Source organism: Pseudomonas sp. PAMC 29040 (assembly GCF_003994535.1).
Lineage (GTDB): Bacteria > Pseudomonadota > Gammaproteobacteria > Pseudomonadales > Pseudomonadaceae > Aquipseudomonas > Aquipseudomonas paraversuta.
The window spans coordinates 397,030-453,326 of record NZ_RZAA01000004.1 but is presented as its reverse complement, the minus strand read 5'-3'; the positions used below and the strand labels follow the sequence as shown (position 1 = coordinate 453,326).

General features: G+C 57.9%; 53 protein-coding genes, 2 tRNA genes and 1 pseudogene (2 of these 56 only partly in view). 20 read left to right on the top strand and 36 right to left on the bottom strand.

All coding sequences use genetic code 11. The features are described from left to right. Window positions 1-1,364, bottom strand: the 5' portion of a protein-coding gene (locus WG29040_RS09910) for a short-chain fatty acid transporter (RefSeq protein WP_010657332.1). Its footprint begins 55 nt before the window's first position; the window shows 1,364 of its 1,419 coding nt (coding positions 1-1,364); it begins with the start codon at window positions 1,362-1,364; its stop codon lies beyond the left edge, outside the window. A gap of 181 nt (window positions 1,365-1,545) precedes the next feature. On the opposite strand from WG29040_RS09910, the gene WG29040_RS09905 reads away from it, so the two are divergent. Further along, the gene (locus tag WG29040_RS09905) at window positions 1,546-1,710 is read left to right on the top strand and encodes a metallothionein (protein ID WP_127196080.1); all 165 of its coding nucleotides are present in this window, start codon (window positions 1,546-1,548) and stop codon (window positions 1,708-1,710) included. Window positions 1,711-1,765: 55 nt separating this feature from the next. Here the strand turns inward: WG29040_RS09905 and WG29040_RS09900 are convergent, their stop codons facing one another. Further along, window positions 1,766-1,990 (bottom strand): DUF6555 family protein, encoded by a 225-nt coding sequence (locus tag WG29040_RS09900; protein WP_003439751.1) that lies wholly within the window; start codon window positions 1,988-1,990, stop codon window positions 1,766-1,768. A gap of 215 nt (window positions 1,991-2,205) precedes the next feature. On the opposite strand from WG29040_RS09900, the gene WG29040_RS09895 reads away from it, so the two are divergent. The 5 genes from WG29040_RS09895 (at window position 2,206) to WG29040_RS09875 (ending at window position 8,642) form a co-directional block, all read left to right on the top strand. Next, a complete protein-coding gene (locus tag WG29040_RS09895; RefSeq protein WP_127196079.1) occupies window positions 2,206-3,090 on the top strand; it encodes a Dyp-type peroxidase in 885 nt (294 codons plus the stop codon). A 125-nt stretch (window positions 3,091-3,215) separates the two neighbouring features. Next, window positions 3,216-6,047 carry an ATP-binding protein gene (locus WG29040_RS09890; RefSeq protein WP_127196078.1) on the top strand — a complete coding sequence of 944 codons (2,832 nt, stop codon included), beginning with the start codon at window positions 3,216-3,218 and terminating at the stop codon, window positions 6,045-6,047. Next, window positions 5,998-7,194, top strand: a complete 1,197-nt coding sequence (locus WG29040_RS09885) for an EAL domain-containing protein (protein WP_003439754.1) — start codon at window positions 5,998-6,000, stop codon at window positions 7,192-7,194. The genes WG29040_RS09890 and WG29040_RS09885 overlap by 50 nt, the downstream gene beginning before the upstream one ends. Window positions 7,195-7,245: 51 nt before the next feature. Continuing rightward, window positions 7,246-7,896, top strand: coding sequence for a response regulator (locus WG29040_RS09880; protein ID WP_010657330.1), 651 nt, complete (start codon window positions 7,246-7,248; stop codon window positions 7,894-7,896). 101 nt (window positions 7,897-7,997) lie between these two features. Then, window positions 7,998-8,642, top strand: a complete 645-nt coding sequence (locus tag WG29040_RS09875; protein WP_003439756.1) for a response regulator — start codon at window positions 7,998-8,000, stop codon at window positions 8,640-8,642. A gap of 10 nt (window positions 8,643-8,652) precedes the next feature. Here WG29040_RS09875 and WG29040_RS09870 read toward each other — a convergent pair whose 3' ends face one another. The 6 genes from WG29040_RS09870 to WG29040_RS09845 form a co-directional block, all read right to left on the bottom strand. Then, a complete protein-coding gene (locus WG29040_RS09870; RefSeq protein ID WP_235972490.1) occupies window positions 8,653-9,153 on the bottom strand; it encodes a fimbrial protein in 501 nt (166 codons plus the stop codon). Between the two features lie 25 nt (window positions 9,154-9,178). Further along, window positions 9,179-9,667, bottom strand: a complete 489-nt coding sequence (locus WG29040_RS09865; RefSeq protein WP_127196076.1) for a fimbrial protein — start codon at window positions 9,665-9,667, stop codon at window positions 9,179-9,181. A gap of 19 nt (window positions 9,668-9,686) precedes the next feature. Continuing rightward, window positions 9,687-10,055 (bottom strand): hypothetical protein, encoded by a 369-nt coding sequence (locus tag WG29040_RS24520; protein ID WP_256681536.1) that lies wholly within the window; start codon window positions 10,053-10,055, stop codon window positions 9,687-9,689. 556 nt (window positions 10,056-10,611) lie between these two features. Then, window positions 10,612-13,242, bottom strand: coding sequence for a fimbria/pilus outer membrane usher protein (locus tag WG29040_RS09855; protein WP_127196074.1), 2,631 nt, complete (start codon window positions 13,240-13,242; stop codon window positions 10,612-10,614). Window positions 13,243-13,277: 35 nt separating this feature from the next. Beyond that, a complete protein-coding gene (locus WG29040_RS09850; protein WP_003439763.1) occupies window positions 13,278-13,976 on the bottom strand; it encodes a molecular chaperone in 699 nt (232 codons plus the stop codon). A gap of 73 nt (window positions 13,977-14,049) precedes the next feature. Further along, window positions 14,050-14,607: a fimbrial protein gene (locus tag WG29040_RS09845; protein ID WP_010657328.1), complete on the bottom strand. Its 558-nt coding sequence runs from the start codon at window positions 14,605-14,607 to the stop codon at window positions 14,050-14,052. Window positions 14,608-14,860: 253 nt separating this feature from the next. Between WG29040_RS09845 and WG29040_RS09840 the strand changes: the two genes are divergently transcribed. Further along, complete coding sequence (locus WG29040_RS09840) at window positions 14,861-18,109, top strand: hybrid sensor histidine kinase/response regulator (RefSeq protein WP_127196073.1); 3,249 nt, start codon at window positions 14,861-14,863, stop codon at window positions 18,107-18,109. Window positions 18,110-18,142: 33 nt separating this feature from the next. Here WG29040_RS09840 and WG29040_RS09835 read toward each other — a convergent pair whose 3' ends face one another. Next, window positions 18,143-18,916 carry a GntR family transcriptional regulator gene (locus tag WG29040_RS09835; RefSeq protein ID WP_256681535.1) on the bottom strand — a complete coding sequence of 258 codons (774 nt, stop codon included), beginning with the start codon at window positions 18,914-18,916 and terminating at the stop codon, window positions 18,143-18,145. An 81-nt stretch (window positions 18,917-18,997) separates the two neighbouring features. Between WG29040_RS09835 and WG29040_RS09830 the strand changes: the two genes are divergently transcribed. Beyond that, entirely contained in the window at window positions 18,998-20,398 is a 1,401-nt protein-coding gene (locus WG29040_RS09830) for an FAD-binding oxidoreductase (protein ID WP_127196072.1), read from the top strand. 186 nt (window positions 20,399-20,584) lie between these two features. Here WG29040_RS09830 and WG29040_RS09825 read toward each other — a convergent pair. After that, window positions 20,585-20,661, bottom strand: a tRNA-Met gene (locus tag WG29040_RS09825). A 171-nt stretch (window positions 20,662-20,832) separates the two neighbouring features. Here WG29040_RS09825 and WG29040_RS09820 point away from each other — a divergent pair. Beyond that, window positions 20,833-22,050 carry an MFS transporter gene (locus WG29040_RS09820; protein WP_029612974.1) on the top strand — a complete coding sequence of 406 codons (1,218 nt, stop codon included), beginning with the start codon at window positions 20,833-20,835 and terminating at the stop codon, window positions 22,048-22,050. 17 nt (window positions 22,051-22,067) lie between these two features. Here WG29040_RS09820 and WG29040_RS09815 read toward each other — a convergent pair whose 3' ends face one another. From WG29040_RS09815 to WG29040_RS09775, 9 genes are all read right to left on the bottom strand, one after another. After that, window positions 22,068-23,141: an aromatic acid exporter family protein gene (locus tag WG29040_RS09815; protein WP_003439782.1), complete on the bottom strand. Its 1,074-nt coding sequence runs from the start codon at window positions 23,139-23,141 to the stop codon at window positions 22,068-22,070. Window positions 23,142-23,277: 136 nt separating this feature from the next. After that, window positions 23,278-24,378: a redox-regulated ATPase YchF gene (gene ychF / locus WG29040_RS09810; RefSeq protein ID WP_003439789.1), complete on the bottom strand. Its 1,101-nt coding sequence runs from the start codon at window positions 24,376-24,378 to the stop codon at window positions 23,278-23,280. A gap of 23 nt (window positions 24,379-24,401) precedes the next feature. Next, the gene (pth, locus tag WG29040_RS09805; RefSeq protein ID WP_003439790.1) at window positions 24,402-24,986 is read right to left on the bottom strand and encodes an aminoacyl-tRNA hydrolase; all 585 of its coding nucleotides are present in this window, start codon (window positions 24,984-24,986) and stop codon (window positions 24,402-24,404) included. A gap of 166 nt (window positions 24,987-25,152) precedes the next feature. Further along, on the bottom strand, window positions 25,153-25,743 hold the full coding sequence (locus WG29040_RS09800; RefSeq protein ID WP_003439792.1) for a 50S ribosomal protein L25/general stress protein Ctc: 591 nt from the start codon (window positions 25,741-25,743) through the stop codon (window positions 25,153-25,155). A 140-nt stretch (window positions 25,744-25,883) separates the two neighbouring features. Then, a complete protein-coding gene (locus tag WG29040_RS09795) occupies window positions 25,884-26,825 on the bottom strand; it encodes a ribose-phosphate pyrophosphokinase (protein ID WP_003439794.1) in 942 nt (313 codons plus the stop codon). 45 nt (window positions 26,826-26,870) lie between these two features. Further along, window positions 26,871-26,945 (bottom strand) — tRNA-Gln (locus tag WG29040_RS09790). A 10-nt stretch (window positions 26,946-26,955) separates the two neighbouring features. Further along, a complete protein-coding gene (gene ispE, locus WG29040_RS09785; RefSeq protein WP_127196071.1) occupies window positions 26,956-27,831 on the bottom strand; it encodes a 4-(cytidine 5'-diphospho)-2-C-methyl-D-erythritol kinase in 876 nt (291 codons plus the stop codon). Window position 27,832: 1 nt separating this feature from the next. Then, window positions 27,833-28,459 carry a lipoprotein insertase outer membrane protein LolB gene (lolB, locus tag WG29040_RS09780; protein ID WP_010657323.1) on the bottom strand — a complete coding sequence of 209 codons (627 nt, stop codon included), beginning with the start codon at window positions 28,457-28,459 and terminating at the stop codon, window positions 27,833-27,835. A gap of 3 nt (window positions 28,460-28,462) precedes the next feature. Then, window positions 28,463-30,187: a tetratricopeptide repeat protein gene (locus tag WG29040_RS09775; protein ID WP_127196070.1), complete on the bottom strand. Its 1,725-nt coding sequence runs from the start codon at window positions 30,185-30,187 to the stop codon at window positions 28,463-28,465. Between the two features lie 214 nt (window positions 30,188-30,401). Between WG29040_RS09775 and hemA the strand changes: the two genes are divergently transcribed. The 6 genes from hemA (at window position 30,402) to WG29040_RS09745 (ending at window position 35,767) form a co-directional block, all read left to right on the top strand. Further along, window positions 30,402-31,685, top strand: coding sequence for a glutamyl-tRNA reductase (hemA, locus tag WG29040_RS09770; RefSeq protein WP_003439801.1), 1,284 nt, complete (start codon window positions 30,402-30,404; stop codon window positions 31,683-31,685). 2 nt (window positions 31,686-31,687) lie between these two features. Then, complete coding sequence (gene prfA / locus WG29040_RS09765) at window positions 31,688-32,770, top strand: peptide chain release factor 1 (RefSeq protein WP_003439803.1); 1,083 nt, start codon at window positions 31,688-31,690, stop codon at window positions 32,768-32,770. After that, window positions 32,771-33,601, top strand: a complete 831-nt coding sequence (prmC, locus tag WG29040_RS09760; RefSeq protein ID WP_003439804.1) for a peptide chain release factor N(5)-glutamine methyltransferase — start codon at window positions 32,771-32,773, stop codon at window positions 33,599-33,601. Beyond that, window positions 33,595-34,350, top strand: coding sequence for a molybdopterin-synthase adenylyltransferase MoeB (locus WG29040_RS09755; RefSeq protein WP_003439805.1), 756 nt, complete (start codon window positions 33,595-33,597; stop codon window positions 34,348-34,350). The genes prmC and WG29040_RS09755 overlap by 7 nt, the downstream gene beginning before the upstream one ends. Next, window positions 34,343-35,134 carry a glutamate racemase gene (murI, locus tag WG29040_RS09750; RefSeq protein WP_127196069.1) on the top strand — a complete coding sequence of 264 codons (792 nt, stop codon included), beginning with the start codon at window positions 34,343-34,345 and terminating at the stop codon, window positions 35,132-35,134. Before WG29040_RS09755 ends, murI begins: the two co-directional genes overlap by 8 nt. 114 nt (window positions 35,135-35,248) lie before the next feature. Then, window positions 35,249-35,767: an acyloxyacyl hydrolase gene (locus WG29040_RS09745; protein ID WP_003439807.1), complete on the top strand. Its 519-nt coding sequence runs from the start codon at window positions 35,249-35,251 to the stop codon at window positions 35,765-35,767. A gap of 107 nt (window positions 35,768-35,874) precedes the next feature. Here WG29040_RS09745 and WG29040_RS09740 read toward each other — a convergent pair. The 11 genes and pseudogenes from WG29040_RS09740 to WG29040_RS09690 all read right to left on the bottom strand — a co-directional run. Beyond that, window positions 35,875-36,000 (bottom strand): annotated as a pseudogene (locus WG29040_RS09740) (YkgJ family cysteine cluster protein); the annotation flags it as partial. Window positions 36,001-36,116: 116 nt separating this feature from the next. Then, entirely contained in the window at window positions 36,117-36,422 is a 306-nt protein-coding gene (locus tag WG29040_RS09735) for a YkgJ family cysteine cluster protein (protein ID WP_003439808.1), read from the bottom strand. Between the two features lie 78 nt (window positions 36,423-36,500). Beyond that, window positions 36,501-37,016, bottom strand: a complete 516-nt coding sequence (locus WG29040_RS09730; RefSeq protein ID WP_010656042.1) for a DUF2878 domain-containing protein — start codon at window positions 37,014-37,016, stop codon at window positions 36,501-36,503. After that, a complete protein-coding gene (locus WG29040_RS09725; RefSeq protein ID WP_127196068.1) occupies window positions 37,009-38,280 on the bottom strand; it encodes a cyclopropane-fatty-acyl-phospholipid synthase family protein in 1,272 nt (423 codons plus the stop codon). The genes WG29040_RS09730 and WG29040_RS09725 overlap by 8 nt, the downstream gene beginning before the upstream one ends. Next, complete coding sequence (locus tag WG29040_RS09720; protein ID WP_003439813.1) at window positions 38,267-39,067, bottom strand: DUF1365 domain-containing protein; 801 nt, start codon at window positions 39,065-39,067, stop codon at window positions 38,267-38,269. Before WG29040_RS09720 ends, WG29040_RS09725 begins: the two co-directional genes overlap by 14 nt. Beyond that, complete coding sequence (locus tag WG29040_RS09715) at window positions 39,064-40,311, bottom strand: NAD(P)/FAD-dependent oxidoreductase (protein WP_127196067.1); 1,248 nt, start codon at window positions 40,309-40,311, stop codon at window positions 39,064-39,066. Before WG29040_RS09715 ends, WG29040_RS09720 begins: the two co-directional genes overlap by 4 nt. Next, window positions 40,308-41,078 carry an SDR family oxidoreductase gene (locus WG29040_RS09710; protein ID WP_003439816.1) on the bottom strand — a complete coding sequence of 257 codons (771 nt, stop codon included), beginning with the start codon at window positions 41,076-41,078 and terminating at the stop codon, window positions 40,308-40,310. Before WG29040_RS09710 ends, WG29040_RS09715 begins: the two co-directional genes overlap by 4 nt. Then, window positions 41,071-42,516, bottom strand: a complete 1,446-nt coding sequence (gene phrB / locus WG29040_RS09705; RefSeq protein ID WP_003439818.1) for a deoxyribodipyrimidine photo-lyase — start codon at window positions 42,514-42,516, stop codon at window positions 41,071-41,073. Before phrB ends, WG29040_RS09710 begins: the two co-directional genes overlap by 8 nt. A gap of 10 nt (window positions 42,517-42,526) precedes the next feature. Continuing rightward, the gene (locus WG29040_RS09700) at window positions 42,527-43,462 is read right to left on the bottom strand and encodes a MerR family transcriptional regulator (protein ID WP_127196066.1); all 936 of its coding nucleotides are present in this window, start codon (window positions 43,460-43,462) and stop codon (window positions 42,527-42,529) included. 2 nt (window positions 43,463-43,464) lie between these two features. Beyond that, complete coding sequence (locus tag WG29040_RS09695) at window positions 43,465-44,433, bottom strand: DUF523 and DUF1722 domain-containing protein (protein ID WP_010656039.1); 969 nt, start codon at window positions 44,431-44,433, stop codon at window positions 43,465-43,467. 185 nt (window positions 44,434-44,618) lie between these two features. Next, complete coding sequence (locus WG29040_RS09690) at window positions 44,619-45,605, bottom strand: NAD(P)/FAD-dependent oxidoreductase (RefSeq protein WP_003439824.1); 987 nt, start codon at window positions 45,603-45,605, stop codon at window positions 44,619-44,621. 205 nt (window positions 45,606-45,810) lie between these two features. On the opposite strand from WG29040_RS09690, the gene WG29040_RS09685 reads away from it, so the two are divergent. Next, window positions 45,811-46,713, top strand: coding sequence for a TIGR01777 family oxidoreductase (locus WG29040_RS09685; protein ID WP_003439826.1), 903 nt, complete (start codon window positions 45,811-45,813; stop codon window positions 46,711-46,713). Window positions 46,714-46,726: 13 nt separating this feature from the next. Further along, a complete protein-coding gene (gene hemH, locus WG29040_RS09680; RefSeq protein ID WP_003439827.1) occupies window positions 46,727-47,752 on the top strand; it encodes a ferrochelatase in 1,026 nt (341 codons plus the stop codon). 72 nt (window positions 47,753-47,824) lie between these two features. Here hemH and WG29040_RS09675 read toward each other — a convergent pair whose 3' ends face one another. Continuing rightward, a complete protein-coding gene (locus tag WG29040_RS09675; protein ID WP_003439829.1) occupies window positions 47,825-49,099 on the bottom strand; it encodes a uracil-xanthine permease family protein in 1,275 nt (424 codons plus the stop codon). A gap of 1 nt (window position 49,100) precedes the next feature. After that, window positions 49,101-49,739 (bottom strand): uracil phosphoribosyltransferase, encoded by a 639-nt coding sequence (gene upp / locus WG29040_RS09670; protein WP_003439846.1) that lies wholly within the window; start codon window positions 49,737-49,739, stop codon window positions 49,101-49,103. A gap of 165 nt (window positions 49,740-49,904) precedes the next feature. On the opposite strand from upp, the gene WG29040_RS09665 reads away from it, so the two are divergent. The 3 genes from WG29040_RS09665 (at window position 49,905) to WG29040_RS09655 (ending at window position 51,974) form a co-directional block, all read left to right on the top strand. Beyond that, entirely contained in the window at window positions 49,905-50,462 is a 558-nt protein-coding gene (locus tag WG29040_RS09665; RefSeq protein WP_003439847.1) for a hypoxanthine-guanine phosphoribosyltransferase, read from the top strand. A gap of 17 nt (window positions 50,463-50,479) precedes the next feature. After that, on the top strand, window positions 50,480-50,953 hold the full coding sequence (locus tag WG29040_RS09660; protein ID WP_127196065.1) for a WbuC family cupin fold metalloprotein: 474 nt from the start codon (window positions 50,480-50,482) through the stop codon (window positions 50,951-50,953). 79 nt (window positions 50,954-51,032) lie between these two features. Next, window positions 51,033-51,974 (top strand): AEC family transporter, encoded by a 942-nt coding sequence (locus tag WG29040_RS09655; RefSeq protein WP_003439849.1) that lies wholly within the window; start codon window positions 51,033-51,035, stop codon window positions 51,972-51,974. A 26-nt stretch (window positions 51,975-52,000) separates the two neighbouring features. Here WG29040_RS09655 and WG29040_RS09650 read toward each other — a convergent pair whose 3' ends face one another. The 4 genes from WG29040_RS09650 to gatA form a co-directional block, all read right to left on the bottom strand. Further along, window positions 52,001-53,041: a calcium/sodium antiporter gene (locus WG29040_RS09650; protein ID WP_127196088.1), complete on the bottom strand. Its 1,041-nt coding sequence runs from the start codon at window positions 53,039-53,041 to the stop codon at window positions 52,001-52,003. A gap of 49 nt (window positions 53,042-53,090) precedes the next feature. Beyond that, a complete protein-coding gene (locus tag WG29040_RS09645; RefSeq protein WP_003439851.1) occupies window positions 53,091-53,462 on the bottom strand; it encodes a septal ring lytic transglycosylase RlpA family protein in 372 nt (123 codons plus the stop codon). A gap of 171 nt (window positions 53,463-53,633) precedes the next feature. Beyond that, window positions 53,634-55,079, bottom strand: a complete 1,446-nt coding sequence (gene gatB, locus WG29040_RS09640) for an Asp-tRNA(Asn)/Glu-tRNA(Gln) amidotransferase subunit GatB (protein ID WP_003439852.1) — start codon at window positions 55,077-55,079, stop codon at window positions 53,634-53,636. A 10-nt stretch (window positions 55,080-55,089) separates the two neighbouring features. After that, on the bottom strand, window positions 55,090-56,297 hold the 3' portion of the coding sequence (gene gatA / locus WG29040_RS09635; protein ID WP_003439853.1) for an Asp-tRNA(Asn)/Glu-tRNA(Gln) amidotransferase subunit GatA. The gene runs 244 nt beyond the window's last position; 1,208 of the gene's 1,452 nt are visible here — the last part of the coding sequence; its start codon lies beyond the right edge, outside the window; the stop codon is at window positions 55,090-55,092.

The window sequence follows — 56,297 nt, the reverse complement described above, 5'->3', positions numbered from 1 at the left end:
AACAGCACCAGGGGCGTATGCACCAGCAGTTGCACGAATGAAAAGCCAATCAGGTCCCGTGCCTTCAATCCCAGCACGCCCAGTAGCGGCAGCATATAGAACGGGTTGATCAGGTTCGGCAAGGCTTCGGCCGCGTTGTAAATCTGTACGGCCCAGCCCAGGTGGTATCCCAGATCATTGGCCACCTGCATCACATAGGGCGCTTCGATAATCCATTTGCCGCCGCCTGACGGAATGAAAAAGCCCAATATCGCCGAATACACCCCCATCAACAGGGCATAGGTGTCATGGGAGGCGATCTGCACGAAGAAGGACGAAATGTGATGGGCCAGGGTTTGTCCGTCAGTGCCTTTGACCACCGTCATCAACGCGGCAATCGAACCATACAGCGGGAACTGGATCATCACGCCAGTGGTGGTGGGCACCGCGCGGGCTACCGCATCGAGAAAGCTGCGGGGGCGCCAGTGCAGCAGCGCGCCGAGCATCAGGAACAGGAAGTTATAGGTGTTGAGCCCCGAAATGGCGCTAATCGCCGGTTTGGTCGAAAACTCATGAAACAGCCAACCGCCAGCCAGCAGTACCAGCAAAATGGTCAGCAGCGGGCTGTACTCCAGCCATTCGCCGGGCCGGGTACGCGGGGGCAATTTGGGTGTGCTGAAGGTCGGGTCAATTCCGCAGGCGGCGGCATCACGTGCCGAGTCCGGGCCCGGAGCCGTTGCGTAGGCAACGATCAGCGAGACCACCACCAGCGCCGCCAGCAATACGCCGGACTGCCACAAAAAGATGGTTTCAGTGAACGGGATGACCCCGGTAATCGACAGGATCGACGGCGGCAGACTGGCCGGGTTGGCCTGTAGTTGCGCGGCAGATGACGACAGGCCCAGAGCCCAGACTGCACCCAGCCCCAGGTAGGCGGCGGCACCGGCGGCGCGATAATCCATGCGCAAGTTGGTACGCCGGGCCAGTGCACGTACCAGCAGCCCGCCAAACACCAGCGACAGGCCCCAGTTGAGCAAGGATGCAACCATCGAAATCAGGGCCACCCAGCACACTGCCTGGCGCCCGTTTTTCGGGACCTTTGCCAGCTTGTCGATGAGTTTCACGGCGGGCGGTGAACTGGCGACCACATAGCCGCCAATCACGACGAAGGCCATTTGCATGGTGAACGGGATCAGGCTCCAGAACCCGTCGCCGAATGCCACGGCGGCGTCGGTGGGTTTGGCACCCATCGCCATTGTGGCCAGCGCCACCGTGATCACGGCAACGGCGGCAAATACCCAGGAGTCGGGGAACCAGCGCTCGGCCCAGTTCGAGCAGCGCAGGGCAAAGCGGGCAGAGCGGCTGTCTGCAATCTCAGCGGCCATGGAAAATACCTCAGTGTTCTTATGATTATTGAAGGGCCGGTTTCAGCCTGGCGTGCACAATAAATCAATTCGCAGGTATTTCCGATGGGATAAAGGGTGAACCAACGCTCGGGGTCTACAGTCACTGACTATAAGCGGCAAGCCTGTCGCTTTGTGACGACCAGACAACTTGGAGTTCAAGATGAAAGAGCACACATGTGACTGTCCGAACTGTAATTGCAAGGTAGGCACCAATGGCATTGAGCGCGACGGCAAGCACTATTGCTGCCAGGCCTGTGCTGACCATCACCCCAAAGGCCAGGCGTGCGCCACCTCCAGCGGCTGCCATTGTGGTGACAAGGGGTAATCAGCCAAACCTCGCGCAGTTCTGCACTGCGCGAGTCCTCTGGCGAAGAGCCGACTCAAGTGGCTCGCCACTTCACATCCGCAACACCGTGTTTTTCCACTTCCAGACGGCTGGATTTGTTCTCGTTTTCACGACCTGGCCGGCCGATACGGACCACCCCCGCATCACACCCGGCCCAATGCCACGCAACGGCGTTATCCATGCGCGCCAGGCGGATGATGAAAGATTTAGGGGCCCCGTGCAGTGTGTATTCAATAACGTAAAGCTTTGCCGAATTCATGATTCAAAAAAACCTCCCTGTGGTTTCTAAGTGAGTCTCTGGTCATCAAAAAATTCCGTTTAATTGACAAAGGGCGAGGTGTTCTTCGACCCGGGTATCGCCAGCGAGCAGCATTGCTATGCACACCTAGGGTAGCCCTTAACAAAAATAACCCCCCGATCTGCGAAAAGGCGCTGCTGCAGGGGTAAACTCCCGGCTTTCCTGAAGGAGTTTCTATGAGTCTTTACCAGCCTGGCATCCTCGCCAAACCCGTACCCTCCCAGGGGCGCTACATGTTTTTTGCCCTCAAGTCCGTAGAAGCACTGCCGGCAGCGCTCGACGTTCTGTCGCAGTGGGTGGATGGCAAAAGTGTAGTGGCAGGCTTCGGGTCGCCTCTGGTAATGGCCCTGGGCGCGAAAGTTCAAGGTTTGCGGGTGTTCCCGGCACTCAATGCCATGGTTGAAAACCCGTCGACCCAGCACGCACTGTGGCTGTGGTTGCTGGGTGATGACCGCGGCGAACTGCTGCATCGCAGTCAGAAGATCGAGACCGCGCTGGCGTCTGCGTTCAACGTGCTGCAAGTAACCGAAGGCTTCCGCTACGGCTCCGACCGTGACCTGACCGGTTATGAAGACGGTACCGAGAACCCGGTGGACGAAGCGGCGGTAGAAGCGGCCATCGTGGCCAATGCCGGCCCGGGCCTGGACGGTGGCTGTTTTGTCGCGGTGCAGCAGTGGCAGCATGATCTGAACGGTTTTGCCGCGCTGCCCCAGGCCGAGCAGGACAACATCATCGGCCGTCGCCTGAGCGACAACGAAGAGCTTGAAGATGCACCGGCTTCGGCCCACGTCAAACGCACCGCCCAGGAGAGCTTCTCGCCTGAAGCCTTTACCGTGCGCCGTTCCATGCCGTGGACTGAAAACGGCAAGTCCGGGCTGATGTTTGTCTCCTTCAGTCGCACCCTGAATGCCTTCGAAGTTCAGTTGCGTCGGATGAGCGGTCTTGAAGACGGCATCGTTGACGGCCTGTACCGTTATAGCCGGCCATTGAGCGGCGGTTATTACTGGTGCCCGCCGATGAAAGACGGGCGTATGGATTTGAGCGCGGTTCGCCCGGCTTAACCCTGTAGCGCATTTCTTGTAGGCGCCGCCGGACGCAGCCTGGTTCCTCGTCAGCTGCTACGGGGGGGAGTGCTTTCAGGAATTGTCTGATTATTTTTATCATGCCCCGGCCTCAGGCTTGGGGCATGAAATCCACTCCCCAAGCCGCCCGAAAACTTCTCCATCTTTTTGCCTGCGGCCTGTTAGTTGCGGTTTTCGCGAGCTCGTTCGTTTACCTGCGGGCAGTCTTCAACGAAGAAGTATCCCAGCGCCGCAGCGTCATGAACGAGGCAGTGTTCAACGCTCAGGATTTTTTCGTCAGCCGCCAGACCTTGCTCAAAAGTCTGGTCCTGGCAACGGTGCCGGACACCGCACTGTCTCAAACGCCTGACAGTGTCGATCCGCTGGAAGAGATAAAAATCAGTCTGGGCAGTGAAGCGGGCCATTGGAGCCTGTGGCTGACCCGACGCATGATGGACTATCTGTACGAGAGCAAAGTCAATCTGCTGTACGTCCCGCCAGCCGATCAACCCCAGGTGGTACGTCTGTTTGACGCATCCCCCGGTCTGGACCCCCTCTTGCCCCGGGTGGTCCTGCAACGTCTGGCCGAGGAGGGCGACAGGGCGTATTCCTTTGATGATGACCTCTGGCTGACCGACAACAAGGTCCTGGACTCCCCGTTCTATTTATTCGCACGCCTTGATAGCCGCAACCTGTCTTCCGGCTGGTTGGGCATTGAAGTTGAGGTCCCGGACCTGATCGAGGCTTTACGCAGTGATAGCGCTGGCGATTTCATGTTGCTGGACGGTCAGGGGCAGATCATTTTCACCAATGCCGCGCAGTCCACCCTGGTGGATTCATTACACGCCCTGGAAGCCAGAAACTCGTTTGGCTTTATTGGTTCAGGGTGGTTGCCCGACAGCCTGGCGATCCGCAAAAAACTGGGTTATTCAGGCTGGCAAATCGTCTATGCCGTGGACATTAAATCGTTGCTGCCAGTATTGGGCTGGCCTTTGGCGGTGTGTGTGCTGTTGTTCATTGCCGTCTGCATCGGGCTGCGCTTTTTGATCGTGCGCATCGACCGGCGCCTGATTACTCCGGGTGAAAACCGTATCCAGGCGCTGGTTGAAAGTGAGGCCTTCAGTCGAGCTGCCTTGCAGGTCGCGCCGGTCGCCTTGTGCGTCATTCGCCGCACGGACGGCACGGTGGTGCTGGAAAACTCGCTTTCGCAACAGTGGCTGGGCAGTAGCAGTGAGCGTGGCAAGTTGTGCCATGGCTGGATTCATCGCGCTTTCGACGAGTCCGACCTGAGCAACAGCGATGAAATCGAGATGGAAGATGGTCGTCTTCTTTACCTCGCGTTTGCACCGACCCGTTACAAGAGTGAAGACGTGCTGATTTGTGCGTTCAGCGACATAAGTGCGCGCAAACAGATAGAAGTGACGCTGGAGCGTGCCCGGCAGCTGGCGGATCGGGCCAATGAGGCCAAAACCTTGTTTCTGGCCACCATGAGCCATGAAATCCGTACGCCTTTGTATGGTGTTTTAGGCACCCTTGAATTGCTGGCGCGCACCGATCTCAACGATCAGCAAAACAACTATTTAAAAGCCATCGAACGCTCTTCCGGCAATCTGTTGCAGCTGATTTGCGACGTACTGGATGTGTCGCGCATTGAGGCGGGCCAACTTCAGCTTGAACTCAACACCTTCAGCCCGATGGAATTGATAGAGGAGGTGATTCAGGGATACAGCGGTGCTGCTCAGGCCAAGGGCCTGCAGCTGTTTGCCCTGATTGATTCGACGGTGCCCGAGTGGCTCAGCGGGGATGTCACCCGTATCCGCCAGATCCTCAACAACCTGCTCAACAACGCCCTGAAATTCACCGACTACGGAAAAGTCGTGCTGCGCCTGAAAATGGACAGCCGCGATGATGAGCGGGTCATGTTGCACTGGCAGGTTTCGGATACCGGTAAAGGGATCGCCCATGAAGAACAGGCCCACTTGTTCGAGCCCTTTTATCAAGTGGAGTCTGCCAAGCACGTGGTCGCGGGTACGGGGCTTGGGCTTTCTATCTGCAAGCGTCTCATGCACTTGATGAACGGCACCATGCGGTTGGTCAGCGAGCCGGGCCTGGGCAGCAGCTTTACCCTGCATTTGCCCTTGGTACAGGTCAAGGCGCCTTCGCGCCTGAGCCCCTTGGGCGAATTGTCTTCCAGTGTGGTGTATGTGGTTTCGCCCCTGCGCGAGCTGGCTGAATGTTATTGCGCCTGGTTACGACGCTGGGGCGCACGGGCTCATCTGGGAGCCCCGAAGCAGGGCGATGCCTGTGACGATGGGGTGTTGCTGGAACTGCACCCGGGCTGTGCCCGGCAATTGCTGGAGCCCGACTGGACGGGGCCGCTGGTGGTGGCCGCCAGTCACAGTTCGCAGCCACTCTCGACTGCCAATCCTTGCTGGCACGCCGACCTCAACAGCTTGCAGGACGTATACCGCGCCCTGTGCGAGGCGCAGGGCATGCGCACAGACAGTCATTTAAAAACGGGAGCCGCCAGGGCAGAGCTCAATCTCGGATTACGAATCCTGGTTGCGGAAGACAACGTCATCAATCAGCTGATTTTGCGTGACCAGCTCCAGGAGCTGGGCTGCACAGTGACATTGGCCAGTGATGGTCTGGAGGCGCTCGAGCTCTGGCAGCACGGGACATTCGATCTGATTTTGACCGACGTCAACATGCCAAGAATGAACGGTTATGAGCTGGCCACCCGATTACGGGCCATGAATATTACTGAGCCAATCATCGGAGCAACGGCCAAGGCCATGCCCGACGACTCCGAGCGTTGCCTGAACGCCGGGATGAATCACTGCCTGATCAAGCCTTTCACGTTGCACACCCTATACAACTGTCTTCAGCACTTTAAAGGAGGATCCAGTGAAGCCCTATCGTGTACTGGTCGTCGAGGATCATCCCTTTCAGCATGAGTATTTACTGAATGTATTCAGCGAAGTGGGGGGCTTTGCAGTTGACACCGTTTGGGACGGCGCGGGTGCCCTGCAATGCCTGGCCCGTAATGACTATGACCTGCTGCTCAGCGATTTGCTGATGCCGGGCATGGATGGCGTGCAATTGATCCAGAGGATTGCGGCCCTGAAAAAAACACCGGCGCTGGCGCTGATGAGTGCCTCGTCGCGGCGAATGTTGATCAGTGCGGGCCTGGCGGCGAAAAACCTGGGTATTACAGTGGTCGGCCTGATTTCCAAGCCGGTGGAAATCAATGCCGTCATGCGTTTGAAAGAGCGTATGGCGATCTTCCGGCTCAACGGCGCCATGGACCCTGCGCAGGGTATACAGGTCGATCCGCAAAGTATCGAAACGGCCATGGGCAACGGCCAGATCCAGGCGTGGTTCCAGCCCAAGAAGTCTCTGCGCGACGGCAATATTCTCAGCGCTGAAGCGCTGGTCCGTTGGGCTCACCCCGAAGTCGGGCTGTTATTGCCCAAGGACTTTCTTGCGCTCTTGATCAACCAGGGGCTGGAGGAGCGACTGCTGTGGCTGATGCTCGAGCAAACATTGCAGGCACAAAGAAAGTGGCGCGAGCAGGGCTGGGATATCCCGGTTTCCATCAATTTGCCTACTCACTTGCTGGACAACCACGATCTGGCCGACCGCTTGCGCGATTATGTGATGGCCGATGGCGGCGAGCCGCGCAGCATCGTGTTTGAGCTGATGGAAAGCTCAACCACAGAAGAGCTCAGTAACTACTATGCTGGCGCCTGTCGCTTGCGCATGATGGGTTTTGGCCTGGCCCAGGATGACTTCGGCAAGGGTTTCAGTTCCTATTTCAACCTGGTCTCAACCCCCTTCAGCGAACTCAAGATCGACCGTTCGCTGGTGCATGGCTGTGTTGAAAATGAAAATCTGGCCTCGGCCCTGCGCAGTCTCGTGGAGCTGAGCCGAAAGCTGGGCCTGACGGTGGTTGCTGAAGGGGTCGAGACACAGGCAGAACTTGCATTCTTGCGTAGCATTGAGTGTGATCAGGCCCAGGGATTCCTGATCTGCGGCGCCGTCTCATGCACAGATTTCGAAACCCTGTTGCTCGAAGACAGCTCCTGGCCAACCTGCAACTAGCCCCTGCAGGGCATTCCCGCTTTAGTTGCGTCATCAATATGGAGTCAGGCAATGCGCGAGTTAAAGGTTGTGATTGCCGACGATCACCCGGTGGTCCTGGTGGGGCTTCGGGAAGTGATTCAACGGGACAAGTGTTTCAATCTTGTCGGCGAAGCCCTGAATTCGTCGCAACTGGTAGAGCAGCTGGTAGTGCATCAACCTGCCTTGTTGATTACCGACTTCAACATGCCCGGTGATGAGACCTTTGGTGATGGACTGCAGCTGATCGAGTACCTGATTGAACATTTTCCGGGGGTGAAAATCCTGGTGCTGACCATGGAGAGTAATCCGCTGATTATTTCTCGCTTGCTGGAAATGGGCGTGGCGGGAGTGATTGCAAAAAATCATATCTATCAAGAAATAGGTAAAGCGCTGAATGCTCTGGCCAAGGGCCGGCCCTATGCCGGGGCGGCGGCTCCGGCCACGTCGGTAATCACCAACCTCAAGGTCATTGATGAGCGTTTCTCCACACTGTCACCCCGCGAAGTTGAAGTGCTGCAGCTGTTTGTGGCCGGCAACAGCGTGGGGGACATCGCCCGTCAGTTAAATCGAAGTGTCAAAACAGTCAGCACACATAAAGTGTCTGCGATGCATAAGCTGGAAGTGCTGAATGACCATGCTTTACTCACTTACTGCATAAAGGCTGACCCGTGGAACCTGTAGTCGTTGCCCGGGCACGGGGCTGCGAATGGCACGAAAGAACCCGACAGATCACAGTCCCATAGGGGCATGCGACTACACAGAAAGTTGGAGTTAGGTAAGCCATGGCGCAAATGAAAGTCTTGTTGGCCGATGATCACCCGATTGTGTTGATGGGGGTGCGTGAAATCATCGAGCGCGACCCGCGTTTCAAAGTGGTGGGCGAGGCGCTGAGTCCGTCCGGATTAATCGAAAAGATTTCGCTACTGCGTCCTGACGTGATTATCACGGACTACAACATGCCGGGTGATGAACATTACGGCGATGGCTCGCGTCTGGTGGAATACCTGCGCCGGCACTTTCCCGAGCCGCGGATCATAGTGCTGACAGTGATTTCCAATCCGCAGGTTTTGACCTGGTTGTATGACTTGGGCATCAGCGGGGTCATATCCAAGAGCTCGGGGCTGGAGCAGATTCTGGTCGCACTGGATGCGTTCTATCGGGAGGGGCATTACCAGCAAGACATGCCTGAGGGTACGTCGAGTGAGGAGCTGGATGATGTTGCGCAAAGGCTCAGTCAATTAACCGTCAAGGAATTCGAGGTCCTGCGACTGTTTGCTTCTGGCATGGCGGTCGGGGAAGTTGCGCAGAGCCTGAACCGCAGTATTAAAACGATCAGCACCCTGAAGATTTCGGCAATGCGCAAGCTTGATGTCGACAATGATCAGGCGTTGCTGATCCTGTGCCTCAAAGCCAATCTGTTCACCTGACCGAGCGGGTTTACTGGTAGATCATTTCCATCAACAGCGTTGAACTGTAGCTGCCGACTGCGGGCATTTGATTGCCGATCCTGACTGGCCGCACCGAGAGCTTGAGCTTTAACAGTGTGTCTTCAACTGCGAAGGCATGCTGTTCACCCAGGGTCAAATCCACCGTGTTGACGCTGCTGCTGACATCACTCAGGCGGGTTTTCAACCCCACTCGGTCAAGGGTGGTGCGCAGCGTGTTGCTGTCAAACGAACCATTGCCCGCGCTAAAGCGCAGCAGCACCTGGCTGCCTTTGAGGCATTGAAAGTTCAAGTCCACATCAGTCCATTCAGAACTGTCTGCGCTCAGCACACTCAGGCTCGCCTTGGGGATATCCACACTCTGCGACGTCGGGAAACTTGCCGTGCAGGGCGGTTTTATCAGGGTGCCGGTAATATCGAGCCGGCTGGCCTCCTCGTCGCCATACGCTGTGCTGCTGCACAGCGTTACGCTCGCCAGCAGTGCTGCAATCATGCTGCCTCTGGCCTGCATGAACATCTCACAGGTACTCGAGGGTAATGACCGACGAACCGGTGAAACTACCCTCGGTCTGTGCGGCGATAGCAATCAGCTTGGCGGTCAAGCCAAGGTTTACGGTGCCGCTTTGATTGGTCAGGTTGCGTTTGGTGCCGGTGACGTTGGCCACGGAGTTGTCACTTTTCCACGACAACATATACACAAGGTTGGTCTTGCTGGTAGTCGCATAAGTGGTGGAGCCTGAATAGACGCCCGAAGCCTTGATGCTGACGTTCAGTGCCGAGTTGGCCGGGCAGTTCAGAGTGACCGGAATATCCACGCTGCTGGCGCTGTTTATCAGGTCGGTACGGATGCTGCCAAAGTTGGCGGTCAAGGTTTTGCTGCTGGTCAGGGAGCAGGGGGCTTTGGTCAGGGTGCCACTGACGTTGATGGTGACGGTGTCGTCTGCATACGAAGAGGTGCATGCCAGACCAGTGAGAAGGGCTGCAGCCAGTGATAAGCGCAAGTTCATGATCGGTTCCTGTGGTCATTCAGAGGTAGTTGATGTTGAGGGTGTATTGGCTGGTGAAACTTCCAGTGGGTGAAACACTGGTATTCAGACGCGGCCGGAAACCCAGGCGAATGGTATTGGCGCCTGTGGTCAGGTTTAGCGTACGCGGACTGTTGAAGGTCACGGCAGAGTTGTTATCGGCCCAGGTGGCGGCCATCGACAGGCCGGCCAGGGTGGTCGCCGAAACCCCGGGGCTGCCACTCACAGCGCTTTGCTTGGGCACCAGCGTGGCAGTTGCCTGGGTGCCGCGGGTGCAGTTCAGCGTGACATTGGCCAGTTGCTGCGAGGTCGCGAAGTCATTTGAATTCAAAGTACCAAACGGCAAGTTCAACGTACTACTTGACCCCATGGTGCAGGCTGGGTTGATGACGCGTAAATTAATGGTCAGCGTTTGAATTTTATCGACGTAGCCTTCGTAGCCCTTGATTGAAGTACTTGTCAGTAAGAAAGTGGTTGAATGGTCCCCGGTCGTACTGGGTGACCATCCTTCAGCCTCTAGGTTGTAAGTAACGACGGTGCGCACGGGCAAAGGCCTGCATTCACTACTTGAGGTAGGTAAGCAATCCGTTGTTGCAGTGCCCCACGCATACATAGGGATTCCTCTGAAATCACCCTCAGTCTTTCTTAAACTGAGAAGAAACCCTGGTGTAAATTGCTCCCTCTGGGAAGACAGGGACGATCCATACGGAAAGTTGCGCGTCACTGTACATGTGCCGGTCATGGGGACCTTTACCCATGTCGAGCGTTCTACATCCCCCAAATTCACAACCGTGGGACTTGTCGGGTTACACGACAGGTTGTTTTGAATCAAGGCAAAGGCCTGTTGGGAGCCCAGACTTAACAGCAGGCCAAGCAGCAGTAAACTGCGTCCCACCCAGCGCGAATCAGGTCGCGTGATTGTTGAGTTATGCATCGGGAGTACCTTGAGTGTCTGTATGGGCGGCCGACGGGGTATCGCAACTGATCTGCAGTTGGCCGATGCCCGTGTCTGACAGCGTGTAATTGTTCAGGTCCAGATCTGTGGCGCACCACTGCCGGCCGCTGACATTGATCACCAGTCGCGACTTTTCGGGTACGCCGGTCAGAAATACCCGACCCTTGTCTGCCACCATGGCGTTGCTCAATAAGGTGCCGTCCAGTCCATAAACCTGAGCCTCGGCAGCAAAGGGTGCCGGCTTGCCATCTTTGGCGCTGAGGCTGATCAACAGGCGGCGACCGTTGCGGGTCTCGAAGTTGGCCAGTACAAAAGCGCCACGATTGGGGGTCACTTCCTGCACCAGTTGCTCGACGTCGGTGTTGTCCGATAACGAGTCGGTATCGAGCGCTACCTTGTTTTTGCGGTAGGGCTGGGCAGAAGAAATAATCGTGTAACCGCTGCTGTTGGTTTTGACCCCGCTTTTGGTCAGCACACCGACGTCCCCGGCACCGGGCGTGGCCACGATGATGTTGGTCTCGCCCAAAGGCTGGGTGAACATCAGGGTGTCACCGGTGGCGACGATCGCACCCTCCACGCCATAGTCCGTCTGGCGGGTGTTCTGGTCCTTGTTGTAAGACCCGTGCCAGATGGCATTGGCCGCGTTGTAACGGGCGGCAACCGAACCGCCGAGCAAGCGCTCGTCGTCACTGACTTGCTGATTGATGCCCAGGTTGTAAGACAGGGTGTCGTTGGGGAAATACGAGCCGCTGAAGGTGGCGTTGCGACTGGCATTGCCGCTCGAATCCTGACTGTTGCTCAGGCCCAGACGGCTGCTGCTGCCCGGATCGCCCAAGGGAATGCTCACGCTCAACGATACGCTGCGAATGTCATCACCGACGCCGCTGTTCTGCGCCAGGCCCAGGTTGTAGGACGCGCGCCCGACACTGAAGCTGTAGCCCAGTTGCACCGAGGTATTGCTCTTGGCCAGGTTCCAGTAATCGGTTTTGGTCAGGTTGGCGTACATGCCGCCATAGGAGCCGAATTGCTGCGATACGTTGGCGGTAAAGCTGCTTTTCATATGGCCGCTCAAGTACGGGGTATACATCGCACTTTCGGTCAGTGTCTCGTCCACATAGGGTTCGAGGGAGTTGTTGGCGCGCGCATTGATCGCTTCGTTAAAGCTGTAATAACCGCTGGTGGAGTAGCGGTAGCCAATCAGGCTGAAGCTGGTGTCGGTCAGATCGATGGACTTGGAATAACGAAAACGAAAAGACTGCCCCGACAGGGTCTTGGAGTCCGGGCCCATGTCGTCGCTGATGGCATGGGTCACGTCCAGCGAAATGGCGCCGAAACCCGAAAAGTCGTGGGCAAAGCCCGCCAGCACGGAGTGGTACTGTTCACTGACGATGGTGCCACCGAACAGGGTGGTACCGTCAGTCAGACCCCGGCGGTAGGTGCCTTGTACAAAGCCCGGCTTTTGCGGGTTCAATGCACCGTCTGCAGGGCGATACTGGCCGGCGGTCACGGCGTAGCTTTGTTGACCTTCGCGCAACATGTAGGGCACGGACGAGAACGACTGGACATACACCTGACGCTCGCCATTGGGGCCTTCAACCGTGACTTCGATATCACCGTTGCCCGAGGTCGAGTACAGATCCTTGAGCGCAAACGGGCCGGACGGCACCCACTGCTCGCTGATCACATAGCCGCGCTGGCGCAACGTCACCAGCGAGCGGCCATTGGCCACGCCACGAACTACAGGCGCGAAGTTGCGCGAGTCATCCGGCAGCATGTCCAGGTCAGAAGCAATGCCCACACCGCGGTAGGAAATCGTGTCAAACAGATCGCTGTCGGTTGAGCTTTCACCGACAGTGGCAATCGCCATCAGGTTGCCCAGGTCCCGCTGCACATAGGTGTCCACGGACTTCCAGTTGCCATCGACGTTGGTACTCTTCTGCCAGGTCGAGAAGTTGCGAAAGCGCCAGGCCCCGCTATTGAAACCGCTGTGCACACTGCCGAACTGGGACTGACGATTGCCGTACTGGCTCTCGTAGTGGCTGCCTGAAAAGTTATAGTTGGCAAAAGCGACTTGCTCGCCATCGCTCCAGCTTTTACGGCGGGTAGCGAATGGAATGCTGCCGATATAAGCCTGGGGCACTTGCAGGTCAAGCTGCTGTTTATTGAAGTCGTAGTCATAGGTGATACCGGTCAGGTCGCCCTGGAAGTACACACAGTTGTCAGCACTGATCTCAGTGTTTTTCAGGCGCTCGGGGTCAACGCCAAAATCAGTCAGGGCCTGAAGGCTGAAGCAGGGAAACAAGCCTGAAGGGGTCGATGTCTGGCTCGGCGTTTCGCGGACAAACTGCAAGTCGCGCTGTTCGAGATAACGATTGCTCAGTGACAGGTCGACACGATAAATACCCGGAAGTTGGCTTTGGCTCATGGCTTTTACTTGCTCGGCTACTTCGGCCGAACTGTTGCCGCCACCAATTTCCAGAAAGGAAGAATCGAAGCTGTAGTCTGCGCGAACGGCAGTCGTTGTGAGACTGATCGCACTGAGGGACAGAAGACCCCAGTAGTTTATTCGGCGCGCGAAGGCGCACATGCGCAATCGCAGCATGAGAGAGTTCTTCCAGTCGGCGTGTAGTTCAGTATTCAGCGAGCAATAACAGGTGTTGTCTTGACCGTACTGCCGTATTCGTTGATGTAGCTGAATTCGAGGGTGTCGCTGTTTTTAAACGGTATTTTTGTAGTAATGGAACTGCCGGGTTTTATGACTTCGGGCAGGCCTGTGCTGGCGTTGTTGTTAATCAGCAGTTCACTGACTACCACGTTATAGCCCGACGGGTTATGCACACTTAAGTGGCCGCCATCCGCTCGCCATTGAAGCCCTTCAACGGCTTGTACCAACGTGCCTTTCAAGTCGGCAGGGCGGTAGAACAGTTTGATTGTGGTCTTGAGTGCAATTTGCAGCACGTTTTGATTGCGTTGTTCTTCACTCAGGGCCGGGATGGCTTTTACGTTGAGAAAAAACAGGCTTTCTTTATCGGTGGGCAAGTTTTGCGCGTTGGTCGCAATTACCCGCAAGATATTCTGGCTATTGGCATCCAGGCGAAACAATGGCGGGGTGATGATGAATTCATCTGCGCTCTCATCCGGTTTGTCGAATGTGCTGACCCAGGATTGCACCAGATACGGTACGCCGTCGTCACCGGAGTTTGAGAGTGAAAGATTGGCTTCCTTGTCTTTGCTTTGATAAATAACCCGCGTAGAGCCGACATTGACGCCTGCTTGAATCTGGGGCAGCCAAAAGACCGCTGCCAGTGTCAACAAGGCTGCAATTTTTAAACGCATGAAGGGTGTCCTCTGTTTAACCTAACGACCGAGCTCGCGATTGAACGCGAGCTCTTTCGTTTAAAAACATGAATTACTTGTAAGTAACGTCGAAGCTGGCCAGGGCGTTAACTTTACCGGTACCGATACCGCTCACTTCTTCAGTGTCTGCCGCCAGACGTACATAGGAAGCGGTGAAATCGAAGGTGTTGCCTTGAGGGCGCAGTACGTAATCAGAGCTGGCGGTGTTCAGTGCCAGTTTGGAGCCGGTGCGTGCATCGTTGATCTGAATGCCGACGCCAGTGATCTGGTTCTCACCGGTCATGCCCAGTACGGTTGCATCAGTAACGGCTTGTTGGCCGCTGAACTTGATGGAGGCGTTTTTCAGGGTTGGGCCGCTGCAGTTCTCCAGAGAGATGGAGAACGGAGTGGCGCCGGCTGTAGAGCCAACAGTGCTGGCGAAGTCAGCGATACGAACCTGGCCCATATCAACGGATTTCTTCACGCTTTCGCTGTTGATGGTGCATGGGTTGTCGTTGATGACGCCGGTGAATTCAACCTGGCCGTCAGCCGCTTGAGCAGTCGCCGCTGCCATGACGATCAGCATCGAAGAACCACAAAGTGCCGTGTATTTGCCTATTTTTTGAAACATGGGAGACGTCCTTTACAAACAGATGAAGTGTGATATTCATTTTAAGTGTCAGCCTGACAGCGGCGTGCCGCAGCAGGTGTTGCACAGGATGCAGCTGAACGTGGAATAGCCCCATCAGACGATTCCTGTTCGTCGTTTCAAGCGTGGTCCAGGGCGGGCAAAGTGCTGTTTTTTGTAGCTCTAAAAGTGCGTAGATACCTTGGCAGCTAGTGGGCTTGCCAGGCTCCATCCAGCTGAATGACGGCGCTGAATAATGAAGCAAGCAAAGGTACGTCTCGGTGCACTGGCATTGAGTTCATTGCGACTGAACAAGCTGTTGCTCCTGCTGACCGGACTTGCCCTGTTGCTGGTGGGCATGAGTTATTGGGCCGTTAACCGTTTGTTGATGGAGGAACGCGAAAAGACCGAATTCCACTTCGCACGGTTGATTGAAAGTATTCATGAACACGAAGACTTTTTACGCATTGGCGCTGAAAGTTATGACCACGCCAGTGGCAACTTTTCGATGGACAACAAGCCGCGCTCGCACATTGAATTGATGCGTCAGGACAACGAAGTTTTATTTCAAAACCGGGACACGGCCAAGTCCCTGCCGTTTACCGTCAGTCAGCGCGACACGTTCAGCCTGGATGATATGCAGGGGGTTTATTCGTTTGGCGTACAGTTGACCGATCTGTTCACGGCTTACTGGTCCGATTCTTATTATTCGGCACCGCAAGTGTTTGTCTTTTCACCCACCGCCCAGTTTTCCATTGCCGTCCCCGGTATTGATGGCACCCGCCAGTACCCGCTGTTGTTCAAGGATAATTTCTTTGCAGTGACCAAGCGTTTGTACGACGCGTTTTTGCCCCGGCGTCAGGCGCTCAACAGTGATCAAGTGTTGTGGATGAAAGCTCCGCTCGAGCTCATTCAGAAGCGCAAATACATAGTGGGCGCTATCAAGGTCAATCTTCCCCAGCGCTTTATGCAGGCGGCTAACGAGGGGAGTTCGGTGATTCTCAGCGCCTTGCTTGATGTCAGCGATGTGAGTGACCTTGAACGCTTGTTGATGCGCCCCACCAACAGTCGCCTGACCCTGATCTCTCCTGCTGGCGACGTGTTGTTGGGTGATGCTCGGAATGTCGAAGAGCTGGCGCCCGGGCTGAGTTTTACCCGTGACGGTCTGCGCTTCAAATTGACCTCAGGCGGGGCCGACCCCTGGATCGGCCTGTACGCCATCACGTATCAGAACTTCTTTGGCTATGCGAAATGGCCCTTGATGGGCGCGGCGGGCCTGTTTGGGTTGTTCGTCCTGATTGGCTGGCGCGTCAACCGCTGGTATCGGGTGCGGATCATCGAGCCTGCTCAGCGCTCCAGCCAGTCCCTGGCTGAAAGTGAAGAGTTCAATCGGGTCATGCTCGATAACGCGCCCGTTGGCCTGTGCGTGGTAGAGCGTGCAACCGGCGTCATATTGCTGGAGAACCAGCGCGCGCAGCAGTGGCAGGGCACACCTGAACTGATTGCCTTGTTGAAGCGTGATTATGCCGAACGCGAGCCGGGTGAGGTCCAGCTTGAAGTGGCCGGGCGTTATCTGCAGGCCTGTTTCGCATTCGCCCGCTACAAGGGCAGGGATGTGGTGCTGTGCGGTTTCAATGACATCACCCGGCATGTGGATGACGCCAATCTGATGGAGCAGGCAAGGCTCGCGGCCGATGAAGCCAGCAAGGCCAAGACCCTGTTTCTGGCCACCATGAGCCATGAAATCCGCACCCCTCTGTACGGGGTGCTGGGCAATCTGGAGCTACTGGAGCTCACGCCTCTGAATGAGCGCCAGCACGAGTACCTGAAAACCATTCAACGTTCATCCGCCGTTCTGTTTCAGTTGATCAGCGATGTACTGGATGTATCCAAGATCGAGTCGGGGCAAATGGCGGTACAAGCCCAAGCCTTTTGCCCACTGGATTTACTTGAAGATTGCGTGCGCAGTTACTCGGCGGCAGCGAGCAATAAAGGCTTGAAGCTGTTCGCCTGTGCGGACGCAAACTTGCCGCCACTGGTATGCGGGGATGCAGTGCGTATCCGGCAAATCATTAATAACTTGCTGAGTAACGCGATCAAGTTCACCGATTCAGGCCGGGTTGTTCTCAGGCTCAAAGTGACCGCCATTGAACCGGACCATGTGTCGCTGCAGTGGCAGGTTTCTGATACCGGTATCGGTATCAGCGAGCAGCAACTGACCCGCCTGTTCAAGCCTTTTTCCCAGGTCGGTGGCAGCGAGCGGGCAGGCGGGGCAGGGCTGGGTTTGTCCATCTGCTCGCGGTTGAGTGAAATGATGGGCGCCAACTTGCGGGTGGTCAGTGAGCCGGGACTTGGCAGCAGCTTCTCATTACAGATGTCCTTGCCCGTCATTGCCGGCGCGCTGGTCAACAGTGCAGACATTGATCTGCGCAATGTGAATATCCATGTCCGTGCGCCGCTCAAGGATATCGGCCAGAGCCTGGTTGACTGGTTGTGTGCCTGGGGCGCGCGGGCGCAGTTATTGCCGGTCTCGGAAGCTGAAGACCGGGATGCGATCCTGCTGGATATCGTCACGGGTTCCACGCAATCGCAACAAGCTGCGGGTGAGCGCGTCATTGCGACTGCGTCGGGCCGCAGCCAGGCGCAAAGGACGGCTCGGGGGTGGGAGGTCAATGCGTATGACATCCGTGCGATTGCCAGAACCTTGATGCAGGTGGCGCAGGGAACTGCACCGCAGCTGAGCGCCACTGTGCCGCAGCCGCAGGCAAGTCTGGAGTTGAATGTGTTGGTGGCCGAGGACAATCCGGTCAACCGCGAAATCCTCAAGGAGCAGCTTGAAGCCCTGGGTGTTCGAGTGACATTGGCAGAGGATGGCGAGCAAGCCTTGGTGCGCTGGAGCGAAGGCTCGTTCGATCTGGTGATCACCGATGTGAACATGCCCAGGCTCGACGGTTATCAGTTGACCCGGCGCTTGCGTGAGCTTGATCCGGCTGTACCGATTATCGGTGTGACCGCCAATGCCATGCGTGAGGAGGGTGAACACTGTCTGGAAGTCGGGATGAATGCATGGCTGGTCAAACCCTTGAGCCTGAGCACCTTGCGCCAGACCCTGTGCGCTTATTGCCCGCAGACAACGCAGGCCCCTGCGCCCGTGCTGGAATCCGCCGCCAGGGCTGAACCCGCAGACGACCTTGAAGGCTGGATTACGCTTTCGCCGGCCATGCATCGCCTGTTTATCAGCACCCTGCAGGAGGACCTGACCCAGGCCGGGCTGGCGCTGCAGCAAGGCGATAGCGCAACACTGGTCAGTTATGTGCATCGAATCAATGGTTCATTTGCCACGGTCTGCGCGGTCAATCTGGCGGCGGCATGCAATGAGTGTGAAATCGCCTTGCTGCGAGAGTCCTTGAACCCTGAGTCAGCTGTGGCGATCAAGGCATTGCTTAACCGCCTGCACGGCGTGGTGGCGAGGATGGTTGAAGGGGAGCTGTACCCTGAAGGTTAGCGATGCAGGCTGAGAGCGGGTTCGGCCCGCTCGCTACAAACGCAGCTTGCGACGGATTCTTTCCACCCGGTCACTGTTAGGGCCCGCCAGCTCCTGGCGCTCGCGCAGGGTTGCAATGTAACTCTCGCGGGTTCGCAGGATATGGCGGCTGAGCAGGGTCGCCAGCGCGCCATGCTTGCCCGCCTCGGCGAGCTCGATCATCTGCCAGTGATCGTTGAACGAACGGTCCGGCTCATGCCGGGCGCGCCGGGCCAGATGCGTACGCAAGGCCGCGACACGGCCCAGGTTGCGTTCGTAGGCGTCCACCAGATAACGGTTGGCGCTGAACTTGAAAAAACTCAAGTGGAACTCGGTGTCGGCAGCGCCGTAGGCCAGCCTGTCATCCTGCTCCAGCGCCATGATCATCTGTGCCAGGGCATCGCGCAGTGCCTGCAGGGTGGCCTCGGGGTTACGCTCAAGCGCACGACGCGAGGCTTCGACCTCCAGGGTCACACGGTGCTCGCAGAGCTCGACAATGTCGTCTTCGGTCGGGCTGAACACGTAGCTGCCGGATTTGGCCACCACGTTCACCAGGCCCTCGGTCTGCAACAGCGCCAGGGCTTCGCGAACCGGCGTGCGGCTGACCTCGAAGGCGGCGGCCAGACTTTCTTCGGACAGCGCCTCGCCCAGGTCGAAACGCGCCGAGACAATGGCTTCACGGATCTCATTGGCCAGACGCATGGCGAGGGACTTTTCTACGGATTTGCTCATCGGATCTACGCAGGTTTTGTTCGCCGAGCCATGGCTCAAGGCTGTGTGGGGCATCATGATAACGGAACATCAGCTTTAAACTTGTATACTAGTTGTTGTACCTTAGATTCGTCCCCCAACAATAATATGGACGTTTCAATGGCCACTTCCCAAGCGCTTCAGTCATCTTCTTTGCCCATCTTGCTCGATGCCTTGCGCGAGCTGCTCGGTGAGCGTTTAAGCACCAGCCGTGCCGAGTGCGAGCAGCACGGCCGTGGTGAGTCTTACCACCCGACCTTGCCGCCGGACGCGGTGTGCTATGCCGAGTCCACAGCCGAGGTCGCAGCCATCGTCAAGCTTTGTGCCGCGCAGCGGGTGCCGATCATCGCCTTTGGTGGCGGTACTTCACTGGAAGGGCATGTGGGCGCCACCCGGGGCGGGGTTTGCATAGACCTGAGCCGCATGCAGCGGATCATTACCGTGCGTCCTGATGATCTGGATGTGACCGTCGAAGCGGGCGTCACGCGCATGCAGCTCAATGCCGAACTGCGCACCACCGGGCTGTTCTTTCCGGTCGACCCCGGAGGCGAAAGCACCCTGGGCGGCATGGCGGCAACCCGCGCATCAGGGACCAATGCCGTGCGCTACGGCACCATGCGCGAGAACGTATTGAACCTCACCGTAGTACTCGCCGATGGCCAGGTGATAAAGACCGGTGGCCGCGCGCGCAAGTCGGCAGCAGGCTACGACCTCACCCGCTTGTTTGTCGGTTCGGAAGGCACGCTGGGGATCATCACCGAAGTCACTCTGCGGCTTTACGGCATTCCGGAAACGACGTCAGCGGCCGTCTGTACCTTCCCCACGATCGCGGCGGCGGTGAGTTCGGTGGTCTCCATCATTCAGTACGGCATCCCGGTGTCGCGCGTTGAGCTGCTGGATGCGCGCACGGTGCAGGCGGTCAATCGCTTTTCGAAGATGGCGCTGGCAGAAACGCCGACCCTGTTTTTCGAGTTCGCCGGCACCCCGGCCAGTGTGGCGGAGCAGGTAGAGCTGACTCGCGAGATTGTCCAAAGCAATGGTGCGCTGGGGTTTGAGGCAGCAGCGGATGCCGATGCGCGCAATGGCCTGTGGCGTGCCCGGCATAATGTGCACTATGCGATGCAGTCCATGCGGCCAAATGCCCGGATCTGGAGTACTGACGTGTGTGTACCGATTTCGGCGCTGACCCGATGCATTACCGAAACCGCCGAAGATGTCGCCAGGGTCTCTTTTTTCGTCGGGGTGGTGGGGCATGTGGGGGATGGCAACTTCCACCTGGGGCTGGTGGTCGATCCGGATAACGAGGCAGAAATGGCCGAGGCCGAAGCGCTCAATGAGCGTGTGGTGGAGCGCGCCATTGCATTGGAGGGTACGTGCACCGGTGAACACGGCATTGGTTCGGGGAAGATCAAGTACATGGACCTGGAGCACGGAGCGGCAGTCGGTGTCATGCGCCTGATCAAACAGGCACTGGACCCGCTCGGCCTGATGAACCCGGGCAAAGTCTTGCCTGAGGCTTGATGCTGGAATTTCAGGCCAGCCACTTCAGTGCTGTTGATGATGGTGCCGAAAGAAAGGGGAGCAGGCGTGGCGTTTTCCGGTTTGCAAGAGCGAGGGCAAAACCAATACCCCAGACACAAGAAAGCCCGCACTAGGCGGGCTTCTTGTTGGTTCGATTTCATCTTGCGATGAGCCTGAACCGGTGTTTGGTGGCTACACAGGGACTTGAACCCCGGACCCCAGCATTATGAATGCTATGCTCTAACCAACTGAGCTATGTAGCCAATGGCGCGCATTATTCCCTCGTACTGGACATGTGTCAAGCAAATATCTGAAATTTTTCTCTGTGCTATCAATTGCTTAAGGATTTCATGCCTGGAATGGAAATCTTCTGTAAAAAAATGGCACATTGACGCACCTGCAAGTGCACATTCACCTGTTGTCCGGAAACTAAAATGTCCCTTAGCAACGCTCAAACAAAAACAACCGAGTCCCCCTCTGTCCCGCAATCCAGCCCCTTAGTCATGCGCATCATCGGTGCCGTGGCGCTGGCGCATCTGATCAATGATCTGATCCAGGCGGTACTGCCGTCGATCTACCCGATGCTCAAGGCCAAATATGACCTGACATTTACCCAGATCGGTCTGATTACCCTGACGTTCCAGCTCACCGCTTCGCTGTTGCAGCCCTGGGTCGGTTATTACACCGACCGTCATCCCAATCCGCTGCTGTTACCCGCGGGCATGGTGTGCACCCTGATCGGGATTTTGATGCTGTCCCAGGTTGGCAGTTTTCCGCTGATCCTGGTCGCAGCGGCTTTGGTGGGTGTCGGTTCGTCAACCTTCCACCCCGAAGCTTCCCGGGTAGCGCGACTGGCATCAGGTGGGCGTTATGGTCTGGCGCAATCGACTTTTCAGGTCGGCGGTAATGCCGGCTCTGCCTTCGGTCCGCTGCTGGCGGCGGCGATCATCATTCCTTTTGGCCAGGGCAATGTGGCCTGGTTCGGCCTGTTTGCGCTGTTCGCCGTAGGGCTGCTGTACGTCATCAGTCGCTGGTACCGCAATCACTTGAACCTGTTCAAGCTCAAAGCCGGTCAGAAGGCCACCCACGGCCTGTCAAAGCAGCGTGTCATCGGTGCGCTGGTGGTATTGGGGCTGCTGGTGTTCTCCAAGTACTTCTACATGGCGAGCCTGACCAGCTATTACACCTTCTTCCTGATTGAAAAGTTCGGCGTATCGATTGCCAACTCGCAGATGTATTTGTTCCTGTTTCTCGGAGCGGTTGCGGCGGGTACGTTCTTTGGCGGCCCCATTGGTGACAAGATCGGCCGTAAGGCGGTGATCTGGTTCTCGATTCTGGGTGTGGCGCCGTTCACCTTGCTGCTGCCCTATGCCGACCTGTTCTGGACCAGCGTCCTGAGCGTCATTATCGGCTTTATTCTGGCTTCGGCCTTTTCAGCCATTGTGGTGTACGCGCAGGAACTGGTGCCGGGCAACGTGGGGATGATCGCCGGCATCTTCTTCGGCCTGATGTTCGGCTTTGGCGGCATTGGTGCTGCATTGCTCGGCCATCTGGCTGACATTCACGGCATCGAATACGTTTACACGCTGTGTTCATACCTGCCGCTGTTCGGAGTGCTGGCGATCCTGTTGCCACGAACCAAAAAAGTTTGATCAGTAGCAGCCAGGGGTCATCGAGTATTTTCGATGACCCTTTTTTCGTCTGTTTGCGTGGTAAAGCCAAACGTCAGCAGGGCACTTTCAACGGTGCTCATGTGCTGTAAGCACAGTTGCCACGGTGCGGAAACCGCATCGGCCAGCTGATCTTTGGACACCGCCACCAACTCTGGCCGCTCATCATCCCTGGCGATGGATGCACATCCTGCGGCGACGTTGCTCAGCCGCTCGTGCAGCGAGGCCGGTGGTGGCCCTTGCTCCTTGCGCAAGGCGTCGGCAAAGGCTTCGGCGAACAGCAGGGAGCTGGCGTACAGGCGCACGGCGTGACGTTCGTAACGCCCGGCAATGTCCTTTACCTCACGGGATACAAAGCGCCCGCGCAGCGTCCAGCGCGCGGTGTTGCGAGCCATGCTGATACCGTTTTCCAGGGCAATCAGGCTGTCGTGAGCGCGAGAGAAGATCTGCACCGCACTTTGAGCCTTGGCCGCGTCCTTTGCTTCGAGGGCCTGAAGACTTTTGCTGAAGCCCGAGGCGAGTTTTTCCAGCAGGTCTTTTGCCGAGCTATCAATGATTCCGATGGGGTTGGGCGTAAGCAATATCTGGCTGAAGATCAAGCCCACGGACGCACCGACCACCACATCCAGCATGCGCACAAAGCCTGCGCTTTCAGGGCCGACGGCCAGCATCAATACTGCAGAGACCCCGGCTTGAATCGGCACCACGGGGCCTTGGCCGTAAAGGGCTGCAATGGCGATAGCAAAGAACGTGGCAAAGCCGATTCGCAGCAAGGGGTAGGAGTCCGGCAGCCACAAGGCGGCCTCGCCCACGATAATCCCGGTGGCTACCCCCAGCATCAAACCCAAGGCTTGCTTGCCATGGCTGGGCAGGCCGGGGGCCAGGCAGACGACGGCGCTGATGGCGGCAAACACCGGGTGCACATGGCCAAAGAAATATTTGGCGAGAATCCAGGCCAGTGCAGCCGCGATGGCCGATGCCAGAGCGTCGCGCCAACCTGAGGCCCAACGTGTTTTGACTTTGTCTGCAATGGAGTCTGCATAGTTACTGAGGGATTTGGCACTGGGGATCATCGATGCTCCCGATCTTGGTGAAGGATGGCATTAACCATAGACCCTTACTGCCCGGCAGAGTGCGGGAGGGCGCCTGAACAAACCCGGGACCAAAAAAAACCGCGCCTGGGCGCGGTTTTTTTATACGTGTGGTGTTTTACACGTTGAAGCGGAAGTGCAATACGTCGCCGTCTTTAACGATGTATTCCTTGCCTTCCAGACGCCATTTACCGGCTTCTTTCGCACCGGCTTCACCATTGAACTTGATGAAGTCGTCGTAGGCGATGACTTCGGCACGGATGAAGCCTTTTTCGAAGTCGGTATGGATCACGCCGGCAGCCTGCGGAGCGGTAGCGCCCACTTTCACGGTCCAGGCGCGTACTTCCTGTACACCGGCAGTGAAGTAGGTTTGCAGGTTAAGCATTTCGTAACCGGCACGGATCACGCGGTTCAGGCCCGGCTCTTCAAGACCCAGGGCTTCAAGGAACATGTCCTTTTCTTCGCCGTCATCGAGCTCGGCAATCTCGGCTTCGATCTTGTTGCAGACCGGAACCACGATCGCGCCTTCTTCTTCGGCAATGGCTAGCACTACGTCGAGCAACGGGTTGTTTTCGAAGCCGTCTTCAGCCACGTTGGCGATGTACATCACCGGCTTGGTGGTCAGAAGGTGGAAGCCTTTGATGATTTGTTTCTCATCGGCGTCCATGTTCTTGATCAGGCTGCGTGCCGGCTTGCCCAGGGTGAAGTGGGCAATCAGCTGCTCCAGCAGGGCTTTTTGAGCGACTGCGTCCTTGTCACCGCCTTTGGCGTTGCGCGCGACTTTCTGCAGTTGCTTTTCGCAGCTGTCGAGGTCGGCGAAGATCAGCTCAAGGTCGATGATTTCGATGTCGCGCTTGGGGTCAACGCTGTTGGAAACGTGGATCACGTTTTCGTCTTCAAAACAGCGGACTACGTGAGCGATGGCATCGGTTTCACGGATGTTGGCCAAAAACTTGTTGCCCAGGCCTTCGCCTTTCGACGCGCCGGCCACCAGGCCTGCGATATCGACGAACTCCATGGTGGTGGGCAGTACGCGCTGGGGTTTGACGATGGCAGCCAGTGCCTCCAGGCGTGGGTCGGGCATCGGCACGATACCGGTGTTCGGTTCGATCGTGCAGAAGGGGAAGTTCTCGGCCGCAATACCAGACTTGGTCAGGGCGTTGAACAGGGTGGACTTGCCGACGTTAGGCAAGCCGACGATGCCGCAGTTAAATCCCATGGTGTTTCCCCTCGGATAAAGAGTCAGGCCTTCTGGCTGTGCAGGTTTTTCATCGCACGGTTCCATTCCCCGGCGAGGATATCCGGCAGCACGCCGAGGGCAAAATCGATGCTGGCGTCCAGTTTTTCCTGTTCGGCGCGAGGCGCTCGACCCAGAACAAAATTGGACACCATGCTGGCGACGCCTGGGTGGCCAATGCCGAGCCGCAGACGGTAGAAATTATTGTTGTTTCCCAGTTGCGCAATGATGTCGCGCAGTCCGTTATGACCTCCATGGCCGCCGCCCAGTTTGAGCTTGGCAACGCCGGGTGGGAGATCGAGTTCGTCGTGGGCCACCAATATGGATTCAGGCGCAATGCGGTAGAAACCGGCAAGCGCCGCAACGGCTTGGCCGCTTCGGTTCATATAGGTGGTGGGAATCAACAGACGAACATCCTGACCCTGGTGGCTGAAACGCCCGGTCAGGCCAAAATACTTGCGGTCCGCAACGAGGTTGACCCCGTTTGCCGACGCGAGACGCTCAACAAAAAGGGCCCCTGCGTTATGCCGGGTCTGTTCGTATTCGGTGCCTGGATTTCCCAGGCCAACGATCAGTTTTATGGCGGTCACGACAAGGGCCCTTCTATGGAGTTGTGGATAACATCGCCACTGACAGTTAGCGGCGAAAGCGGACAAAAAAGCGGGTTTACATGAGTAAACTTCGCGATCTTGTCCGCTTTACTCGCTGCGTGTTAGCTCGCGATGTTTCTCATAACTCCAACGACAGAGTAATGAATTACTCTGCGTCTGCTTCTGGTGCAACGCGTGGCGCGTGAACGTTGGCTACTGCCAGGTCGTTACCGTGAGCCAGAGCTACGAACTCAACGCCTTTAGGGGCGGTGATGTCAGACAGGTGAATGATCGAGCCGACTTCGGCGTTAGCCAGGTCAACTTCGATGAATTCAGGCAGGTCTTTTGGCAGGCAGCTAACTTCGATTTCAGCAACAACGTGCGAGATCTCGCCGCCTTTCTTGATCGGAGCAGCTTCACCGATGAAGTGAACCGGTACGATTGCAGTCAGCTTCTGACCAGCAATAACGCGTACGAAGTCAGCGTGCATCACGTGGCCTTTAGCCGGGTGACGCTGCAGAGCTTTGATGATTACGTTTTGCTTGACGCCGCCAACGGTCAGTTCGATAACGTGGCTGTAAGCAGCTTCGTTTTCGAGCAGTTTGGCAACTTCTTTAGCCAGCATGCTGATGGATTCAGGGGCTTTTTCGCCACCGTAAACTACAGCTGGAACCAGGCTTGCGAGACGACGCAGGCGGCGGCTCGCACCTTTCCCCAGGTCGGAACGCACTTCAGCATTCAGAGTAAAATCGTTCATGTTGTATCTCCAAAATAACCACATCCGGCCTAGCGTTTGCGACCAGCGCTATGGACGGTATGGGCAAAAAAGCCCCGCCCCAACAGGCTGCTGGGGCGGGGCGCTTTTCGTCAGCGGGATGTCAGAGAAGGGCAGGGCCCTTATCGGAACATCGCACTGATCGATTCTTCGTTGCTGATGCGGCGAACCGCTTCAGCCACAACCGGTGCGATATCCAGTTGACGGATACGCGTACAGGCTTGTGCGGCAGCGGACAGCGGAATGGTGTTAGTCACCACCAGCTCATCCAGCATGGAATTTTCGATATTCTCAATTGCCCGACCCGACAGCACAGGGTGTGTGCAGTAGGCGAACACTTTGGAAGCGCCATGCTCTTTCAAGGCTTTAGCCGCATGGCACAGAGTGCCGGCGGTATCGACCATGTCATCAACCAAAATACAGGTACGCCCTTCGACATCACCAATGATATGCATCACTTCCGAGTGATTGGCTTTCTCACGGCGTTTGTCGATGATACCCAGATCGACGCCCAGGGATTTGGCAACAGCACGTGCACGCACGACGCCGCCGATATCCGGGGACACAATCATAAGGTTTTCAAAGCGCTGATCTTCGATGTCATCCACCAATACTGGGGAGCCATAGATGTTATCTACAGGAATATCGAAGAAACCCTGAATCTGGTCAGCATGCAAATCAACCGTGAGAACACGATCGATGCCGACTACGGTAAGCATGTCAGCGACAACTTTTGCGCTGATAGCCACACGTGCGGAACGCGGACGGCGATCCTGACGGGCATAACCAAAGTAAGGAATAACAGCAGTAATACGAGTAGCTGAGGAGCGGCGGAAGGCATCAGCCATCACGACGAGTTCCATCAGGTTATCGTTGGTCGGAGCACAAGTCGGCTGAATGATGAAAACGTCTTTACCGCGGACATTTTCATTAATCTCAGCGGTAATTTCGCCGTCAGAAAATTTTCCGACAGAGATGTCACCGAGTGGGATATGCAGCTGACGTACGACACGCCGAGCCAGATCGGGGTTAGCGTTCCCCGTAAAGACCATCATCTTGGACACGCGCAGTACCTGAAGGCTGAGGGTAACCTGGATGAGTATAAGAAATGGCAGGGGCGGCTGGATTCGAACCAACGCATGGCAGGATCAAAACCTGCTGCCTTACCGCTTGGCGACGCCCCTGTATCTGTTGCTACGAGTACCGTGTACCCGTTTCCTTTGCCAGATCTTGTAGCTTGCGATGCAACATCGAAACGTTGCTTCCTTTTGCTACAAACCCTGTAAGGGTGTCTGTCAGAAGGTGCAGCACTTTATCAGCATCTGCTTCGTTTGGGAAGGCCCCAAATATACAACTTCCAGTTCCAGTTAATTTTGCTTCGGTATATTTACCTAGCAAATTCAAAGCGTTACGTACTTCTGGATAACGCTCCTTAACTACTGCTTCGCAGTCGTTTCGGCTGTTTCCCTTGGGAACGGGGCGCACTTTAATGGGCAAAGAGTCACGTGTCAACAAAGGATCTGAAAATATTTCTGCAGTACTTACAGATACTTGCGGGACAAGTACTAAATACCAGGGTTCTTCCGGATCAACTGGTGTAAGAATTTCGCCAACACCTTCAGCGAAAGCGGCGTGGCCGCGTACGAAAACCGGGACGTCAGCCCCCAGGCTCAGGCCCAGTGCTGCAAGTCGATCGAGGCTCCAGTCCAGTTGCCAAAGATGATTGAGTCCCAGCAACGTGGTTGCCGCATTTGAACTGCCGCCTCCGATGCCGCCGCCCATGGGCAAGACTTTTTTGATCCGGATGTCTATTCCCAGGGAGCCGCCGGATTGTTCCTGAAGTTTTTTTGCCGCCTTCACGATCAGGTTTGCATCGTGCGGGACTCCGGGAAAATCGGTGTGCAGGCAGATAACGCCATCATCACGTACTGAAAACGTCATTTCATCGCCGTAGTCGAGGAATTGAAACAGCGTTTGCAGTTCGTGATAGCCATCTTCGCGACGGCCGAGAATGTGCAGCATCAAATTCAGTTTCGCCGGGGAGGGCAAAACCAGAGCATCTTTTTGCATGTCATTGACCTAACTGACGGGGTTGCCAATCTTTAACCACTAGGGTGACGTCCAGATCCGGGCCATGCAGCTTGACCCGCTCGGGCAGCCAGAAGCCGTTCTGTTCGACGTAGCTTAAATATTCGATTTTCCAGCCATCCTGCTCCAGATTCGCCAGGCGGCTATCGGCATTCAGGGTCACGCGACTTTTGCTGTCCGGTGCTGGCAAGCCGCGCACCCACCACACCAGATGTGATACCGGCAGGCTCCAGCCCAACTGTTCGCCCAGCAATTCTTCGGGCGAAGTCGCTTCATAGCGGCCCTGATTGGCGACTTCCAGACTGACCTTTCCGGGACGACCGGTCAGGCGGGCAGCGCCCCGGCCCAGCGGGCCCGACAGGCGAATATCGTAATAGTCCTGACGTTGCAGCCAGAACAGCGTGGCGCTGCCTGAATCCTTTGGTGCGCGAATTCCGACCTTGCCGTTGATTTGCCAGCCGTCGAGTTGGGTCAGTTGCTGTTTATGTTCTGACCACAGGGCCGGGCTGCCGTGGCCCTCAACCGATTCACGGGCGCCAAAACCCGCGCAGCCGGCGAGGAGGGCAATCAGGCCAAAGACAATCAGGTGACGCAGATGACGAAATAACATGATTTAAAGACTCTCCGATCCGGTCAGGCGCAACACGGTCTTGCGCAGGATTGGGCTTTCAGGATTTTCTTTAAGGAACTTGCTCCAGATCTGCTTGGCCTCGCGCTGTTTGCCATTGGCCCACAGAACTTCGCCCAGATGCGCAGCCACTTCCTGGTCCGGGAAGCGTTCGAGGGCCTGGCGCAGCAAACGTTCCGCCTCATCCAGATTACCCAGGCGGAAATTGACCCAGCCCAGGCTATCGAGCACGGCCGGGTCGTCCGGGTTCAAGTCGTAAGCTTGCTGGATCAGCACTTTGGCTTCGGCATAGCGGGTGGTTCGATCTGAAAGGGTATAACCCAGCGCGTTCAATGCCATGGCATTGTCGGGTTCGCGCTGGATGATTGCGCGCAGATCGCGCTCCATCTGTTGCAGATCGTTGCGCTTCTCGGCCAGCATGGCGCGTGAATACAGCAGGTTCAGATCATCGGGATACTGTTTGAGTGCCTGCTGCAGGACATTCCAGGCCCGATCGGTCTGATTGTTCGCGGCCAGGGTCTCTGCTTCTATCAAGTACAGCTGGATAGCGTAGTCCGGCTGCGCATCGCGGGCGGCGGCCAGTTTTTTCGAGGCTTCATCTGCGCGGCCGTGGCTGACAAGAATATCGGCCTGACGCAGTTGCGCGGGCAAATAGTCATTGCCGGGACCTACCAGGGCATATTCGGCGAGAGCGCCCTGTGGGTCATTGCGCTCTTCGGCAATGCGACCCAGGTTCAAGTGCGCAGAGTCGACATGACTGTCGCGCTCGATCAACTCTTCCAGATAGCCCTGGGCTTCATCCCAGTTTTTACCTTCGAGGGAAATCAGCGCCAGCGAGAAGCGCAGCTCATCGTCTTCAGGGTACTGCTCTGCGAGGCTGGCGAACTGCGTTTTGGCCTCGGCCATACGGTTCTGTTCAATCAGGGTGCGCGCGTATGTCAGCCCCAAACGTTTGTCATCGGGGTACTGGCGAATGCTTTTTTTCAGCAGCGGCAGGGCTTCATCACCGCGATTGAGGCTTTGCAGCAAACGAGCCCGCAGCAACACCGGGGCGACTTCGCCATCCTGGGGCGGATTCTTTTCCAGCAACTTGAGGGCGCCTTCAGTGTCACCGTCCTGTTGCATCAGCAAGGCCTTGCCGAAAATCAGCTGGCCGTTGTCCGGGTGCTTGACCAGCAGGCGATCAAAGCTTTTCTGCAGGCCGGCACGGGTATCGGCATCTGTTTCTGAAGCCGACAGGGCCAAAAAGTCGAAGTGAGTATCGCCTTTGGCCTGCAGGACTTTCTCCATGTACACCATGGCGTCGTCATAACGACCATTGCGCGCCAGCTGAATGGCAGCCGCACGTTGTGCCTCAAGATCGTCCGGCGCGTTTTTAGCCCAGATCAGCGATGTATCGAGAGCGGCCTGATCGGCGCCCAGGTACTCGGCAATTCGCAAGGCGCGCTCGGCAATGCCGGGATCTTGCGTATTGATCGCCTGGGTGACGTAGTTGTCGAGAGCGATATCCAGACGATTACGTTGGCCGGCCAGCTCCGCGCTCAGCAGGCTGTACAGCGTTTCTTCGCTGAACGAGCCATAAACCGTGGGTTTTTCCGGAGTGGAAGTAGCCTCTTCAGCCGGCGATGAATCATCCGGTGACGTGGGGGCCAAAGCCTGGCAGCCACTGAGAAGGACGAGAGAGAGGAGCAACGCGGAGGATCTATTCATATAGGAGAAGGGCGACTTACCTGCGGTCCGGGCATCATGACACATGCGACAGGGCAAACCCTAACAGGTGCGACTATCGAATATCTGGGTCAATGGATGTTTGATAATTGGGCTTCAAGAGAACTTAACTATAGAGACAATAGTCAGCAATGGTTGTTCTGAATCTGGCGAAGTAGGACAATTGTCGGCTTCTCGTCATCATCAGCGATCTTGAATGGCCTTCCTCGCACTCGGTATTAACCACAAGACTGCTTCAGTAGACGTCCGCGAGCGCGTGGCTTTTACTCCAGAGCAGTTGGTTGAGGCCTTGCAGCAACTCTGCCGACACACCGACAGCCGCGAAGCTGCGATCCTCTCCACCTGCAATCGCAGCGAGCTATATATAGAACAGGACCACCTTTCGGCAGACTCGGTGCTGAAGTGGCTGGCCGACTATCACCATCTGAGCCTCGAAGAATTACGTGCCTGTGCCTATGTCCATGAAGACGATGCTGCCGTTCGTCACATGATGCGTGTGGCTTCAGGCCTGGACTCGCTGGTGTTGGGCGAACCACAAATTCTCGGCCAGATGAAATCGGCCTATGCCGTGGCGCGTGAGGCGGGCACGGTCGGGCCTTTGTTGGGGCGGCTGTTTCAAGCGACCTTCAACTCGGCCAAGCAAGTGCGCACCGACACCGCCATCGGTGAAAACCCGGTTTCGGTGGCGTTTGCCGCCGTGAGCCTGGCCAAGCAGATTTTCAGCGACCTGCAGCGCAGTCAGGCCCTGCTGATCGGCGCCGGCGAGACCATTACCCTGGTCGCCCGTCACCTGCATGAGCTGGGGGTAAAACGCATAGTCGTGGCCAACCGTACACTGGAGCGTGCCAGTACTCTGGCCGAACAGTTCGGGGCGCACGCGGTGTTGCTGTCGGACATTCCCCAGGAGCTGGTGCACAGCGATATCGTGATCAGCTCCACCGCCAGCCAATTGCCGATTCTGGGCAAAGGCGCGGTGGAAAGCGCTTTGAAACTGCGCAAGCACAAACCCATTTTCATGGTGGATATCGCCGTCCCCCGGGATATCGAGCCAGAAGTCGGCGAGTTGGACGACGTTTACCTCTACACCGTCGATGACTTGCACGAAGTGGTCGCGGAAAACCTCAAGAGTCGCCAGGGCGCAGCCCAGGCAGCGGAAGCGCTGGTCAGCATTGGTGCTGAAGACTTCATGGTGCGTTTGCGTGAGCTGGCGGCAGTGGATGTGCTCAAAGCCTATCGCCAGCAAAGCGAGCGCCTGCGTGATGAAGAACTGCAAAAGGCCCAGCGGATGCTCGCCAACGGCAGCAATCCCGAAGACGTGCTGGTACAACTGGCACGCGGCCTGACCAATAAATTGCTGCACGCACCCAGCGTGCAGCTGAAAAAGCTTTCCGCCGAAGGCCGCCTCGATGCGCTGGCCATGGCCCAAGAACTTTTTGCCCTCGGTGAGGGCTCATCGGATAGCTCTGCGGATAAAAAATAGTAATGAAAGCGTCACTGCTGAATAAGCTGGACATCCTCCAGGACCGTTTTGAAGAACTGACCGCGTTGCTTGGCGATGGCGAAGTCATCTCTGATCAGACCAAATTCCGTGCCTATTCCAAGGAATACGCGGAAGTAGAGCCCATTGTTGCAACCTACGGGCAGTGGCTGAAGGTACAGGCCGACCTTGAGGGCGCCCAGGCGTTGCTCAAGGATAACGACCCGGACATGCGCGAAATGGCGGTTGAAGAAGTCCGCGAAGCCAAAGAACGGCTGCTCGAGCTGGAACAAGACCTGCAACGCATGCTGTTGCCAAAAGACCCGAACGACGGGCGCAACGTATTCCTTGAAATTCGCGCCGGAACCGGCGGCGATGAAGCGGCCATTTTTGCCGGTGACCTGTTCCGCATGTACTCGCGTTACGCTGAGCGTCGTGGCTGGAAGCTGGAAATTCTGTCGGAAAACAGCGGCGAGCATGGCGGCTACAAAGAAGTCATTGCCCGGGTTGAAGGCGAGAATGTTTACGGCAAGCTGAAGTTCGAGTCGGGGGTACACCGCGTACAGCGGGTACCGGCGACCGAATCCCAGGGGCGGATTCATACTTCTGCGTGCACCGTGGCGGTACTGCCGGAGCCGGACGAGCAAGAAGCGATCGAGATCAACCCGTCCGACTTGCGCGTCGATACCTATCGCTCTTCGGGCGCGGGTGGTCAGCACGTTAACAAGACCGACTCGGCCATTCGCATCACGCACTTGCCATCGGGCATCGTGGTGGAGTGTCAGGAAGAGCGTTCCCAGCATAAAAACCGGGCGCGGGCGATGTCCTGGCTTTCGGCTAAATTGAATGACCAGCAAACCAGCGCCGCTGCCAATGCGATTGCCAGCGAACGAAAATCCCTGGTGGGCTCGGGGGATCGCTCCGAGCGCATCCGGACTTACAATTTTGCACAAGGGCGGGTCACCGACCACCGTGTCAATCTGACCCTGTATTCCCTGGATGATGTACTGGCTGGCGGTGTTGATGCCGTTATTGAGCCGTTATTAGCGGAATTTCAGGCTGACCAACTGACGGCCCTGGGTGAGTAAATGACCATTATTGCCAGCTTGTTGCGTGCCGCAGAACTGCCAGACTCGCCAACGGCGCGCCTGGATGCGGAACTGTTACTGGCCGCAGCCCTGGGCAAGTCGCGCAGTTACCTGCACACATGGCCCGAAAAAATTGTCAGCAGCGAATCGGCTTTGACCTTTTCCGGCTACCTGCTGCGTCGTCGTGCCGGTGAGCCTGTTGCCTACATTCTGGGTCAGCAGGGCTTCTGGAAGCTGGACCTTGAAGTTGCGCCCCACACGCTTATTCCCCGTCCTGATACCGAACTGCTGGTCGAAACTGCGCTGGATCTGCTACCCGCCAGCCCCGCCAGGGTTCTGGATTTAGGTACCGGCAGCGGTGCAATTGCCCTGGCCCTGGCCAGTGAACGCCCTGCGTGGCACGTCACTGCGGTCGATCGGGTACTTGAAGCCGTAGCCCTGGCCGAGCGTAATCGTCAGCGCCTACAGCTTGAAAACGTCCATGTACTGACCAGCCACTGGTTCAGTGCGTTGGCTGATCAGCGCTTCGACCTGATTATCAGCAACCCGCCTTATATTGCCGCGGGCGACGTGCACCTGGCCCAGGGCGATGTGCGTTTCGAGCCTGAAAGCGCATTGGTCGCCGGTGTCGATGGTCTGGACGACATTCGCGAAATTATCCAGGCCGCGCCACAACACCTGAATCCAGGGGGCTGGTTGATGCTCGAGCACGGGTACGATCAGGCCGACGCTGTTCGCCAGCTGTTATCGGGTGCAGGTTTTGCACAGGTCGAAAGCCGCAAGGACCTGGGCACCCACGAACGCATCACCCTGGGTCGCCTGCCGTGCTGAGCGATGAGGAACTGTTGCGCTACAGCCGACAGATCCTGCTGCAACAGGTCGATATCGAAGGTCAGCTCAAGCTGAAAAACAGCCGTGTACTGATCGTCGGTGTGGGCGGGCTGGGTTCGCCAGTGGCGCTCTACCTGGCGGCTGCCGGGGTTGGCGAGCTGCACCTGGCCGATTTTGACAGCGTCGACCTGACCAACCTGCAACGCCAGATCATTCATGACAGCGCCAGCATCGGCCAGAGCAAAGTCGATTCGGCCATGCAGCGTCTGGCCGCGATAAACCCGCAAATCAAGCTTGTTGCCCACCGTTCGGCACTGGATGCCGACACGTTGGCAGATGCCGTGTCGCAGGTTGATCTGGTTCTCGATTGCTGCGACAACTTCGGCACCCGCGAAGCCGTGAACGCGGCCTGCTTCGTGGCGCGCAAACCACTGGTCAGTGGTGCGGCAATTCGCCTTGAGGGGCAGTTGTCGGTGTTTGACTCCCGCCAGCCGGCGAGCCCTTGCTACCACTGTTTGTATGGTCATGGCAGCGAAGACGAACTGACCTGCAGTGAAGCCGGAGTCATAGGCCCGCTGGTAGGCTTGGTCGGCAGTCTGCAGGCCCTCGAAGCCCTGAAACTGCTGGCCGGCTTTGGTGAGCCGCTGGTGGGGCGTCTGTTGTTGATCGATGCCCTGGGCACGCGGTTTCGCGAACTGCGAGTCAAGCGCGATCCCGGGTGCAGCGTATGCGGTACGGGCCATGAATGAAGCACCGGTAGGTGTTTTCGACTCCGGTGTCGGCGGTCTGTCGGTGCTGCGGGAGATTCATGGTCTGTTGCCCAATGAGTCACTGCTATATGTGGCGGACTGCGGACACATTCCCTACGGCGAAAAAAGTCCTGAATTTATTCGCCAGCGCTGCGCCGTGATGGCGGATTTTTTTCAGCGCCAGGGGGCTAAAGCTCTGGTGCTGGCATGCAACACCGCCACCGTAGCCGGCGTTGCGCAGTTGCGTCAGTCTTACCCCGACTGGCCCATCGTCGGTATGGAACCTGCGGTCAAACCGGCTGCTGCGGCCACACGCAGCGGGGTGGTGGGGGTACTTGCAACCACCGGTACTTTGCAAAGTGCCAAATTTGCCGCCTTGCTTGACCGCTTTGCCAGCGATGTACGGGTGATCACCCAGCCGTGTCCGGGGCTGGTGGAGCTGATTGAAACCGGTGACTTGCTCAGCGACGAGCTGCGAACCCTGTTGCGCGGCTATGTCGAACCGCTGGTGGCGGCGGGTTGCGACACCATTATTCTCGGCTGCACCCATTACCCCTTCCTCAAGCCCCTGCTGAGCCAGATGCTGCCGTCTTCGATCATCCTGATCGACACCGGCGCCGCAGTGGCCCGCCAGCTCAAGCGGTTGTTGAGTGAAAGAAGCCTGCTGGCAGCGGGCCCCGCCCGGCAAACACAGTTCTGGACCAGCGCCTCGCCGGAGCACATGCAAAATATCCTGCCGCTGTTGTGGAATAAATCAGGGAGTGTGCAAAGCTTCGGTTTGTGAAAAAAGTGTGAAAAGGTTCAAGACGGTTGAACTTTCGGGCGGTGACTGGATTCTTAGCGCTTGTCTGATGAGGCACACAACAATGATCTTTGCATACGGAAGCGGGATTTTCTTATGAAGCGATTTTTTTGCCTGGCTGCGCTGGCAGCCACTGTTCTGGGGCACAGCTACACAGCACAAGCGGCCGGTATCGAGTTTGGGGTAGGGCACACCAGTGAATCGACCATGACTTATCGGCTGGGCTTGAAGTCCGATTGGGACAAGAGCTGGCTGCAGAGTGATGTTGGTCGTCTTACAGGTTATTGGGATGGGGCTTACACCTACTGGGAAGGTGACAAGTCATCTGCGAACCACAGCTTGTCGTTCTCGCCTGTATTTGTGTACGAGTTTGCCGGTGAAACGGTCAAGCCTTATGTAGAGGCCGGCATCGGGGTCGCAGCGTTTTCCCACACTGAAGTTGAGGGCAACAAGCTGGGGACGGCTTTCCAGTTTGAAGATCGCCTGGGTTTTGGCCTGCGCTTTACCGGTGGGCATGAAGTGGGTATTCGAGCGACTCATTACTCCAATGCCGGGCTATCGAGCACCAACGACGGTATAGAGAGCTACGCCCTGCATTACACAATGCCGCTGTAACGTACGTCTTCCCCGTAGGAGCGAGCTTGTCTCGCGAGCTTTTCAGCGTGATATGCCATACCGCAAAAGCTCGCGAGACAAGCTCGCTCCTACAAGGGATCAAACCGCTACCGATAGGCGGTTGTGATGCCTTGACGCTCGTTCAGGCATTCAACATCACCCATCTCGAACTCGCGGCAAATCAGCGGACGCTTTTCGTAGATGGTGCACATCATGGTGTTGCGATCCAGTCTGCCGCTGTAACGTAGGTCTTCCCTGTAGGAGCGAGCTTGTCTCGCGAGCTTTTCAGCGTGATATGCCATACCGCAAAAGCTCGCGAGCAAGCTCGCTCCTACAAGGGATCAAACCGCTACCGATAGGCGGTTGTGATGCCTTGACGCTCGTTCAGGCATTCAACATCACCCATTTCGAACTCGCGGCAAATCAGCGGACGCTTTTCGTAGATGGTGCACATCATGGTGTTGCGATCCAGCGCTGCACACCAGCCATCATCGAGGCGCAGCATGACCTCGCCGCCCCAGTCATCGGTGTCGATAAAGCGCTCGGGCACACCGGTGTCGGTGATCAACATCACTTCCAGTTGGCAGCAGCATGCCGCGCACGTCGAACAGGTGACGGCGGGTTCGGTAATTTCGGTCAGGGGGATGTTGGTCATAGGCGCGCAGTGTAAGGCAGAGCAGCTGTCAGGTGTAAAACCGCTGACAAACCGCCATTCATCCCTGTAGGAGCAAGCTCATTCTCGCAGCGGAAGTTGGGCTGTCTGCTTGCCCGCCAGCCATTGCAGCGCCGGGAACAACCCCGCCCATAACACCGCGAGCAAGACCAGGGTCGGCCACAGTCCGAACCCGAATTGCACTGCCCCCAGCCGTTGCCCTGCGTAATACGACAATGGCCCGCCAACCGCGCCCAGCAGCACCGCCCGCCATGCCGGTCGTGCCGTCCATGCCAGGCAATGGTTCAGGGTGGTCGCCAGTAATGCCCAGAGCAGCATCAACCAGAACGGGATCAAAATCCCCTCCTGCCGGAACTCAAAAACCCCGGCATTGAGCAGCAGGCTGTCCACCAGGGTGCCGAGCAAGCAGACGCAAATGATCAAGCGCACTTCTGTCCACCGGGCACTTATCCACAGTCCGTTCACCAGTAGTACGCCCGCCGGCAGTAGTAACCACAGGCTATTGCCACCCAGCACACAGGCAAACCAGCCAAGCTGGAACATTCCGGCATTGGCCAGCAGCTTCAGATCAAGCATCAAAGCGCCCGAGCAAGGGTTGCGGCATGGCCCCGGGTTTGGCCAGCAACAATTGCGCGGTGCCGATACTGCGTTCGAGGAAGCCACCTTCGCAGTAGCACAGGTAAAATTCCCACAGACGCAGGAAGTATTCGTCATAGCCCAGCTCGGTCAGACGGCCGTGGGCGCGGCGAAAGTTCTCATGCCACAGGCGCAAGGTTCTGGCGTAGTGCAGGCCAAAGTCCTCCATATGCATCAGGTTCATGTCGGTATCGCGGGTGACGATCTCGAGCATTTTCTGCACGCTGGGCAGTGCGCCTCCGGGGAAGATGTAGCGCTGGATAAAGTCCACGCCGGTTTTGGCTTGCTCGTAACGCTGGTCTCGAATGGTGATGGCTTGCAGCAACATCAACCCCTGGCTCTTGAGCAGGTGCGAACACTGTTTGAAGTAGTTGGGTAAAAAATGATGGCCGACCGCTTCGATCATCTCGATGGACACCAGTTTGTCGTACTGCCCGGTCAGATCGCGGTAATCCTCCAGCAACAAGGTCACCTGATTCTGTAGTCCCAGTGCCTCGATACGCTTACGGGTGTAATCGAATTGTTCCTTCGAGAGTGTGGTGGTGGTCACTTTGCAGTGGTAATGCTGCGCGGCAAAAATTGCCATGCTGCCCCAGCCGGTGCCGATTTCCAGCAAGTGGTCTTCGGGCTTGAGGTCGAGCTTCTGGCAAATGCGTTGCAGCTTATTCAGTTGGGCCTGTTCCAGGCTGTCGTCAGGGCTGAGGAACTGCGCCGCTGAATACATCATGGTGGGGTCGAGAAACTGCTCGAACATCTCATTGCCAAGGTCGTAATGAGCCGCAATGTTTTTTTGCGAGCCTTTGCGGGTATTGCGATTGATCCAGTGCAAGCCCCGTATCAACGGGCGTCCCAGGCTGGCAAGCCCACCCTCCATGGCGTCCAGAACCTTCAGGTTGCTGACCAGTACCCGGACCACTCTGGTCAGGTCGGGCGAGCTCCAGTAGCCGTGGATAAATGCTTCGCCGGCGCCTATGGAACCGTTGCTGGCGATCATCCCCCAGACACCGGGGTCGCTGATGTGCACTTCGCCGATCAGTGTCGCGTTGCTGTCACCGAACAGATGGCGCTCGCCATTTTCAGTCAGCACTAATTGGCCGTGCTGCAGCTGGCTGAGTTGACGCATGACTCCGCGCCGCAGCAGTACGCTGGTCAGATTGTAGGTACTCAATCGTGAGGTTTTGCTCACCAGGCTAGGGCTTTTCATGACGTTTATCCTTGGGTTGCAGGGCGGCAATACGAAAGGCGCCGTCGGCGGCCTGATGGGAAAAGATCGGCGTACGTTTGAGAAACAGGCGCAAGGCTTGCCAGTAAATGGCCAGGCAAGTCTTTGCCGTCATCCATGGAAATTGCCGCAAGTAGCGATGCAAACCTGGACGGTCGAGCGCGCTGCGTTGCAGATTGAGGGTGGCATCGAACATTTTCAGCTCACCTTGCCAATCCGCCATATGCACACCGAGTCGGGCAGCGGGCGGGCTGAAACTCATGCGGTATTCCAGATCGCGGGGCAGAAAAGGCGAGACATGAAATGCCTTGGCCACGGCAAAATGCTGATGGCTGTCACCCAGGGCCGGGAGCACGTAGTGATAGTGCTCGCGCCACGGGGTATTGCTCACTTCGCACAGGATGGCAGCCAGTTGCCCGTCAGCCTCGTAGCAATAAAAGAAACTCACCGGGTTGAAACTCAAGCCCCAGCTGCGGGCCTGAGTCAGTAAGCAGATGGCACCTTGGGGCGTATGCCCGAGGGCCCGGGCGACTTGTTGGCGAACGGCATCCATCAGGCGCATGCCGGTCCTGGTGTAATCCTTCAGGTAATCGGTTTCACGAAACGAGAAGGGTGCAAAGCGGCTTTTTCCAGCCAGTGGTGAGAGCCCCAATACAGCATCCTGTTCGTCCAGGTCGAGATACAGCAAGCCGATGCGGTAGCGGAATGCATGGCTGGTCGGCGCAAAACGCCTGTGGGCGATCCAGCCGCTGTACAGGGCGCTGTTCATAGCTGTTGGCCGAATGCTGAGGCGACACGCAAAGCGCTGACCACCCCGTCTTCGTGAAAGCCGTTAGCCCAGTAAGCACCGCAAAAATAGCTGTGCTGCGGCCCCAGCAATTCTTGCCAGCGCCCTTGGGCGGCTACGGCATCGAGGCTGTATTGCGGGTGGGCGTAGGTGTATCGGGCCAGCACTTGCAGCGGGTCGATGGCCTCGGTCTGGTTAAGGCTGACGCAGAATGTGGTCTCGCTCTCGATCCCCTGCAGGATGTTCATGGCGTAAGTCACGCTGGCGCGGCGTTGTCCGACATCGCCCAGTCGATAGTTCCAGCTGGCCCAGGCCTGTTTTCGCTTAGGTAGCAGTCGGGTATCGGTGTGCAGGACCACGTCGTTATCGGCGTAGGGCAGGGCGCCGAGGATTTGCTGTTCGGCGACTGTCGGCCGGGCCAGCAGCTTTAAGGCCTGATCGCTATGGCAGGCAAAAATCACTTTGTCGAAGCGCTCGATGCCTGCCGGGCTGTGGATGAGTACACCCAGGTCGTCGCGTTCAACCGCCGTAACCGGGCAGTTGAGGCGAATGTGTTCGGCAAAACCTGCGCTCAGCGGTTGTACATAGGCGCTCGAGCCACCTTCGATCACTCGCCACTGCGGGCGATTGGTGATGCTCAGCAAGCCGTGGTTCTTGAAGAAGCGGATAAACGCCTGCAGCGGAAATGCCTGCATCTCGGCCAGAGGCATGGACCAGATCGCCGCGCCCATCGGCACAATGTAGTGCTCGATAAACCGGGGGCCATAGCCACGCTGCTGCAGGTAGTCGCCCAGTCGGGTGTCGCTGGCAATGCGCTGTTGTTGCAGGTCGCGTACGGCCTGGCGATTGAAACGCAGGATATCGCGCAACATGCCCCAGAACCCGGGGGACAACAGGTTGCTGCGTTGGGCGAACAAACTGTTGAGGCTGTTGCCGTTGTATTCGAAATTGCGTCGGGGGTCGTGCACCGAGAAGCTCATCTCAGTGGCTTTGGAGCGCACCCCCAGTCGATCGATCAGCTTGATGAAGTTGGGATAGGTCCAGTCGTTGAACACGATGAAGCCGGTATCAATTTGATAGTGACGCCCGCCGATGCCGACATCCACCGTATGGGTATGCCCCCCCACCCAGTCACTGGCCTCGAACACGCGGATATCGTGTTCTTTATGCAGTAAATAGCCACAGGTCAGGCCTGAGATGCCGCTGCCAATGATCGCGATTTTCATGATGGTGTCTCGTCAGAAGTCCGTGCCAGGCGTTTTCCAATCGCCAGTTGCAGGCGTTTTGGCAGGCTCGCCATCAGTTTGAGAGTGGCGATAAATGACCAGGGAAAAGCGATTTCCAGCGGGCGGTTTTCCAGACGCTGGCAAATATGCTGTGCGGCTTTGAGTGCAGGCCAGCGCATGGGCATGGGGAAGTCGTTTTTTGCCGTCAGCGGGGTGTCAACGAAGCCGGGGCTGACCAGGGTGACATCCATTCCCTCGTGGGCGAGATCGATGCGCAGTGACTCCAGCAAGTAGCGCAGTCCGGCTTTTGACGCGCCATACGCTTCGGCCCGGGGCAGGGGCCAGAAGGTCACGGAACTGACCACGCCCACCAGGTGCGGGCGGGTGCCTGCACGCAGTAAAGGCAGCGCACTTTCAAGGCAGTAAGCGCTGGCCAGTAAATTGGTGCGCACCACGCGCTCGATCAGGGCTGCGTCGAAGTGCCGGACGTCGACATATTCACAGGAGCCGGCATTGAGAATCACGCAGTCCAGCGCGCCCCAGGTGTGGGCGATACGCTTGCCGATTTCCCGCACTTGCAGGCTGTCGGTCAGGTCGCCGGGCACCAGCAGCACCTGCCCCGGGTAGCGTTCGGATAACGCTTGCAGGGGGGGCAGGGTACGGGCACTCAATGCCAGGCGGGCACCGCTGTTGAGCAGTTGTTCCGCCAGGTGAGCACCAATCCCGCTGCTGGCCCCGGTAAGCCAGATACGCCGTGTCTCAGCCATCGCACACCTCGTAAAGCTGGCGCGACGGCAGATTCTTGAACGCGCTGAGGGCCCGTTCGCGACTGTGTTTCAAGTCGACAATTGGCCGCGGATAATCGGCAACCCCAAACAGGCCGCCGGCAATGGCCGGGTTATGAATCTCTTTTTTATTCAGCGTCGCAAGTTCTGGCAGCCAGTGCTTGATGAAGCGACCTTCGGGATCGAAGCGCTCGGACTGACTCAAGGGGTTGAAAATTCTGAAGTAGGGCACCGAATCGGTCCCGGTGGATGAGCTCCACTGCCAGCCGCCGTTGTTGGCTGCCAGATCGCCATCAATCAAGTGCTGCATAAAGAAGCGCTCACCCTCGCGCCAGTCGATCAACAGGTTCTTGGTCAGGAACATTGCCACCACCATCCGCAGGCGGTTGTGCATCCAGCCGGTTGCCAGCAGTTGGCGAATGGCCGCGTCGATGATCGGGATACCGGTGCGCCCCTCTTTCCATGCCGCCAGTTCTTGTGGGGCATCACGCCAGGGCAAGAACTCGGTGTCGGCTCTGAATGCGCGATGCCGGGAAACCCGTGGGTAACCCACCAGAATATGTTTATAGAACTCGCGCCAGATCAGTTCGCTGATCCAGGTCGCGCAGCCGACACTGCCGCTTTCAAATTCGCCGTTGTTGCTGAGCAGTGCTGCATGCAGGCATTGGCGGGGTGAGATAACGCCTGCTGCCAGGTAGGGCGAAAGCTGGCTGGTGCCAGGTTTGGCGGGCAAGTCACGCTCTTCTTTGTAGTAGTGGATTTGCTCGTCGGCGAAGCGTGCCAGGCGCTGCCGGGCTTCGTCTTCCCCGGCCGGCCAGAGTGCGCGCAGGGTTTCGTCGGGCGGCGCAAAGCCGCTAACAGATTGAGCAATCGCATCCCGGGCAATGGTCAGCTGCGCCTGGGGCCGAGGTGTGGCCACTATGGGCGGCAGCCCCGTGTGCAGGCGCTCATAGCAAACCTTGCGGAACTGGCTGAACACCTGAAAGTAGGTCCCGGTTTTGGTCAGCACACTGCCGGGTTGAAACAGCAGTTGGTCGAGGTGACGATGAAAGCCGATGCCCTTGGCGTCGAGGGCACGGGCGACGGCTTGATCGCGCCGGGTTTCATGGATGCCGTATTCATCATTTACATGCACGTCCTCAATGCCCAACTGTTGGCACAGTTCAACCAGCACCGCGGGGGCCTGGTCCCAGGCGGGCGCGCTGCGAATCAGTAACGGGATATTCAGTTGCTCGAGGCTGTCGCTCAGGACGCTCAGATTACGCAGCCAAAAATCGACTTTGCACGGCGCGTCGTCATGGGCCAGCCATTGCTCGGGGCTGATGAGATACACGGCCACAGTGGGGCCGCGTTCAGCTGCGGCGCTCAGGGCGGTGTTGTCGTTTTGGCGCAAGTCGCTGCGCAGCCAGATCAGTTGCATGTTTATTCCTCTAGAACAGTCCGAGCTGGCTGAGCCGTTGATGGGCTTCAAGGGGATCGCGAGCAAGAGACAATCCTGCGATTTCAGTAGTACTTACGGCCAGTTCGGCGCTATGGATGCATACCGTCGGTCCGGCAATCAGGATCGGGCAGTCAACGCCCTTCAGTAGCTTTGGCAGTTGCTGGGGGTTCAGGGTCTGGCTCGAATAGAGGACCACGGCGGGTGATTTGAGGCGTTCCACCGCCAATGCCAGTTCACCGCCGGGCAGGGGCGCGTCGAAGACTTCAACCGGGCAGTGGCTGCTGCTGACCAGCCAGGCGGTGAGCCACAGCTGGGCTTCGAAAGGCTGGGGTGAATGGTTGATCAGCAGGATGGGCTTGCCTTTGAGTGAGCGATTGTTGTGGTAGATACGGGCGCCCAGCTTGCTGCGTAGCCAGGAGCTGAAAAACACTCGCTCCAGTTGTGCCCCGAACTGGCCCTGCCAGCGTTGTTCCAGCTCGCTCAACAGCGGGATCAGCAGCTGTTCGCACAGGGTGTGGGCCGGATACAGCGACATGACCTGATTGAAGTTGTCGTCCAGTCTGCGCCCGGCCAGCTCAGTGATCGCCAGCGTCAGGGCCTGGCTCCATGCCAGCCAGTCGTTGTCGACGGGTTCGCGGTGGCTCGGCGCCAGGTCGAGCAGTGGCTTGACCTGGCTGACCGACACCCCGCGATTGAGCCAGGTCAGAATGTGCTGGATTCGCTGGATATGGGCGGCTGAGAACAGGCGATGACCTTTGGCGGTGCGGTGCGGGACGATCAGGCCATAACGCCGCTCCCAGGCGCGCAGGGTCACGGCATTGACCCCCGTGATGCGCGCCACTTCGCGTATCGGTAGCCAGCCTTCGGCCAGGGCCTGGTTGTAGTCGGGTGCGGCAGAGCTGGTCTGCGAAAGGTCCTGATTCATGGTCAGATCGCATTGCGCAGGCTGAGGTTTTCCGGGTGCGGTTGCAGGTACACCTGCCGCGAGATATAGGGATCCGGATGCTGGCGAAAATGATGCTTGAGCAGTGTCAGCGGCACCACCAGCGGCACAATGCCGTGCAGGTACTGGCCAATCAGGTACTGCATTTCTTGCTTGTCTTCGCGGCTGAGGGACTGTTTGAGATAGCCGCTGATGTGTTGCAGCACATTGGTGTGAGTGCGGCGCGTGGCGCATTTTTTCAGGGCTTTCATCAACTCGCTGAAATACTGCGGGGCAATTTCGCGAGGGTCGCCCTTGCCCAGGCTCCCCAGCATGTTGCCCAGGGTTTTGTACTGTTCGGGGTGGTGGGCCATAAGCTGGTATTTATAGCGGGCATGAAACTCGGTCAGGGAGCGGCGGGTGATACCGTCTTCGAGCAACTGTTGCCAGGCGCTATAGGCGTAAACCCGGGTCAGAAAGTTTTCACGCAATACCGGGTCGTTGAGGCGGCCTTCTTCTTCAACCGGCAAGTCCGGGTGCGCGGCGCAAAACGCTTGTGCGTAAATACCCCGTCCTCTCAACTCTGCGGGGCGTCCACCGTCCTGATAGACCTTGACCCGCTCGAGTCCGCAAGACGGCGACTTTTGCATAAAGATGTAGCCGCAAATGTCTGTGTGCGCTGCGGCCATGGCCACAGCGTAATCGTGCAGTGGCCGGGTTACGTCCATAGCGCTGTCGACACTGCCTACGGCTTGGGGTTGGGCAGGGTCGCCGATCAGGCGAATGGGCTGGCGCGGAATGCCCAGCCCGATGGCGACTTCGGGGCACAGCGGGACGAACTCGAAATACTCACTCAGGGCCTGGCTGCACAGTTGCGAAGCCTTATGCCCGCCGTTGAAGCGAACTTCGGCGCCCAGCAGGCAGGCACTGATGGCGATTTTCGGTTTGTCGCGGGCTGAGACGGCGCTGACCATGGGATGAACCTCCAGGAATTACTTGTACATCTTTGTAGCGATGTACAACCTGGCTTCATCTTAGGCTTTGCCTTGTACAAGTCAATTATCTTGTACAAGTATTTGGGGCTTCTACAGGAGCGAGCCGTTTTTAAAAGATCGCCAGCAAGCTCGCTCTTACAGAGGCTATACGCCAGCCCTGGGCTTTATTCGAGGTGCTCGATCAAGCGCCGGGCTGCCTCCTGGCCACTGAGCCACGCGCCTTCGACCCGGCCTGACAGGCACCAGTCGCCACAGGCATAAAGCCCCAGATCGGCATCGGTCAGTGCTCCCCATTCATGGGCGGTGGAAGGCCGGGCATAGAGCCAGCGGTGGGCCAGACTGAAGATCGGCGCAGGCATGGGGAAGTGCATCAGTTCGGCAAAGGCACCGTGCAAGTGCTCGATGACTGCTTCTTTGGACAGATCCAGGTTTTGCCTGCTCCAGGCGCTGGTGGCATGCAGCACCCAGGTGTCGGGCTTGTGCTCACGCCCCGGTTTACTGCTGTTGCGGGCTAGCCAGTCCAGCGGGCTGTCTTGCACGAAGCAGCCATCCATTTTGGTTTCCAGGGGCGTATCGAAAGCCAGGGCGACGGCCCAGGTCGGGTCCATTTTCACTCCGGCCGCGGTGCTTGCCAGTTTGGGCGCACAAGCAAGCAGGGCGGTTGCCTGAGGTGCCGGCGTTGCCACTATCACATGGCTGTAGGGGCCGTGACTGACCTCGTCGGCATCCAGCAGGTGCCAGTGTTTTTCACCGCGTATCAAGTCAGTAATACGGCATGCAAACTCAACCTTGAAATGGCCGAGCATGCCGCGGGTAATCGCGCTCATGCGCGGGCTGCCTACCCAGCGGGTCTGTTCGTCCGGTGACGGTGTGAGCTGGCCGTTCTTGTGGTTGTACAGATGAGGTTCCCACTCAGCAGCCCAGCCCAGGGCTTGCCACTGCTGGACCTCATCGACAAAGCGGCGATCGCGGGCAGTGAAATACTGGGCTCCAAGATCCAGTGATCCCGCATCACTGCGCTTGCTCGACATGCGTCCGCCGCTGCCGCGGCTTTTATCGAACAGATGCACAGTGTGCCCGGCCTTGTGCAGTGCCCTTGCGGCAGACAATCCGGCGATGCCGGCCCCGATAATTGCGATAGGTACAGTCATATTGGCCTCAATCCCTATTTGCCCAGTCAGCTGCACAAACTACGATGCCGCCAATATCTGTACAAATTAATTTATTAGTATAAGTTTTAGTGCGCTTGCCGGGCCAGCCTAGCCTATTCTTTATGAAGCCAGCGGCCCGAAGAAATGGGAATTTCTTTAAAAATAGACCAGTGCACCCGATAAAACTCCCAGCGAGGATCAACTCATGCACATTTTGCTGACCGGCGGTACAGGCTTGATCGGGCGCCAGCTTTGCCGTCACTGGCTGGCGCAAGGTCATCGCCTGAGCGTGTGGAGTCGTCGCCCTGATCGCGTGAGCGAATTGTGCGGTGCCGGCGTAAGAGGCGTCGCCACACTTGAAGAACTTGGGCAGGAGCCGATTGATGCGCTGATCAACCTTGCCGGCGCGCCGATTGCCGATCGGCCATGGACACGCAAGCGCAAGGCGTTGTTGTGGGGCAGTCGGATTACGCTGACGGAAACCCTGGTGACCTGGCTGGCCAGCCGCGAACAAAAACCTTCGGTGCTGGTGTCCGGTTCGGCAGTGGGCTGGTATGGCGATGGGGGTGAGCGCGAGTTGACCGAAGAGTCGCCTCCGGTGAGCGAAGACTTCGCCAGCCATTTGTGTATTGCCTGGGAGGAGACCGCGCAACGCGCACAGGCCTTGGGCATTCGTGTGGTGCTGGTGCGTACCGGCCTGGTGCTGGCGGCCGAGGGCGGCTTTTTGTCGCGCCTGTTATTGCCTTTCAAACTGGCGTTGGGCGGGCCGATAGGTAATGGTCGGCAATGGATGCCATGGATTCATATCAATGACCAAATTGCCCTGATTGATTTTCTTGTGCATGAGAATGCCGCGTCGGGTCCTTATAATGCCTGCGCGCCGCATCCGGTACGCAACCTTGAGTTCGCCAAAACCCTGGGCAGCGTGTTGCACCGTCCGGCGTTCATTCCCGTTCCCGCCTTTGCCTTGCGCGTTGGTCTGGGCGAATTGTCACAGTTATTGCTGGGCGGCCAACGGGCCACGCCGGCCAAATTGCTGGCAGCCGGTTTCACTTTTCAGTTCACCGATTTGCGTGCGGCCCTGGATGATCTGTCCGCCCGCCTCTGAAATAGGATGTTGCATGACCGAGCACGCACTATTACTGGTTAACCTGGGTTCGCCCGCGTCTACTTCGGTAGCCGATGTACGCAGCTACCTGAACCAGTTTCTGATGGACCCGTATGTGATCGACATGCCGTGGCCATTGCGCCGCCTGATCGTGTCACTGATTCTGGTCAAGCGCCCCGAACAATCGGCCCATGCCTATGCCTCCATCTGGTGGGATGAAGGCTCGCCGCTGGTGGTGCTCAGCCGTCGCCTGCAGCAGGCGATGAGTAAGGAGTGGACCAAGGGGCCGGTAGAACTGGCAATGCGCTATGGCGAACCGTCCATTGAAACCGTGCTCACACGTCTGGCGGCCAAGGGCATTCACAAGGTCACCCTGGCACCGTTGTATCCACAGTTTGCCGACAGTACGGTCACCACCGTGATTGCAGAAGCCAAGCGGGTGATCAAAGCCGCAAAGCTGGGCATTCAACTCTCCATCGTGCAGCCGTTTTACGATCAGCCCGAATACCTCGACGCATTGGTGGCGAGTACCCGGCCGCATCTGGAGCAGGATTACGATCATTTACTGCTCAGTTTTCACGGTTTGCCCGAGCGCCATCTGCATAAACTCGATCCGACCGGTAATCACTGCTTCAAAAATGCTGACTGCTGCCAGAATGCTTCGCCGGCAGTATTGGCAACCTGCTACCGGGCGCAGTGCTTGCGTACGGCCCAGGAGTTTGCCGATCGCGCGGGGTTGCCGGCGGGCAAATGGTCGGTGGCGTTCCAGTCCCGACTGGGCCGGGCCAAGTGGATCGAACCCTATACCGAGGCACGGCTGGACGCTCTGGCCAAAGACGGAGTGAAGAAGATTCTGGTCATGTGCCCGGCGTTTGTGGCGGATTGCATTGAAACGCTGGAAGAAATCGGCGATCGCGGTCGCGAGCAGTTTATTGCGGCGGGGGGCGAGGAGCTGGTGCTGGTACCGTGCCTGAATGACAACCCTGAGTGGGCGGCAGCGTTGAATACCTTGTGTGAGCGGGCGCCGCTGGCGCTGTAAAACTCCGCTTGCAGATACCTTGTGGAAGCCTGGCAGGCCAGGCTTCCACAAGATCCTGGGGGACTTGCCGATTTAGATAACCGGCCCGTCACCTTTCTTGTGTTTCCAGCTGTCATTGCCCGGCAACAACAGATTCAGCGCAATGGCGACGATGGCACACAGGGCGATGCCCTTGAGGCCGAAGTCTTCCGGGCCCATGCCGGTGCCAATCAGCACTCCGCCGATACCGAACACCAGGGTCACCGAAACAATCACCAGGTTGCGGGCTTCGCTCAGATCGACCTGATGGCGAATCAGGGTGTTCATCCCGACCGCAGCAATTGAACCGAACAACAGGCATAGAATCCCGCCCATCACCGGCACTGGAATGCTTTGCAGCAGTGCGCCGAACTTGCCGACAAATGCCAGGCTAATGGCGAAAATCGCCGCCCAGGTCATTATTTTCGGGTTGTAGTTCTTGGTCAGCATCACTGCGCCGGTCACTTCGGCGTAGGTGGTGTTGGGCGGACCGCCAAGCAGGCCGGCAGCGGTGGTGGCGATGCCGTCACCGAACAGGGTGCGATGCAGGCCGGGCTTTTTCAGATAGTCGCGGCCGGTCACGCTGCCCACGGCAATCACTCCGCCGATGTGTTCAATGGCCGGGGCCAGGGCCACGGGGACGATAAACAGAATCGCCTGCCAGTTGAACTCGGGAGCAGTGAAGTGCGGCAGGGCAAACCATGGGGCGGCGGCAATCTTGGCCGTGTCCACTACGCCAAAGTAAAACGCCATCGAGAATCCCACCAGCACGCCGGCAATGATCGGCACCAGGCGGAAAATGCCTTTACCGAACACGGCTACGATCAGGGTGGTCAGCAGGGCTGGCATCGAGATCAGCATGGCGGTCTGGTAGTGGATCAGCTCGGTGCCATCTTCAGCGCGGCCCATGGCCATGTGCGCTGCAATCGGGGCCATTGCCAGACCAATCGAGATGATCACCGGACCAATCACTACGGGAGGCAGCAGGCGGTCAATAAAACCGGTGCCTTTGAGCTTTACCGCGAAACCGAGGAAGGTGTACACGAAGCCTGCTGCCATCACGCCGCCCATGGTCGCGGCAAGGCCGAACTGGCCTTTGGCGAGAATGATCGGGGTAATGAACGCAAAGCTTGAAGCCAGAAAAACCGGCACCTGGCGCCGGGTCACGATCTGGAACAACAGAGTCCCGAGACCCGCGGTGAACAGCGCGACGTTAGGGTCGAGGCCGGTAATCAAAGGCATCAGGACCAACGCGCCAAAGGCCACGAAGAGCATCTGCGCGCCAGATATGATCTGGCGCCAGAGCGGGTCGTTGAACTCGTCCTGCATGTTATGCGTCCTTTTGCTTGGTGCCGAAGATCTTGTCGCCAGCATCGCCCAGGCCAGGAATGATGTAACCGTGTTCGTTCAGACGCTCATCGATGGAGGCGGTGTAGATGACGACGTCCGGGTGAGCGGCTTCTACAGTGGCAATGCCTTCTGGCGCGGCAACCAGCACCATGGCGCGGATTTCTTTGCAGCCGGCTTTCTTCAGCAGATCAATGGTGGCAACCATGGATGCACCGGTGGCCAGCATCGGGTCGATGATCATCGCCAGACGTTCGTTGATTTCCGGTACCAGTTTTTCCAGGTAGGTGTGGGCCTGAAGGGTTTCTTCGTTACGGGCTACACCGACTGCGCTGACTTTGGCGCCTGGAATCAGGCTCAGTACACCTTCGAGCATGCCAATGCCGGCACGCAGGATCGGGACGACGGTAATTTTCTTGCCGGCGATTTTTTCAACTTTAACAGTGCCGCACCAGCCTTCAATCTCGTAGGTTTCGAGGGTCAGGTCTTTGGTGGCTTCATAGGTCAGCAACGCGCCTACTTCCTGAGCAAGCTCGCGGAAGTTCTTCGTGCTAATGTCTGCGCGGCGCATAAGGCCGAGCTTGTGACGAATCAGCGGGTGGCGTATCTCGCGAATGGGCATGGGGGAAAGGCTCCGTGGGCAGGCAAAAAAAGCGGCCTAGATTAATCTAATACGGGGTGATGTCCTACTAAACATTACTGCACGTTAGTCCATAAATACTTGATCTGAGCCATGCGGGTGCGTACCTTTGCCCGCTTTTCTTGCACAACCCCCCTGGAGAGCGTCATGTCTGCTGATCTCGAGCATATCCGTCAAATCATGCGAGAGGCTGACTGCCTGTACACCGAAGCTGAAGTCGAGGCAGCCATTGCCCGCGTTGGCGCGCAAATCACGGCCGAAATGGCCGAGACCAATCCAGTAGTATTTTGTGTGATGAATGGCGGCCTGATTTTTGCGGGCAAGTTGCTCACCCACCTGAAGTTCCCGCTTGAAGCGTCTTACCTGCACGCGACGCGCTATCGCAATGAGACCACTGGCGGCGATCTGTTCTGGAAAGCCAAGCCAGAAGTGTCGTTCATTGACCGTCATGTTCTGATCATTGATGACATCCTCGATGAAGGTCACACCCTGAGTGCCATCGTCGAGTTCTGCAAACACGCAGGTGCCCGTCAGGTGCACACGGCGGTGCTGATCGACAAGGACCATCAGCGCAAGGCGCGTCCGGACCTGAAAGCCAATTACGCGGGTCTGCCGTGCATTGACCGCTACCTCTTCGGTTATGGCATGGACTACAAGGGATACTGGCGCAATGCCGCCGGGATTTATGCCGTCAAAGACATGTAATAAAGGACGTTGAAACCATGACCCGCCCCAGCTTTCTCGATCAATCGCTCTTCAACGACCTGGCAGAGAAAGCTGCCGGCAACCCCCGTGGTCGCCAGCATCACAACTTGCATCAGATGGAAGAGGCCTGCCATCGCATGGTGGTGGGGCTGCAACCCTCCACCTATGTACCGCCGCACCGGCACCTGGGCAGCGACAAGGCTGAGACCCTGCTGGTACTCAAGGGCACGCTTGGCGTCCTGATTTTCGATGAAGAAGGTCGGGTGCTCGACAAGCGCGTATTGCAAGCCGGAGGCGGGAGTCTGGGGGTCGATCTGCCAGCAGGTATTTTTCATGGGCTGGTGGTGCTTGAGGACGACAGCCTGATGTTCGAGTGCAAAGCCGGGCCTTATCGGCCGGTTGGAGACGGCGAACTGGCACCCTGGGCTCCTCGCGAGGGTGAGCCTGCAGTGGCCGAGTATCATTGCTGGATGCGTGCGCAATTTGATTAAACTGCGGGTTGACGCTGGCTAACTAAACGTCTGATTCCGCATACGATCTTCCTCCCGATCGCCATCAGGCTGACTCGATATGCTGGCTATTTTCCTTCAGACACTCTCTATCACGGCTCCCGTGTTTGCCATGCTGTTTCTGGGCGTTGTGCTCAAGCGCGTGGGCTGGATCAATGACAACTTTATCCACACTGCGTCGGCACTGGTGTTCAACGTCACCATGCCGGCCTTGTTGTTTCTGGGTATTTTGCATGCCGATCTCAGGGCCGCCTTGCAGCCCAAGGTACTCGGCTATTTCACCGTAGCGACGCTGGTCAGTTTTGCCCTGGCCTGGGGCTGGTCGATCTGGCGTTGCCCTCGTGCTGAGCGGGGTATCTACACTCAGGGCGCGTTTCGCGGCAACAACGCGGTCATCGGCCTGGCCCTGGCGGCCAGCATGTATGGCGATTACGGTATCTCCCTGGGGGCAGTGCTCGCGGCCCTGGTGATTCTGCTCTACAACACCTTGTCGACCATCGTGCTGGCGGTGTACAGCCCGGTGATCAAGTCCGATCCCTGGAGCATCTGTAAAAGCGTGTTCAAGAACCCGCTGATCATCAGCGTGCTGGTGGCAGCCCCTTTTGCTGCGTTCAAGATCGGCCTGCCCCATTGGCTGCTGACCTCGGGTGAGTATCTGGCGTCGATGACCTTGCCGCTGGCGCTTATATGTATCGGCGGCACGCTGTCGTTGGCGAGTTTGCGTAAAAGTGGTGACCTGGCGCTGAGTGCAAGCCTGGTGAAAATGGTCAGCCTGCCATTACTGACCACGCTGGGCGCCTGGCTTTGTGGTTTCCGGGGGGCCGAGTTGGGGACTTTGTTTCTGTACTTTGCCAGCCCCACAGCTGCCGCCAGCTATGTCATGGCCCGGGCGGCCAACGGCAATCATGAACTGGCAGCCGCGATTATCGTGATCACCACCCTGATGGCTGCGATCACCACCAATATCGGGATCTTTGTGTTGCAGTGGGGCGGCTGGATCTAGCCAGCCCCGGGTGGTCACAGCGTGGCTCAGTGTTGTCGACGCCAGGCGCGCAAGGTGCTGAGCAGCAGAAACACCAGCAGCGCCGGCAAGACATAAAACAGCATCAGGTGCTCGAGCCTGCCGGCCAGGGGCATGCCGGTAGTGAAGGACACCACGTGCAGTCCGTAAGCCAGGTACAGCGCCAGAAGCAATATGCCTTCGCCGCGGGTGACGCGGTATCCGGTATAGAACACGGGCAGGCACAGCGCCGCGACGCCCAGCATGACCGGCAGGTCGAACGTCAGGGCATTGGGCGAGACCGACAGGGGCTCCGGTGCCACAAGCGCCGTGAGGCCGAGCACACCCAGCAGGTTGAAGACATTACTGCCGATCACGTTGCCGACGGCAATCTCGCGCTGGCCGCGCAGGGCTGCGATCAGCGAGGTGGCCAGTTGTGGCAGCGAGGTGCTGACAGCAATGATGGTCAGGCCGATGATGCGCTCGGACAGTCCCCACTCGGTGGCAATGTCGACCGCTGCGCCCAGCAGCAGGTGCCCGGCCAGACCCAGCAAGACCAGGGCGGCAAGCATTTGCAGGCCGTTGCGCAGGCTTGAAGTGCGGGGCAGGTCGTGGCTGGCGTGATGATGGCCGCTGTGGCGTGACTGGCGCAGCAGCAGACCGAAATAGACCAGCAGACCGCAGAGCAATATGACGCCATCCAGGCGGTCGAGTTGCCTGTTCAGGGCCAGGGCGAACACCAGACCGCTGGCCAGGATCATCAGTGGAATGTCCAGGCGCACCAGCTGGCGTGACACGCGCAGTGGAATAATCAGTGCCGAGAGGCCGAGAGTGACCAGAACATTGAAGATATTGCTGCCGATGACGCTGCCGACGGCAATGTCCGGGGTGTCATTGAGCGCGGCTTGCAGGCTGACCGTCATTTGCGGCGCGCTGCTGCCCAGGGCGACCACCGTCAAGCCGATCAGCAATGGGCGCACTTTCAGATTGGCGGCTATACGCATGGCGCAGCGCACCAGCAGTTCGGCGCCAGCAATCAGTAAAACAAGGCCGCAGAGCAGTTGCAGCAAGCTCCACGGTGATAATGCGTTCAACCCTAAAATGTCCGGCACTCCTCAATTAATCGCTCAAGCCCTGAACCCTGACTTTGGCTGTACCGCTGCTCAGCATACCCAACTGTTTTGCCGCCTGGCGTGAAAGATCGATCAGCCGGCCCCGGGTATGGGGTCCGCGATCATTGATGCGCACGATGACAGACTTGTTGTTGCCAAGGTTGGTGACCAGTACCCGGGTGCCGAATCGCAGGCCGGGGTGGGCGGCGGTGAGACCATGCTGGTTGAAGGGCTCGCCGCTGGCGGTCAGTTTGCCGTGATGGCGGGCGCCGTAATAGGAGGCAATGCCGGTTTTGTCATAGCCGCGGGGGTCTATGTCATGGCTGGCACAGCCGGCGAGCAAGCTGAGCAGGGCGCAGGCGCCGAGTAGCCGCTTCATGGGGGAATCCTTTTATTGCGGGGTGTGTGGGGTTACCCAAATCCTGTGGGGGGCTGGCTTGCCAGCAATGACATCGTCTCCGTTCAATGGACCAGTCGCTTTGCCTGAATCGCTGGCAAGCCAGCTCCCGCGGGAGATCCGGGGTCAACAGATCTCCCGCGGGATTGTTGCTTAGCCTTCGAGCTTGCTTTTGAGCAGTTCGTTGACCTGTTGCGGGTTGGCTTTGCCTTTGGAAGCTTTCATCGCCTGGCCCACGAAAAAGCCGAACATCTTGCCGCGTTTGGCTTCATCGGCCGCGCGGTATTGTTCGACCTGTTCTGCGTTGGCCGCCAGCACGTCGTCCAGCACCTTCTCGATCGCGCCGCTGTCGGTCACTTGCTTGAGACCGCGCTTGTCGATCACTTCGTCGGCGCTGCCTTCACCATTGGCCATGGCTTCGAACACCACCTTGGCGATTTTTCCGGAGATGGTGTTGTCGGTGATGCGCAGCAACATGCCACCCAGTTGCTCGGCGCTGACCGGCGACTGGTCGATATCCAGGCTTTGCTTGTTGAGCAGGCTGCCCAGTTCAACCATGACCCAGTTGGCCGCCAGTTTGGCGTCGCCGGCGATGTTTACCACTTTCTCGAAGTAGTCGGCCTGTTCACGGCTCGAAGCCAGAACGCTGGCGTCATAAGCGGAAAGGCCGAACTGCGACTGGAAGCGCTCGCGCTTTTGCGGTGGCAGTTCCGGCAGGGTGGCGCGCACGTCTTCGATGAACGAATCTTCGATGACCACCGGCAGCAGGTCCGGATCGGGGAAGTAACGGTAGTCGTTGGCTTCCTCCTTGCTGCGCATGGCGCGGGTTTCGTCCTTGTTCGGGTCATACAGGCGCGTTTGCTGAATCACCTTGCCGCCGTCTTCGATCAGCTCGATCTGACGTCGTACTTCGCTGTTGATGGCTTTTTCGATAAAGCGGAACGAGTTGACGTTTTTGATCTCGCAGCGGGTACCGAACTCAGCCTGGCCAACCGGGCGAATCGACACGTTGCAGTCGCAACGCAGCGAACCTTCGGCCATGTTGCCGTCGCAGATGCCCAGGTAGCGCACCAGGGCGTGCATCGCCTTGACGTAGGCTACGGCTTCCTTGGCGCTACGCATGTCCGGCTCGGAAACGATTTCGAGCAGGGGCGTACCGGCACGGTTCAGGTCGATGCCGGTGGAGCCGCTGAAGTCTTCGTGCAGGCTTTTGCCCGCGTCTTCTTCCAGGTGCGCGCGGGTGATGCCGACACGTTTGACGGTGCCGTCTTCCAGAGTGATGTCCAGATGGCCCATGCCGACGATCGGCAACTCCATCTGGCTGATCTGGTAGCCCTTGGGCAGGTCGGGGTAGAAGTAGTTTTTGCGGGCAAACACGTTGTGCTGAACGATTTCGGCATCAACCGCCAGGCCAAACATGACGGCCATGCGCACGGCTTCCTGGTTCAGCACCGGCAATACGCCAGGCATGCCCAGATCAACCAGGCTGGCCTGGGTGTTCGGTTCGGCACCAAAGGTGGTGGCGCTACCGGAGAAAATCTTCGATTGGGTGGCGAGCTGAGAATGAATTTCCAGCCCGATCACAACTTCCCATTGCATGTGTTTCTCCTCAGAAGCCGGCAGGTGAGCGCAGATGCCAGTCGGTATTCAACTGGTACTGGTGCGCGACGTTGAGCAAGCGACCTTCCTGGAAGTAGGGCGCAAGCAGCTGCACGCCGACTGGCAGGCCATCGACAAAACCGGCCGGCATCGACAGGCCCGGCAGGCCCGCGAGGTTGGCGGTGATGGTGTACACGTCTTCCAGGTAGGCAGAAACCGGGTCGCTGTTTTTAGCGCCGATTTTCCAGGCCGGGTTAGGTGTGGTCGGGCCGAGGATGATGTCGACTTCATTGAATGCAGTCATGAAGTCGTTTTTGATCAGGCGACGGATTTTCTGCGCTTGCAGGTAGTAAGCGTCGTAGTAGCCAGCCGACAGGGCGTAGGCACCTACCAGGATCCGGCGCTGTACTTCCGGGCCAAAGCCTTCGGCGCGTGAACGCTTGTACAGGTCGGTGAGGTCTTTCGGGTCTTCGCAGCGGTGGCCGAAGCGCACGCCGTCAAAACGCGACAGGTTGGAAGAGGCCTCGGCAGGGGCGATCACGTAGTACGCAGGAATGGCGTGCTGCATGTTGGGCAGGCTGATGTGCTTGATCACGGCACCCAGCTTTTCGAGCTCTTTGATGCTGGTGTGGATCAGCTGCGCGATACGCGGGTCCAGGCCTTCGCTGAAATACTCTTTCGGCACGCCGATGCGCAGGCCCTGCAGCGAACCGTTGAGGCTGGCGCTGTAGTCCGGCACGGGTTCGTCGATGCTGGTGGAGTCCTGCGGATCAAAACCGGCCATGCCCTGCAACAGGATGGCGCAGTCTTCTGCAGTGCGGGCCAGCGGGCCGCCCTGGTCGAGACTGGAGGCGTAGGCGATCATGCCCCAGCGCGAAACCCGTCCGTAGGTAGGTTTCAGGCCGGTGAGGTTGGTCAGGGCGGCCGGCTGGCGGATCGAACCGCCGGTATCTGTGCCCGTTGCAGCAGGCAGCAGACGAGCGGCAACGGCCGCAGCCGAACCTCCCGACGAACCCCCTGGCACGTGCTCCAGATTCCACGGGTTTTTCACCGCGCCGTAGTAGCTCGACTCGTTGGCCGACCCCATGGCGAATTCGTCCATGTTGGTCTTGCCCAGGCTCACCGCGCCTGCAGCGGCCAGTTTGGCGACCACGGTGGCGTCATACGGGGCCTTGAAGTTGTCGAGCATCTTCGAGCCGCAGCTGGTGCGTACGCCCA

Bases quoted from the DNA above. Each gene is read 5' to 3' on its own strand.
- WG29040_RS24520 (WP_256681536.1), bottom strand. From the start codon at position 10,055: ATGGGGTCAAGTAGTACGTTGAACTTGCCGTTTGGTACTTTGAATTCA.
- prfA (WP_003439803.1), top strand. From the start codon at position 31,688: ATGAAAGCGTCACTGCTGAATAAGCTGGACATCCTCCAGGACCGTTTT.
- WG29040_RS09725 (WP_127196068.1), bottom strand. From the start codon at position 38,280: ATGAAAAGCCCTAGCCTGGTGAGCAAAACCTCACGATTGAGTACCTAC.
- WG29040_RS09855 (WP_127196074.1), bottom strand. From the start codon at position 13,242: ATGCTGCGATTGCGCATGTGCGCCTTCGCGCGCCGAATAAACTACTGG.
- WG29040_RS09875 (WP_003439756.1), top strand. From the start codon at position 7,998: ATGGCGCAAATGAAAGTCTTGTTGGCCGATGATCACCCGATTGTGTTG.
- WG29040_RS09655 (WP_003439849.1), top strand. From the start codon at position 51,033: ATGCTGGCTATTTTCCTTCAGACACTCTCTATCACGGCTCCCGTGTTT.
- WG29040_RS09895 (WP_127196079.1), top strand. From the start codon at position 2,206: ATGAGTCTTTACCAGCCTGGCATCCTCGCCAAACCCGTACCCTCCCAG.
- WG29040_RS09695 (WP_010656039.1), bottom strand. From the start codon at position 44,433: ATGGTCAGCGCCGTCTCAGCCCGCGACAAACCGAAAATCGCCATCAGT.
- WG29040_RS09710 (WP_003439816.1), bottom strand. From the start codon at position 41,078: ATGGCTGAGACACGGCGTATCTGGCTTACCGGGGCCAGCAGCGGGATT.
- ispE (WP_127196071.1), bottom strand. From the start codon at position 27,831: ATGCAAAAAGATGCTCTGGTTTTGCCCTCCCCGGCGAAACTGAATTTG.
- WG29040_RS09720 (WP_003439813.1), bottom strand. From the start codon at position 39,067: ATGAACAGCGCCCTGTACAGCGGCTGGATCGCCCACAGGCGTTTTGCG.
- WG29040_RS09830 (WP_127196072.1), top strand. From the start codon at position 18,998: ATGGCCACTTCCCAAGCGCTTCAGTCATCTTCTTTGCCCATCTTGCTC.
- WG29040_RS09690 (WP_003439824.1), bottom strand. From the start codon at position 45,605: ATGACTGTACCTATCGCAATTATCGGGGCCGGCATCGCCGGATTGTCT.
- WG29040_RS09800 (WP_003439792.1), bottom strand. From the start codon at position 25,743: ATGAACGATTTTACTCTGAATGCTGAAGTGCGTTCCGACCTGGGGAAA.
- WG29040_RS09745 (WP_003439807.1), top strand. From the start codon at position 35,249: ATGAAGCGATTTTTTTGCCTGGCTGCGCTGGCAGCCACTGTTCTGGGG.
- hemH (WP_003439827.1), top strand. From the start codon at position 46,727: ATGACCGAGCACGCACTATTACTGGTTAACCTGGGTTCGCCCGCGTCT.
- WG29040_RS09685 (WP_003439826.1), top strand. From the start codon at position 45,811: ATGCACATTTTGCTGACCGGCGGTACAGGCTTGATCGGGCGCCAGCTT.
- WG29040_RS09865 (WP_127196076.1), bottom strand. From the start codon at position 9,667: ATGAACTTGCGCTTATCACTGGCTGCAGCCCTTCTCACTGGTCTGGCA.
- WG29040_RS09775 (WP_127196070.1), bottom strand. From the start codon at position 30,187: ATGAATAGATCCTCCGCGTTGCTCCTCTCTCTCGTCCTTCTCAGTGGC.
- WG29040_RS09815 (WP_003439782.1), bottom strand. From the start codon at position 23,141: ATGATCCCCAGTGCCAAATCCCTCAGTAACTATGCAGACTCCATTGCA.
- WG29040_RS09845 (WP_010657328.1), bottom strand. From the start codon at position 14,607: ATGTTTCAAAAAATAGGCAAATACACGGCACTTTGTGGTTCTTCGATG.
- gatB (WP_003439852.1), bottom strand. From the start codon at position 55,079: ATGCAATGGGAAGTTGTGATCGGGCTGGAAATTCATTCTCAGCTCGCC.
- murI (WP_127196069.1), top strand. From the start codon at position 34,343: ATGAATGAAGCACCGGTAGGTGTTTTCGACTCCGGTGTCGGCGGTCTG.
- WG29040_RS09820 (WP_029612974.1), top strand. From the start codon at position 20,833: ATGTCCCTTAGCAACGCTCAAACAAAAACAACCGAGTCCCCCTCTGTC.
- WG29040_RS09840 (WP_127196073.1), top strand. From the start codon at position 14,861: ATGAAGCAAGCAAAGGTACGTCTCGGTGCACTGGCATTGAGTTCATTG.
- upp (WP_003439846.1), bottom strand. From the start codon at position 49,739: ATGCCCATTCGCGAGATACGCCACCCGCTGATTCGTCACAAGCTCGGC.
- WG29040_RS09645 (WP_003439851.1), bottom strand. From the start codon at position 53,462: ATGAAGCGGCTACTCGGCGCCTGCGCCCTGCTCAGCTTGCTCGCCGGC.
- WG29040_RS09870 (WP_235972490.1), bottom strand. From the start codon at position 9,153: ATGATTGCAGCACTGCTGGCGAGCGTAACGCTGTGCAGCAGCACAGCG.
- WG29040_RS09715 (WP_127196067.1), bottom strand. From the start codon at position 40,311: ATGAAAATCGCGATCATTGGCAGCGGCATCTCAGGCCTGACCTGTGGC.
- WG29040_RS09700 (WP_127196066.1), bottom strand. From the start codon at position 43,462: ATGAATCAGGACCTTTCGCAGACCAGCTCTGCCGCACCCGACTACAAC.
- WG29040_RS09880 (WP_010657330.1), top strand. From the start codon at position 7,246: ATGCGCGAGTTAAAGGTTGTGATTGCCGACGATCACCCGGTGGTCCTG.
- WG29040_RS09835 (WP_256681535.1), bottom strand. From the start codon at position 18,916: ATGATGCCCCACACAGCCTTGAGCCATGGCTCGGCGAACAAAACCTGC.
- WG29040_RS09850 (WP_003439763.1), bottom strand. From the start codon at position 13,976: ATGCGTTTAAAAATTGCAGCCTTGTTGACACTGGCAGCGGTCTTTTGG.
- prmC (WP_003439804.1), top strand. From the start codon at position 32,771: ATGACCATTATTGCCAGCTTGTTGCGTGCCGCAGAACTGCCAGACTCG.
- lolB (WP_010657323.1), bottom strand. From the start codon at position 28,459: ATGTTATTTCGTCATCTGCGTCACCTGATTGTCTTTGGCCTGATTGCC.
- hemA (WP_003439801.1), top strand. From the start codon at position 30,402: ATGGCCTTCCTCGCACTCGGTATTAACCACAAGACTGCTTCAGTAGAC.
- WG29040_RS09660 (WP_127196065.1), top strand. From the start codon at position 50,480: ATGACCCGCCCCAGCTTTCTCGATCAATCGCTCTTCAACGACCTGGCA.
- WG29040_RS09905 (WP_127196080.1), top strand. From the start codon at position 1,546: ATGAAAGAGCACACATGTGACTGTCCGAACTGTAATTGCAAGGTAGGC.
- WG29040_RS09900 (WP_003439751.1), bottom strand. From the start codon at position 1,990: ATGAATTCGGCAAAGCTTTACGTTATTGAATACACACTGCACGGGGCC.
- WG29040_RS09735 (WP_003439808.1), bottom strand. From the start codon at position 36,422: ATGACCAACATCCCCCTGACCGAAATTACCGAACCCGCCGTCACCTGT.
- WG29040_RS09665 (WP_003439847.1), top strand. From the start codon at position 49,905: ATGTCTGCTGATCTCGAGCATATCCGTCAAATCATGCGAGAGGCTGAC.
- phrB (WP_003439818.1), bottom strand. From the start codon at position 42,516: ATGCAACTGATCTGGCTGCGCAGCGACTTGCGCCAAAACGACAACACC.
- ychF (WP_003439789.1), bottom strand. From the start codon at position 24,378: ATGGGATTTAACTGCGGCATCGTCGGCTTGCCTAACGTCGGCAAGTCC.
- WG29040_RS09890 (WP_127196078.1), top strand. From the start codon at position 3,216: ATGAAATCCACTCCCCAAGCCGCCCGAAAACTTCTCCATCTTTTTGCC.
- WG29040_RS09730 (WP_010656042.1), bottom strand. From the start codon at position 37,016: ATGCTTGATCTGAAGCTGCTGGCCAATGCCGGAATGTTCCAGCTTGGC.
- WG29040_RS09675 (WP_003439829.1), bottom strand. From the start codon at position 49,099: ATGCAGGACGAGTTCAACGACCCGCTCTGGCGCCAGATCATATCTGGC.